A 55,480-nucleotide genomic window follows, 5' to 3' on the forward strand; every position below is an offset into this window, starting at 1 on the left:
CCTCGAGCTGCGCAACATGTATGCGCGCACCAGGCAACCCGGCCTCTGGTTCATCGCCGGCAGCCTCGCACAATGCCGGATCAACTCGAAATATCTCGCGCTGCAGATCAAGGCGATCGAGGAAGGGATTTTGGGGCGTGAGGCGGGCACGGCTTAAGCCTCGTCATTGCGAGCGCAGCGAAGCAATCCAGAATCTTTCCGCAGAGACAGTCTGGATTGCTTCGCTGCGCTCGCAATGACAGTGTGGAGACGATCGCGCATCGCCGATACGAATAAGAGGAGAACACCCATGCCAGCCATTCTCGGCACCGGCGAGCACCGCTACCGCGTCGTTGAGAACTTCGCAAAGCTGCCGGACGGATGGCAGCTCACCGACGTCGCCTCGGTCGCAGTCGACAGCAAGGACCGCGTCTACGTCTTCAACCGCGGGGCCCATCCGATGGTGGTGCTGGACCGCGACGGCAATTTCTTGCGCAGTTGGGGCGAAGGCCTGTTCTCGCGCGCCCATGGCCTGCATATCGATGCCGACGACAATCTCTATTGCACCGATGACGGCGACCACACCGTGCGCAAGTGCACCACCGACGGCAAGGTGCTGCTGACGATCGGCATCCCCGAAAAACCGTCGCCGTTCATGAGCGGCGATCCGTTCCACCGCTGTACCCACACTGCACTGTCGCCGAAGGGCGAAATCTACGTCTCCGACGGCTATGGCAATGCGCGCGTGCACAAGTTCACGCCCGATGGCACACTGATGACAAGCTGGGGCGAGCCCGGCACCGATCCCGGCCAGTTCAACATCGTGCACAACATCGCCACCGACGCAGACGGCTTTGTCTATGTCGCCGACCGCGAGAACCACCGCGTGCAGGTGTTCGACGGCAACGGCAGGTACGAGACGCAGTGGAACAATCTGCACCGCCCCTGTGCGCTGTGCTGTTGCGGTGGGGCTAAGAGCCCGACCTTCGTCATCGGGGAACTCGGCCCTGGCCTGGCCGTCAACCGCAAGGTGCCCAATCTCGGCCCGCGGTTGTCGATCGTGGACGCCAAGGGTAACCGCATCGCGCGGCTCGGCGGCGAGTCAGGCCCGGGCGTTGCCAGCGGGAAATTCCTGGCACCGCACGGCATCGCGCTGGATTCGAAGGGTGACATCTATGTCGGCGAGGTCGGCGTCACCGACTGGAAGACCAGCTTTCCGGACGAGGAGATGCCGGCCGTGCTGCGCGCGACGCGGTGCTTGCAGAAGCTGGAGCGGGTGCGGGAGTAGCTGCCTCGGCACATCCCCGTCGCGCTGTCAGGACGGCGCGGCCTCCATAGCCTCGGACCTGGAAATCACGGTGTTTTGCGCGGTTTGCCACCCCCCGGCCGCATTGCTTGTGCCGGAATAAGTCGCTCAACGGGCTTCACAATCCCGTCACGCTGCATGTAGTATGTCAGTACGTGCTGCTTCGCAGCGTACATTGGAGGCCAGGAGCGTTACTTGAACGCACATGTCTCGCAAGGCCATTGGCCGGTGTTGGTGCTGAATGCGGACTTCCGGCCGCTGAGTTACTACCCACTGTCTTTGTGGTCGTGGCAGGACGCGATCAAGGCGGTATTCCTCGACCGCGTCAACATCGTCGCGCATTACGATCAGGCGGTCCATAGTCCCACGCTGCAAATGCAGCTGCCGAGCGTCGTCTCGCTCAAATCGTTCGTCAAGCCGACCACGCACCCTGCCTTCACCCGATTTAACGTCTTCCTGCGCGATCGTTTCGCCTGCCAATATTGCGGCTCGCCCGAAGACCTCACCTTCGACCACATCATCCCGCGCAGCAAAGGCGGCCAGACCACCTGGGAGAACGTGGTCGCGGCGTGCTCGCCCTGCAATCTGCGCAAAGGTAATCTGACGCCGGTGCAGGCCAAGATGTTTCCACGCCAGCACGCGTTCGCGCCGACGGTGCACCAGCTCCACCGCAACGGCCGGCTGTTCCCACCGAACTATCTGCACGACAGCTGGCTGGACTATCTCTACTGGGATACGGAGCTGGATCCGTAGCGTCGGCGTGCAGGCCCGCGGCAGTCCATCGTTGACTCGCGCCGCTCAACGCCGGGACAGATCAGCGAGCTTCGCTATCTGCGCGCCTGCTCCAAATCGATCTGGTAGACGGAAATCCGGTCGATCTCGAATGCGACGGTAGGCGGCGACTCCGCGTCGACAGGTCCGACCCCGAGAAAGAATTTCGATCCGATCGCGAGATTGACGATCATGTACATGGGATCGTCGAATCCGATCGGCACCTTGATGTCGGACACCGGCCTGCGGTCGATGAAATAGACCAGGCGATCCTCCTCCCACAGCACACCGTAAGTGTGGAATGCGCTCGAAGCGTCGCCGACCGCGAAGTCGAAGCCGCAGGACTGGATCTTCTGGGTCGAGGGAATCCGCCAATGCGTCGTCATCACGAGATCACCCGGCTTTTCGCCGCGGCCTTCCAGCACGTCGACCTCCGGCGGCCAGCCGCCGTCATCCGCCAGCATCCAGAACGCCGGCCACACCGCGTGTCCGACCGGCACCTTGGCGCGGATCTCGAAATAGCCGTGCTTCTGCGCGAACGTGCCCTGGGTCGTGAGGATCCCGGAGATGTACTCGTTGTTGAACAGCACCGGCTTTAACCCCGGCGGCGTACGGCTGGCGACGATCGACAGCACGCCGTCCTTGACCTTGAACGGATCGAGCCCGAGCGGCGCCAAGGCGCGCCCGGCGTAGCGCGGATCGACATAGATCTGTTGCTCGCCATTGGCGCTGGTCTTGCGCTTGAAGTCGGAGCCGTCGCCGCCCCAGTAGCGCGCCTCCGGCCAGGCCGCACCACCGGCGTAGTGCGACACCCAGCGTCCGTTCGCCAGCGGATGCTCGTCAAAATCCTCGTTGAAGGTCCGGCGCAGCGGCAAGAAGACCAGCGAGGCCGGATTGACCGTCTCCAGCCGGCGGCACTCGATGGTGGAGGGATCAGTCGTGACCTGCAGCGACATGCTCACCGGGGCAGCATCGAGATCGTCCTGCGCGATGCCCGGCGCAGGCACAATGCAGAGACCGATCGCAGCCAGAGCGCCCCTCGTCAAACGCTCCATCATCACCGCACTTCGAAGATGCCAGAGGAAAGGCTGAGGTTAGCTCGCTCATGTCGGGACGGGCAAGAGCAGGCCCGCGACCGCGCGCCAATTCGGGAGCGCCGCTTGCACACGCGATCCAGATTTTCGTGCACTTACAAAATGGGACGCCTAGGGCGCGGAAGGCGAGCGGCAGGCTCCTGCCGGGGACGGAACTCGGAGCGCCGGCATCCGTTCAGAGTTGAGGCCGGATGTCGCGCGGGCGCCAGTTGTCCGCGACAGACATATCCCGGTCCCGCCACAGCACGAGGGGAGAATAGTCATGGCCACAAGCGAGACGGATCACGTCTACAAGATCCTGGAACTGGTCGGATCGTCCGAGACCTCGATCGAGGATGCGATCAAGAACGCGGTCAGCCGTGCCGCCAAGACCGTTCGCGAGATGAAATGGTTCGAGGTGGTGCAAACGCGCGGCCATATCGAGAAGGGCGCCGTGCGCCACTACCAGGTGACGCTACGCGTCGGCTTCACGCTGGATGAGTGAGGCAGAAAGCCCGGGCGAAGCCGACACCTGAGGCCAGCCTGGTTAGCTCGACAATAGCCCGTCAGTTGTCGAGGACTGTTCCGACCGGAAGCGCACAATCCGCGCGGATGTTGCAACAGCCCGTTAAGGCCAAAGTGAGAGGTTTGCGCCGAAATGGAGCAAGCCTGATGACCACGGGCCGAGAACTCGGAAAGACGCGCCTTCCGCTCTGGGCGGCGGGTTTCGTCATCCTGACCTGCTTCGCCATCCTCGGCTTGAGCGGCTGGCGCGAATGGGAAACCCGCAACGCCGAACTCAGGAACGCCGAGATCGATGTCGCCAATCTGGCGCATTCGCTGATCCAGCACGCGGACGACACGTTCGAACTCGTTGATACGATCCTCGTAGGCCTGGTCCATCGGCTCGAACTCGACGGGACGGGTCCGGACACGATCACCAAGCTTCAGGCCTATCTGCCGACACGGAAATCATCGGACCGCATCCGCGGCATCTTCGTTTATGACGCGACCGGGCAGTGGCTGGCTACGACCGAGCACCTCGATTTCTCCAAGCTCAACAACAGCGACCGCGAATATTTCCAGCGTCATCGTGACTCGCCCGAGATGGGCACGTTGATCGGATCGCCCGTGAAGAGCCGAGCCGGGGGCCAATGGGTCGTCACCGCGTCCCGCCGGATCAACGATGCGGACGGCGGCTTCGCCGGCGTTGCCCTGCTCACGATCGACGTCAGCTATTTCGTTACGTTCTACGAGCGGTTTGACATCGGTACGAACGGCTCGGCATCGCTGCTCAACGATAGCGGCATCATGCTGGCGCGCAGCCGCGACGAGAGCGGCGCCTTTGTCGGACGCGACCTGTCCAATGCGCCCTTATTCAAGGGATGGGAAAGCCGTCCCGCCGCAGCAGTCTACTACTTCAAGTCGCCGCTCGATGGCGTCCAGCGGCTGAGCTATTACCAACGCAGCAGCCGCTATCCCCTGATGGTGTTGGCGAGCAAGTCGCGGGACGACGTGCTGGCGCCCTGGCGGCAAGCCGCGGCTGCGCGCAGCACCTTCGTCCTAGGCCTCGTGCTGCTGATCGCGGTGATTGGCTTCTACCTGGTCCGTCAACTCGTGCAGCGGCAGCGCATGGCCCAGGCCCTCGTCGTCAACGAAGCAAACTTCCGCCTGTTGGCCGAGCAATCCAGCGACATGGTGACCCGGATCGGGCTCGACAACCGGCTGCTCTACGTTTCCCCCTCCTGCGTACGCATCACGGGCTGGTCCTCTGACGAACTGCTGGCCACCTCGGCCCTGGCCGGCATTCACGCCGACGACATCGAGCGGGTTGAGCAGGCCATCGCCGCGCTTAAGAATGGCGAGGCCGAGGAGGCGCGGTTCGTCTATCGCCAGCGTCATCGCGACAAGGGCGAGATCTGGGCGGAGGCGGCGTTGCACGTGACCCTGGCATCGGACAGCGGCGAGATCGACGGCGTCGTCGCGGTGGTGCGCGACATGACCGAGCAGAAGGACCTTCAGGACAAGCTCGCCTCGCTTGCGACGACCGACGGCCTCACCGGGCTCGCCAATCGACGCGCATTCGACGAGCGCCTCGCTGATGAATGGGCGCGGGCCCGGCGCGACGGCTCGCAGCTCTCGCTCCTGTTGATCGATGTCGATCATTTCAAGAAATTCAACGACCAATATGGCCATCTGGCGGGTGACGGATGCCTGCGCGCGCTGGCCCGGATCCTATCAGCGCACACCAAGCGCCCGGCCGATCTCGCGGCGCGCTATGGTGGCGAAGAATTCGCCGTGCTGTTGCCGAACACCGGTCCCGAGGGCTGCGCCGAGGTCGGCGATGGGATTCGCCAGGCCCTGCAAGATCTCGCCATGCTGCATGCGCAAAGTCCCCCCTCCCGCCTGGTGACTGCAAGCATTGGCGGCGCGACGAGCCTTCCATCCCAAACCACGACGGACTGCAGCACGCTGGTCGCCGCCGCCGACCGCGCGCTGTACGCCGCCAAGGACAACGGCCGTGACCGGCTGGTGATGTCGGGACAGGTCGTCCCCTGGCCCGCCAGGAGCGCGTGACGGATCGACCGTTGCCCCGGATTTGTCGCCCGCGCTCCAGCGCGGTATGGCTTGGATCACGGCCGGATGGTCGGCCAATCCGAGAGTGCTGCTGTGACTGGTAAAATCAAACTCGTCCTCTTCGACATGGACAATGTCCTCTGCGACTACGACAGGGCAAAGCGTGTCGCATGGCTGGCGAAGCTTGCGGGGACCACGAGCGAATCCGTCCACAAGGCGATCTGGGACAGCGGCTTCGAGCTGCTCGGCGATTCCGGCACTCTCGACGCCGCGGACTATTTGCGGGGCTTCGGCGACCGCATCGGCTATCCGCTGTCACTGGACGAGTGGATCGAGGCGCGACGCCGTTCGATGCAGGCCGATCGTGCGATGCTGGAGATTGCCGGCAGCTTGCGGCAAACCATCGACATTGCCGTCCTGACCAACAACACCACGCTGGTCGCCGACCATATCGCTGCGCTGCTGCCGGAATTGCCGCCGCTGTTCGGCTCCCGAATCTATGCCTCGGCCCGGTTCAAGACGGCGAAGCCGGACCCGCGCTGCTTCCGCCTTTGTCTGTCGGAGCTCGACGTCAAACCGGAGAGCGTCCTGTTCGTCGACGATCTCATGCCCAATGTCGCCGGCGCGCGAGAGGCGGGTCTGTTCGCGCATCACCACACCTCGGTTGAGGCTTTCAGGCAGGCCCTTTCGGAGCACGGCCTGCTTCAAGCATGAATGCGTGCTCCGCATTTCTCGGCGTCAGGCGTCAGGCGAGATGGCACGCCACGAAGTGCCCGCCCGCTCCTTCCTTCAGCTCCGGTGCGCTTTCTGCGCAACGCGGCTGGGCGATGGGACAGCGGGTGTGAAAGTGGCAGCCCGACGGCGGCTTCATCGGGCTCGGAACGTCGCCCTTGAGGCGGATGCGCTCGCGCTTGAGCTTGGGATCGGGCACCGGCACCGCTGATAACAGCGCCCTCGTGTAGGGATGCTGCGGATTGCGGTAGAGGTCGCTGGCCTTGGCGAGCTCGACGATACGGCCAAGATACATCACCGCGACGCGGTCGGAGATGTGCTCGACCACCGACAAATCGTGCGCGACGAAGAGATAGGTGAGGTTCAGCTCGGCCTGGAGATCTTCCAGCAAGTTGATGACCTGCGCCTGGATCGAGACGTCGAGCGCAGACACCGGTTCGTCGCAGACGATCAGTTTCGGCTCGACTGCGAGCGCACGCGCGATCACGATGCGTTGGCGCTGACCGCCGGAGAATTCATGCGGATAGCGACGCATGTGCTCGGCCTTGAGCCCGACCTTCACCAGCAGGCTCGCGACGCGATCTTCACGCTCCTTGGCCGATGAGCCGAGCTTATGGATGACGAGGGCTTCGCCGAGGATGGCGCCGACCGTCATGCGCGGATTGAGAGAGGCGAACGGATCCTGGAACACAAGCTGCATGTTCCGCCGCATCGCGCGCAAATCGTTGCCGCCGAGCTGGCGGACATCCTGACCGTCGAAAACGACCTCGCCGTCGGTCGGCTCGATCAGGCGCAGCACGCAGCGTCCGGTCGTCGACTTGCCGCAGCCGGATTCGCCGACGAGGCCGAGCGTCTCGCCGCGGTTGACCGAGAACGAGACCCCATCGACGGCATAAACGCTGCCGACCTGACGCGACAGCAGGCCGCCGTGCACGGGGAAATATTTCTTCAGGCCGCTGACGCGGAGCAAGGGCTCGGTCATGCTGTGCCTCCCAACTGCGTATCTCCCAGATGGCAGGCCATGCGGTGGCCTGGCGCGATCTCGCGCAGCAGCGGCTCCCTCTCGGTGCAGACGCTCATGGCGTGGCGGCAGCGTGGAGCGAAGCGGCAGCCGACCGGCGGATTGATCAGGATCGGCACCGAGCCGCCGATCGCCTCCAGCCGCACCTTGTGCTCGCTGTCGAGATCGATGCGCGGGATCGAGCGGATCAGTCCCTGGGTATAGGGATGGCCGGGATTACCGAAGAGCTCGTCGACAGACGCCTCCTCCACGACCTTGCCGGCATACATCACGACGACGCGTTGCGCGGTCTCGGCGACGACGCCCATGGCATGGGTGATCAGCATCACCGCCATGCCGAAACGTTCCTTCATGTCCTGGAGCAGATCGAGGATCTGCGCCTGAATGGTGACGTCGAGGGCCGTGGTGGGCTCGTCGGCGATGATCAGCTTCGGCTTGCAGGCAAGCGCCATCGCGATCATCACGCGCTGGCGCATGCCGCCGGAGAACTGATGGGGATAGTTGTGCACGCGGCCTTCGGCATTGGGTATCTGCACCAGCTTGAGCATCTCGATGGTGCGCTCGAGCGCCTGTTTCCTGGTGACGTTCTCATGGCGGCGCAGGCTTTCGGCGATCTGCTCGCCGATGGTGAGCACCGGATTGAGCGAGGTCATCGGCTCCTGGAAGATGAAGCCGATCTCCTTGGCGCGGATCTCGTCGAGCTGACTGCTCGTCAGCGGCACGAGATCGCGGCCTTCGAAAATGATCTCGCCTGCCGCGATGCGACCCGGCGGCATCGCGATCAGCTTCAGGATCGACATCGCGGTGACGGTCTTGCCGCAGCCGGATTCGCCGACGACGCAGAGCGTCTCGCCGCGGTTAATGGAGATATCGACACCGTCGACGGCCTGGAGGATGCCGTCGTCGGTGGAGAAGTGGGTTTTCAGTCCCTTGATCTCGAGCAACGGCGCCATCAGATCACCCGCCGCGCATCGAGCGCGTCACGCAGGCCGTCGCCGATGAAGTTGATGGCGACCACCGCGATGAAGATCGCGCCGCCCGGAAACAGCGCCCAGTGCGGGCCGATGTCGAGAAAGTCTTTCGCGTCATAAAGCAGCCGGCCCCAGGTCGGCGTATCCGGAGGGAAGCCGAGGCCGAGGAAGGACAGTGTCGATTCCGCGATGATGGCTGCGGCCACGTCGATGGTTCCGGCGATGATCACCGGACCCAGCGCATTGGGCAGGATATGGCGCACCACCTGCCGCACCGGGCTTGCCCCGAGCGCGCGCGCGGCTTCGACGAATTCCTTCTCCCGGATCGACAGGAACTGGGCGCGGACGAGGCGCGCGACCGGCATCCAGCGCAAGCCACCGATCACGAGCACGATCAGGATGAAAATGCCGCCCTCGGGGCCGAAAGCGGCCTTCAGCCCATCGCGGAAGAGATAGATCAGCAGCAGCAGCAGGGGCAATTGCGGCAGCGACAAAAAGAGATCGGTGAGCCACATCAGCCCATGACCGAGCGCACCGCGCGACATGCCGGCGAGCGCGCCGATCAGCACCCCGACAAATACCGAGACCAGCATCGCCGCGAGGCCGACCGCAAGCGAGATGCGCCCGCCATAGATCATGCGGGCGAGGATGTCCTGCCCGAGATCGTCGGTGCCGAAGGGATGGGCCAGCGACGGCCCCTGCATGCCCGCCACGATGTCGATGTCGTCGATCTTGACCCGCCAGATAAAGGGGCCGACCACCACCGCCAGGATCAGAACGAGGAGCAGGAACGCGCTGACGACGGCAAGCTTGTGGCGGCTATAGCGCCGCCACGTCTCGCGCCAGGGCGAGTAGACGCGCCGCTCAGCGGAGGGAGATGCGAGGGTCAAGCCAGCCATAAAGAACGTCCGCGATGAGGTTGAACAGCACGACCAGGCACGCAAAGACGAAGGTGACGGCCATCACCACCGGCGTGTCGTTGGAAAGGATGGAGGAGATCAGCAGCGAGCCGATGCCGGGAATGCGGAAAATCTGCTCGGTGACGATGGCGCCGCCGAACACCGCCGGGATTTGCAACGCAATCAGCGTGACGACCGGGATCATCGCGTTGCGCATCACGTGCTTGATGATCACCCGCCGCTGGCCGATGCCCTTGGCGCGCGCGGTGGTGACGTAGTCCAGCCGGATCACGTCCAGCATCGCCGAGCGCACGAAACGCGTCATCGAGGCAGCCTGGAACAGGCCGAGCACCGCCACCGGCATGATCGCCTGACGGATCATCTCCAGCACCCAGTGAATACCCGTGCCCTTGATGTCGGTCGTGTAGACGAAAGGCAGCCAGTCCAGCGTGACCGAGAAGATCAGGATGAACAGGATGCCGGTGAAGAAGGTCGGCAGCGAGAAGCCGACAAAGGCGAGCGTGTTGGCGACCTGGTCGAACAGCGAATAAGGTTTCGTTGCGGCATAGACCCCGACCGGGATCGCGATCAGGAGCGCCAGGATCTGCGCCGAGCCGATCACATAGAGCGTCGTTGGCAGTCGCTGGAGAATGAGCGTGTCGACGTTCATCCGGCTGACGAAGGAGAAACCCCAGTCGCCGTGCAGCATGGCGTTGAGCCAGTGCAGGTAACGAAGGTAGATCGGATCGTCGAGGCCGAACTTCGCCCGAAGCGCGAGAGCGACTTCGGGCGGCACGTTCGGATTGGTCGCCAGCTCCGAGAAGGGATCGCCCGGGGCTAGTGCGAGCACGACGAACAGCACGAGCGAAATTCCGAGCAGGCTCGGAATCGCGATCAGGAGGCGACGCAGGACATACTGGCTCATGAAGAAGGACCGCTCTAGGCGTGCGTGATCATTCTTCGCGGTACCAGTCGAACAAATTGTCGGTCTCGTTGGCCCAGCCCGAAACCACCGGGCGCAGATTGTTGGCGGCCGCCTCGACCTTCAGGCGGTGCTGCACCGGGATGAAAACGATGTCCTGGTACATGAGATCATTGGCCTTGATGTAGAGCGCCGCGCGCTTGACCGGATCCATCTCGCCGTCGGCGGCCTGGATGGTCGCGTCGTACTCCTTGTTGACCCAGCGCGGAAAGTTGGTGCCCTGCCACTTGTTCTCCTTGGTGGCAACGAGGTTCGAAAGGTAGCGACGCATGTGCTGCGACGGATCGGGCTGACTCAGCGGGATCTGGAACATCTCCATGTCGGCGTAGAACTTGGAATAGGTATCGGGATTGCCGACGTCGGAGGAGAAGAACACGGAGGCGACGACCGATTTCAGCTCGACGTCGATGCCCGCCTTCTGGCAGGCCTGCTTGACGATCGCCTGCGTCTTCTGGCGCGGCCCGTTGATCGAGGTCTGATAGACGAGCTTGAGCTTCTTGCCGTCCTTTTCGCGGATGCCGTCGGCGCCCGGCTTCCAGCCGGCATCGTCGAGGATCTTCGAGGCCTTCTCGACGCTGAACTCCCACGAGGTGTTCTTGGACACGAATTTTTCGGGCCCATTGAGGAAGTTGGCGGTGGTGCGACCGGCGCGGCCGTAGATCGCCTTCTTGACCGACTCGCGATCGATCAGCAGCGAGAGCGCCTTGCGCACCGCTGGATCAGAAAACAGCGGGTGCTTGGTCTTCATCGAGGAGCGTTCGCCATCGACCTCGGTGTTGGGGTCGGTGAAGTTCAGCGCGATGAATTCGGTGTCGCCGCCGACGGCGTAGACGGTCTTTCCCTTGCCGCCCTTCTCCAGGCGCAGCAGCACGTCGTCCTCAACCTGAATGTTCCAGCCGAAATCATACTCGCCTGTCTGGATCACCGCGCGCGCGGCAGAGACGGCATCGCCGCCGCCCTTCATCTCGATCGAATCGAAATAGGGCCGGTTCGCCATGTGATAATCGGGATTGATCACGCCGCGGACAAGATCGCCCGGCTTGAATTCGACGAACTTGTAGGGGCCGGTGCCGACCGGCGAGAGGTTGGTCGGCGCCTCCCGCGACTTGGACCCCATATAGTCTTTGAACAGATGTTTTGGGATGATGGTATTGGGAGCCCCGACAAAAGCGTCGGCCCAGAACGGCGTCGGCTTGTTGAACAGGATGCGGACCGTGAGGTCGTCCACCTTCTCGACCGTGATGTCGCGGAGCGTCGCGATGGTCAGTGCGGAGGTCGCCGGATCCTTGGCATATTCCCAGTTGAAGACGACGTCGTCGGCTGTGAACGGCGTGCCGTCATGCCATTTGACGCCGGGTTTGAGCTTCCAGGTCACCGACTTGCCGTCAGCGGCGAGGCCGCCGTTCTGGATCGAGGGAATTTCGGCGGCCAGAACCAGCTTCATGTTGCCGTCGGGATCCCAACAGGCGAGCGGCTCGTAGAACAGGCGCGCGCCGTCCTGGTCCTTGGTGCCGGTGGCAAAATGCGGATTGAGCAGGGTGGGCCCCTGCCACCACAGCAGCTTGAGCGCACCACCGCCGCCGCGCTTGCTCGGCTTGTAGGTCGAGGCGCCCTCGGCCATCGCGACGCCACCAAGCGCGAGGATCTGGTTGGCCAAAGGCGCGGTGAGACCCACGGCAGCCAGGCGCTGAATGAAGCCGCGGCGATCCATCCGCCCGTCCTTCACGTCACCGATCATCGAACGCAGTTCTTTATCCAGCATGGTTGTCCCCGTCTGGTTCCCGTATGGATGCAGGCGGTCGCGCGAGGCGACCACCGGGATTGGCTGGCGGTAGATGGCACACCGAATGGGGTGCGCGTCAACTGCGACCGTGTGTATGCAAACGGTCTTCTGACTGTCTGTTGGGCAAAACCATATTCCGCAGCCCATCCGTTCGGCAATCCAGCATCAAAACACGCTGAATTCCGCGCTGCACTGCAGAAAATTTGGTCGCCGCATCAGACGAAGTATCGAGGCGAAATTCTACGCCACGGACATGTCGAGCGGCGGCGCGACGTGGTCTGGCAGCGGGCAGACGTAAGGCGTCTTGGCCGTCCGCTTCTCGAGGTCAGCCTTGGCAGCCTTGATCAGCTCCGGGTCCGTCAGCGCCTTGATGCCGATGCCGGCCATCGCCTTAGCGGCCTGCACCATGGCCTTGTGCGCATGCGCGCTCTTGCCCTGCGCGACCACCTGCCAGGTGTGGAAGGGCGTGCCGATTGCAACCGTGGGTGCGTGGACCTGCACGGTCGGCACGACCCAGCTCACGTCGCCGACGTCGGTCGAGCCGACCAGCGGATTGCGCTTGGCATCGAGTGGCACCAGGAAGTCAGCCAGCGGCCCGTCGGTCGGCTCCATGCCGATCGCGTAATAGACCGACTCGATGTCCTTGTCGCTCAGCGTCGCGCGGATCTCCGTGGCAAAGCCCTTGTCCGCGTCGTCGAAATGCGGCGGTCCGAGTTCTTCCATGACCCGGTGCAGCGCCTGCTCCAGCGGCGTGTTCGGCAGGATGTTGGAGACCGCGGAGATGATCTTCATCTCGACCTTGGTCTCGGTCATGAGCGCCGCGCCCTCCGCGATCTTGCTCACGCGTCCAACCAGCTCGTTCATGCCGGGCAGATCACGGGCACGGATCGAATAGCGCACGCGTGCATGCGCCTGCACCACGTTCGGGGCGATGCCGCCGGTGTCGAGCAGCGCGTAGTGCACGCGCGCGTCGCTCGGCATGTGCTCGCGCATATAGTTCACGCCGACATTCATCAGCTCCACAGCGTCGAGCGCGGAGCGGCCGAGATGCGGCGAGGCTGCCGCATGCGAGGTGCGGCCGGTGAAGATGAAATCGGCGCGGGTGTTGGCGAGTGACGGCGTCACCGCGACTTCCCAGAAGCTGTGCGGATGCCAGGTGATGGCGATGTCGGCGTCTTCAAATGCACCGGAGCGTACCATGAACGCTTTTGCCGCGCCGCCTTCCTCGGCGGGGCAGCCGTAATAGCGCACGCGGCCCGGCACCTTGTTCTCGGCGAGCCAGTCCTTCACCGCGGTCGCGGCGAGGAGAGCTGCGGAACCGAGCAGATTGTGGCCGCAGCCATGACCGTGGCCGCCGGTCTCGACCGGACGATGCTCCGCGACGCCCGCCTCCTGGCTCAGGCCCGGCAGCGCGTCATATTCCCCCATGAAGGCAATGACCGGTCCGCCCTCGCCCCATTCGCCCATCACCGCGGTCGGAATGCCCGCGAGCTGCTCGGTGATGCGAAAACCCTGATGACGCAACTCGGCGAGATGTTCTGCGGCGGACCGCGCCTCGGTGTAGCAGACCTCGGGCATGCCCCAGACCTTGTCGCTGAGGTCGATGAAACGTGCCTTGATCGTGTCGATGCCACGCCAGATGTCGCTGCGGTTGTCCATGCTTCGGTCCGTGATCCCTGGGTCAAACGAAGCGGCAATGGTTAGCAGCTTCATTGTACGGCGCCTAGCACCTCGCCGGACAGCAGCCATGCGGTCAATGCCGGAGAGCCGCCCGACCGACCCGTGCATGAACCGGTCCTGTGCCTTTCAAAGATTTCATACGGCGTTCTCTGGAATAGTTGGGAACGAGGCTTTCAAGACGGCCTCCTCCGGCCTAAATTATCGGTGCTTCGCGTGTCGTTCCGCTAGCCACGGCGGAGCGATGCTCTCAGCCAGGAGAACTCCATGCCCGCTCTGACCGAATGGAGAGTGCCGCCGGCCAATCAGCCGCGGGCGAGCGATTATGATTTCGATCTCGACCGCGCGCTCGCCTCCGTCGTCGGCCTGCATGCCATCATCCCGCCGGACGCCTTCAGTGCCGAGACGCTGGGGACCGAGCGCGCCGGCAACGGCGTCGTGATCGACCACGGGCTGGTGCTCACCATCGGTTACCTCATCACCGAAGCAGAGTCGGTGTGGCTGCATGTCGGAGACGGGCGCGTGGTGGAGGGACATGTGCTCGGCTTCGATGCCGTCACCGGCTTTGGCCTGGTGCAGGCGCTCGGCCGGCTCGAGGTCGACCCCTTGCCGCTCGGCATCTCGGCCGAGACCCGGCTCGGCGACCGCGTCGTGGTCGGCGGCGCCGGCGGACGCACGCGTTCGGTCGCGAGCCAGATCGTGGCCAAGCAGGAATTCGCGGGCTACTGGGAATATCTGCTGGACGAGGCCATCTTCACCCATCCCGCGCATCCGAACTGGGGCGGCACGGCGCTCCTCAACGAGCGCGGCGAGTTGATCGGCATCGGCTCGCTCCAGCTCGAACGCGAGCGCGACGGCAAGGCCGAGCACGTCAACATGATCGTGCCGATCGACCTGTTGAAACCGATCCTGGACGATCTGCGCAAGTTCGGTCGCGTCAACAAGCCGGCACGGCCGTGGCTCGGACTCTTTTCGACCGAGATCGACAACCGCGTGGTGGTGATCGGGATCTCCGCCAACGGTCCGGCCGCCCTTGCCGAGCTCAAGACCGGCGACGTCATCCTCGCGGTCGACGGCGAGAAAGTCACGAGCCAGACCGGCTTCTACAAGAAGCTGTGGAGCCTCGGCGCTGCCGGCGTCGACGTGCCGCTGACGGTACATCATGAAGGCGTCACCTTCGACGTCACGGTAACCTCGACCGATCGCTTCAAGCTCTTGAAGGCGCCGAAGCTGCACTGACAAGCCGAACTGAAGCAAGGAAACGACGATGAGCGAGGCCGTCGTTGACGATATCGTGGCCGTGCTGCCGCCGCTGCTCAATGCGCTGGAGGCGCTCGCCTTCTTTCAGCGCAACCTGCACCCGCCGGCCTTCGGCTCGGTGATGAACGCGATCGGCGCTCCCGACGAGGCGTTGCAAACGGTGCGCGCGGCAATCGGAGAATGGCCGGAACAGTTCACCGGACTGCGCGAGCGGCTCGATCGGGCCTGCGACGAGACGCTCGCCGCCTTTGCCGGCCTGCGCGAGGTCGAGCGTGGCAATGGCGATCTCGTCGCCGTCTTCCGCGCGCTGCGCCACGTCCCGCGCGCGCAGGAGGCACTCTATCCGCTGGCCGTGCAGTTTCCGCCCGTGAGCAGCTTCTTCCTCAACTCCGCCAATCGCGAGAATGCCGACCTGTTGTCGCGACTCGAAGCCGGCGCGGACGCGCACACCGGCATCATCCACGATGACAACGAGCCCGGCAGCCGCGGTGGCTTTTCGGTCTACGTGCCCGAATATTACACTCCCGATCGCGCCATGCCGCTGGTGATGGCGTTGCATGGCGGCAGCGGCAATGGCCGCGGCTTTCTGTGGAGCTGGCTGCGCGATGCCCGCAGTCTTGGTGCGATCCTGGTGGCGCCGACCGCGACCGGCCCGACCTGGGCCCTGATGGGCGACGATTCCGACACGCCCAACTTCATGCGCATTCTCGATACGGTGCGCAGCCGCTGGACCGTCGACGCCTCGCGCATGCTGCTGACAGGCATGAGCGACGGCGGCACCTTCTGCTACGTCACCGGGCTCGACGGCGCCTCGCCCTTCACGCATCTCGCGCCGGTGTCGGCCACCTTCCATCCGCTGATGGCGGAGATGGCTGACGCCACACGCCTGCAGCGCCTGCCGATCTTCATCGCACACGGCAAGCTCGACTGGATGTTTCCGGTACAGACCGCGCGGCAAACGCAGGCGGCCCTCGCCGCCGCCGGCGCGAATGTCACCTATCGCGAGATCGACGACCTCAGCCACACCTATCCTCGCGAGATCAACGCGGAGCTGGTGCAGTGGCTGAATGAAGCGTGAACGGATCGTCCTTACCTGCGCCGTACTGCCGCGGAACTATCATTCCGGGCCGACGTTATCGCCCGTCATCGGAGGTTTCGCCATGCGGATGTTTCTTGGAATGATTTTGGGCGCGCTGCTGCTTGCCTGCAGCGTGTATGTCTATGACTCCATGCAGACGTCGTCGGTTGCTAATGGCGAGGTTGCGACGACCAATCGCACCATCGTAAACTGGGATGTCGCAAAGGCCGATTGGGAAGCGCTGCGCGATCGCGCGCACAAAGATTGGGTCCGCATCTCCTCGAAGTAACGACGTGGTATCATGAATGAAATGAGGCGCCGTCGCGGGTCCGCGGCGGCGCCTTCGTATGCGGTGAATATCGCTCGGCTCAGTTCATCTTGGCCTTGCGGGCGTCGGCGATGACCTGCTCGAACTCGTTCATGCTGAGCACGCCCGGCACGCGGTACTTGCCGACGATGAAGGACGGGGTGCCGCGGAAACCGAAGGCTTCGGCCTGCTCGTTGTTGCGCTTGAGCACGGCGTCGATGTCCTTGGCGTGGTCTCCGAGATCGCGCTTCAACCGATCCATGTCGACGCCGGCGGCCGCGAGCAACTCGTTGATGCGTGGATCGGTCAGGCGCGAGCTGACGCCCATCATGGCGTCATGGGCCTGGTGGTATTTGTCCTGGAATTTCGCCGCGAGCGCGGTCCGCGCCGCCGTGACCGAAACCGGACCGAGGATCGGCCAGTCCTTCATCACCAGCCGGACCTTGCCGTCGTCCTGGATGACCTGACGCAACTCGGGCTCGAGCTTGCGGCAATAGGGGCAGTTATAGTCGGACCATTCGATGATGCTGATATTCCCGTCAGGATTGCCGGCGACGGGAACATCTGGGTCGCGCAGCACCTTGGCTTCGGTCAGCACCTCGTCTTCGTCGGTCGCCGCGCGCGCCGCGGTGATCCCACCGGCGACAAGGGCGCCCGCCCCGATCAGCGTCAGCGCCGCGCGCCGCGTCGGCACAAGGCCCTTGTTCCTGAATCCAACCATATCTCGTTCCATTTCGGTCCCATCTCCGTCGATACGGTTCGAGACTGGGAATTGTTACAAATCATATAGAGTGTCGCGGCGCCGATGTCATCGCACCAGCAGCGTGACCGCCAAGGGTACCAGGAAGGAGGTCACCAAAGCGTTCAGGCTCATGGCGATCCCGGAGAAGACGCCGGCGATCTCGTCGACCTGGAACGCTCGCGCGGTCCCGATCCCGTGCGCGGCAAGGCCGGCGGCAAAGCCGCGGGCGCGGAAATCGCTGATCCCAGTGCGGTTCATCAACGGCGTCACGATGATCGCGCCCATGATCCCGGTCAGGATGACTGCAACCGCGGCCAGCGAGGGATCGGCGTGCAGGGATTCGGCGATGCCCATGGCAACGCCGGCCGTGACGGATTTCGGCGCGAGCGACAAAACCACGTCGCGCGGCAGACCGGCGAACTCGGCCAGCAACACCACGGACACCACGGCGGTGACCGATCCCGCGACCAGCGCCACCAGCATCGGCGCGATCGAGGCGAGGACGCGCTTGCGGTTCTCGTAGAGGGGAACGGCCAGCGCGACCGTCGCGGGCCCCAAGAGGAAATGTACGAACTGCGCGCCGGCGAAATAGGTCGTGTAGGAGGTGCCGGTTAGCAGCAGGAAGGCGCCGACGATCCACATCGCATGCAGCACGGGATTGGCGAGGGGATGACGCCGAGTCGCCAGCGACACGGCGTCCGTGCCGGCATAGACCAGCAGCGTCACGGTCAACCAAAGCAACGGCGACTGCGAGAGATAGACCCAGAGCGAGAACGGATTGTCCTTCATCGCGCGTCCTGTTGCCTCAACAGGCGGCTGACCAGGCGGAAGGTGAGTACGGTCGCGAGCAGCGTGACGACCACCGACAGCGCGAGCACGAGAATGATGGCGATGCCGTGGGACGCGAACAGATCGAGCTTCTGCACGACGCCGACCCCGGCCGGCACGAACAGCAGCGACAGATGCGCGAGCAGACCCTTGCCGGCCGTCTCGACGCCATCATCGCGCAGCGGCCCGCGCGCGAGAAGCGCAAAGCGGTCGCGCGCGAGCAGCAGAATGAGGAGCAGCAATAGGCCGAGTACCGGGCCCGGCATCGGCAAGCCGAGGCTGCGCACGATGGCTTCGCCGATCAACTGGCAGAGCAGAATGAGACCAAGACTTGCAAGCATGATCTTGGCATCAAGGGATGCGCCGGCCGTCTTGTCAATCACCGCTATGCAGCGGGCGTGCGCGGTTCGTGCGAAGCGGCAACGCGCGGCAGCATCGCCATCAGCGTCCCGGTCATCGTTGCGATCAACGTGACCTTGCCCTCGTGCTCGGCAAACGCCTTGGCCTCGCAAAAGGTCAGCGTGCGGCCGGGCTTGACCACCTCTGCCTTGAAGACGAAACGCTCGCCCCGTGCCGGCGCGAGCAGCGTGGTCTTGAACTCGACGGTGAGGATATCGGCCTCGCGCGGCATCAGGGTGAAGGCAGCGACACCACAGGCGTTGTCGAGCCCTGCGGTGATGATGCCGGCGTGGACAAAGCCGTTCTGCTGTGTGAGGGCCGGCGAATGCAGCATGGCGAGTTCAGCCTCGCCCGGCGCAAGGCGGACGATCACGATGCCGAGCGTGTGCATCGCCGGCTGGCCGTCGAACATGGCGATGGCAGCCGCGCGATAACCCGGGTTCTTCGGCTCGTATGCGGCCATGGCTCAGGCCTCCGCGGGCTCGGCGAGATGCCTCAAAGCGAGCTCGCGAATGGCATCCGTGAACGGCACAGATTTACGCAGGCTGCGGTCCATGTGCACGCCCGTGATCTCGCACAACGCGGCGATCTCGCCGGTCTCGGCATTGGTCATGTCGTGCCGGAAGCGGATCGATTTGTCGCGGATCTCGAGCAGGTGACTGCGGATCTCGACGATGTCGCCGGCGAGCAGCTCGCGCTTGTAGGTGATGTTCTGCTGCACGGCGGCCATGCCGCGGCCGGAGCCGCGCAGGTAGCTCGGCGTGAGCCCGAGGCGGGCGAACAGATTCCAGTTGGCTTCGTCGAACTTGCCGACATACCACATGATGTTCATGTGGCCGACGTGATCGCACTGCCACGGATAGACCGTGCCGCGATAGGTCGCCTCCTGCTCCATCGCAATTCCCCCTGGCTCTTTCCCACCTTTGGTTATTGATACGGTAGCGTATCAACCTCCTCCCGCGTTAGCAATACGGCACCGTATCAAGAATCGGCGAGGCTTCCCGCATGAGTGACGGCAAAGGCGATGTCTGGGTCGAGGCAGGGCTCACCGAGCTCGCCCGATCGGGGGTCGAGGGGGTGCGGGTCGAGGTGCTCGCCAAGAACCTCGGCGTCACCAAGGGCGGCTTCTATCGCCGCTTCGCCGACCGTGCCGCGCTGCTCGGTGCCATGCTGGAACGCTGGCGCGTGGGGCGCTCAACGGCGATCGCGCAGCAGACGAGTCTCGATGGCCAAGACCCCCGTGAACGGCTGAGGGCGGTGATCCAACTCTATTCCGAGCGGCTCAATCCGGACGGGATGGCAATCGAGCTTGCGATCCGGCAATGGGCCCGCTCGGACGAGGGCGCCGCGACAGCGGTGGCGAACGTGGACGCGGCGCGGCTGAAGCACGTCGCCGAACTCTATCGCGCGACCGGCCTCGATACCGAGGCAGCCGAAGCGCAGGCCTTCCTGTTCTACTGCTTCATCTTCGGCCAGAGCCTGCTGTTCGTCGAGCGCGGCCCGCGCAAGCGATCGCAGCTCGTGGCGAAATCGGCCGAGAAGCTACTGGATTAAGCAAGAGGCCGGAGCTTGGCCCCGGCCTCTGTGTCGTCTTGAAGCGTCAGGCGGCGCCCTTCAGCTTCTTGTTGCATTCGCTGTAATAGCCGCCGCCCTTCTCGATCCACTTCATGCCGCCATTGCCGTTGGTGGTCTTGTTGGCGTTGTACTGGTCGACGCAGGTGTGCAGGCGCCCCTTGCCGGGGGTCTCCTTGGCGTATTTCGGATCGACCGCGTTCGGATAGATCGCGGGGCCGGCCGGCAGGGTCGGCGCAGCAGCCGGGGCGGCCTCCTTCTTCGCCTGCTTCGGCTCGGCAGGAACGGCGGGCGCAGCAGGAGCGGCCGCGGTCGGCGCAGCCGCTGGCGTCGCGTCCGCGCCGCACTGGGCCTTGCGGAAGTCGTTCCACTTCGTGGTGCCGAGCGAGCCGTCCTTCTTGGCGGCCTGGTATTTCGCGCTGCACTCCTGCGAGGTCAGCGCCTGCGCCGGCGCACTTGCCACCAGCGCGGCAAAGCCCGACAGCGCAACTGCACACAGCAACTTTGATTGAATGGTCATCCTTGTCTCCTCCTTGATCTTCCCCCGAGGGAAGTGAACCGAGGATTGCTATCCTAGCGTGCTGCCCGCTCGCGACAAGGAAGCGATGGCTGCTGCCGCCAAAATATAGTGACCCTCCACGTTCGAATTATTCATGTCGCGTTCAGCAACGCCAGCCGACTTTCGCGCCCTTCGCAATTCCCGCAAGAAGAGTGCAGCACCATGACCTTCACATCTCGCCTCGCCGTCGTCGCTCTCGCCTCCCTTCTCGCCACCGGCACTGCCTTCGCGCAGACCGCCGCGCCGGCAGCAAAGACCGACACCAAGACCACAACCGCCGCCCCCATGGACAAGAAGGCACCGAAGGAGCACTCGGCCGAGTCGCTCGAATGCTCCAAGCAGGCCGACGCCAAGGGCCTGCACGGCAAGGAGCGCAAGAAATTCCGCTCCGAATGCATCAAGACCGCCAAGGCCGGCATGGCCGCGCCGGCTGCGGACAAGAAGTAAGTCCTTCCCCCCTGCTCGCGGCTTCGGCGAGAGGCGCGCGCATTGCGGCATGACGTGGCCGCAATTGTGCGCCTCTCGCTGATTTGCGATAAGGTGGTGTGAAGCAAATCACCGCCTCCCTGCCGTTCGAATGGCCGAGCCGTGCCAAGATCTTGAGCACGGTGGAAACCCTCGTCATTGGCACCGCCGGAGGCCTCGTGTTTCTGCTCGCGGGCCTTCCGGGGGGATTGATCTCGGGCTCCATGATCGCGGTCGGGGTCGCCGCGATCGCCGGTCGCCAGCTGACGCTGCCGCCGATCCTGACTCAGACCGTGCTGGTGCTGCTCGGCATTTCGTTAGGATCAGTCGTCTCGCGCCACCTGCTTCAACAGGTCAGTGCCTATCCGCTCACCATCGGGCTGCTCGCGCTCGCGACCTTCTGCTCGACCTTCGGCTCCAGCTATTATCTCCAGCGCATCCACGGCTGGGACCGCACCTCGGCCTTCCTCGCCGGCAGCCCCGGCGCGCTGTCGCAGATCACGATCTTGGCGGTCGAGCGCGGCGCCGACCTGCCGGGCATCGCGGTGGTGCAGACCATGCGCGTCATCATCCTCACCGCGGCACTGCCCATGGTGCTGGCGTTCGCCGGCGTCGCACCCTCCGTCGCGCCGTCGCTGACGACGACGATTGCCTCGCCGCTCGACCTGGTCGAACTCGTCGCGGCCTCGCTGGCCGCGGCACTCCTCCTGCGGCTGATCAAGTTTCCGGCGAGCTGGATGTTCGGTGCGATGATCGGCTCAAGCGTGCTGCATGGCGCCGGCTGGGTCGAGGGCGGCCTGCCGGACTGGGTACGCGGCGTGGCGCTGGTCGGCATCGGCGCCCTGATCGGCAGCCGCTTCGCGCGGATGCGGATCAAGACGCTCGCCGGCCACATCAACGCGGCGCTGGGCTCGTTTGCCGTCGCCATCGCCGTCTCCGCGATCTTCGTCGGCATCGTGGCGCTCACCACGCAGGTGAAATTCTCTGATGTCGTGGTCGCCTACGCCCCCGGCGCGATGGACGCCATGCTGGCGCTGGCCCTGACGCTGCACATCGACCCGATCTTCGTCGGCGCACATCACCTCTCGCGTTTCGTCTTCGTGACGATCGCGACGCCGGGCATCGTGCACCTGTTCGGCCGGACGCAGGACGATGTGGATGATTGAGCCTCAGCGCTTCGCCGTCGCAACGAAGCCCCATGCGGCGATCGCAGCCATCAGGAGCGAGATCAGCACGTTGTAGCCGGCAAGCGAGAGGCCGAGGAAGCGCCACTGCACCTCGTCGCAGCGGACCACCTTCACGGTGTCGAGCCGCGACAGCAGATCGGTGGCGCTGCCGAGATTGACGACGGGACCGGAGCAGTCGGTCGGTCCCTTCCAAAAGCCCCATTCGACGCCGGCGTGATAGGAGCCGAGCCCGGCATTGGCGAGGCTCGCCAGCGCAAGGATCGCAAGGCCCGCGAGCAGCAGCGGCCTCGGCGCACCGCCCCGCGCCGCGAGTGCGATGAGCAGGCCGAGGGGGATCGCGAGGTAATAGGCGTAACGCTGCTCCAGGCAGAGCGGACAGGGCACGATCCCGAGCACGAGCTGGAAGAACCAGGCGCCCGCGATCGTGGCGGCCGCAATCAGGGTCACAGCGAGCGAGGCAGTCAGAGCCGGGCTGGTGGCCGCCGATTTGAATGCAGGTATTGCGGCACTCTGGGTCGTCACGGCAGCCTCTTTTCGATGGGTCGCTTTCCAAGGCTGTAACGCCGGCTCATGCGGCTGTCGAGAACGGCCGGGATCACTTTGGCGCGGGTTGACCCCGCTTTGTCCATGGCTATAGTCCGCCGGCTTCGCGACGCCTGCTTAGGGCCGACCGAGGGCCCCTGTGGCGGAACTGGTAGACGCGCTCGACTCAAAATCGAGTTCCGCAAGGAGTGCTGGTTCGATTCCGGCCAGGGGCACCAAGTCTAGAATATAAATTATAACAATGACTTATTCGGCAGCCTCGATTCCGGATTCTCGGAAAAATTTTCGCCGCGAATTTTGATATTCCGAATGAAGAAAACTGACCGCTGAATGTTGCGACTAATTCCCTCGGTGGCTGCTCGCTCCTCACTCAAGCTAGGGCCGGAAACGGGAATTTTGCCGCCCTTGCGTGATCCGCGATGCCGGCAGCCGCTCAAGTGGCACAACTCTGGATTCCACCCATGCAGAGGTACTTGATTTCCAGATAGTCCTCGATGCCGTATCTCGAACCCTCACGGCCGTTGCCGCTCTCCTTGCCGCCGAACGGTGCAACCTCGGTCGAGATCAGGCCTTCGTTGATACCGACGATGCCGTACTCGAGCGCTTCGGCAACGCGCCAGACCCGTCCGATATCGCGGCCGTAGAAATAGGCCGCAAGTGCGAACTCGGTATCGTTCGCAAGCCTGATTGCTTCCTCTTCAGTCTTGAAGCGCAATACAGGCGCGACCGGGCCGAAAGTTTCCTCGCGGAAGACCAACATGTCCGACGTGGCATCCGCCAACACCTGAAGCGCTCAGCGTTAAGTGGGGTCGTTGCCGCTCAGAAACTGTGTCACGACCTCGATCTGGTCATCAGCGATCAGGGCCGGCGCATGCCCGCAGTCCGCGACGGTGTGAACGCGGACATTGCGATTGCGCCGCATCATGTCCTTGAGGACGCCTTCTGAAAGCAAATCCGATTGCTGCCCGCGTATCACAAGAATGGGGACGTCGATCGCGTCCCAGTATTTCCAGAGATCGACGCTGTAGTGCCAAGGATTTCGAAAGGCATGGGCGATATTCGGATCGCACAGCGGCCTGAAACAGCGTCCCTCCGCGCTCCAGACCACACTATGCGTCGTCAGATGCCGCCAGTGCGCATCCTCCAATCGCCCGAACGGAGCCAGAACCCGCCGGTAGTAGCCTTCGGCCTGTTCGATCGTCTCAAAGAATCTTGGCGCATCGTTGAGATTGGCGCCGAGGCGAAGCAATCCGGTCCAGGGCAGATAAGGCCCAATATCGTTGATGACGATGCGACGGATCGGACTGCCCGGAAGGGCAGCCAGCACCATCCCGATCAAGCCGCCCAGCGACGTTCCAACCCAGTCGATTTCCGTTGCATCAAGCGCTGCCATCAGCACGGTCATGTCGCTGCAATATTGCGGCAACGCGTAATCGCTGCTGTCATGCAGCCGCTCGCTTTGTCCCCGGCCAGGCAAATCCGGGCAAATGACGCGCCGACCCGCGCTGGCGAGAACTGCGGCGAGGTGATCGAAGTCCCGGCCGTTTCTGGTCAACCCATGGACGCAGAGCACCGGCCGCACCGCGGGCACGGGCCCCCAATCCGTGAATGCGATGCGATGGAAGCTGCGCCGGGTCAGCCCGCGCACCGATCCGGTGCGGTCGGGCGCCCTCTGCCGTCCTTCAGGCCAGTCCGCGGGGCGCAACTCGGTGGATTTCAGCTCCATCGGTCTATTCGACAAACCGGTGGGCGTCGGCCGAGGTTTCGAAGATATGCGGCGCGACATCGCGGCGGGCCAGCGCGTCGCCGAGCTTCAGGCGCATGAATGCGCTGGTGGTGTAGCGCGAGGCATGATCGTAGCAGGTCCGCTCGACCTCGGCGGCCATTGAAAACCATTTCTCCGCCATGTCGGGAGCGATGTAAGACGAATCGTAATTGACGACTGCGGAAAACCGGCGTCCGACACGATGGAAGAGTTCGAGGATCGACGCCCGGATTACCTCGACGTCGGCATCTCTATGGACCCGATAGCCGTCAAGTCCGAGAAACAGCGTGTTGCGATCGGCATCGTACGACAGCCGCTCCGCCAGCGGCCTGTTGAGCAGCCGGTCGTCGAGCTGCATCAGCGCTTCGCTGAACAGCGAAACATCCATGGATTTCGGCGCGCGGATGATGGGCCGAAAGCCCATGAGCGCGAGAATGTCGCGCTCCATATCGATACCCGGCGCGATCTCGATCAGTTCGAGACCTTCGGGAGTGAGGCGGAACACGCATCGCTCCGTCACATAGAGAACGGGCTGCCTGTTGGTTGCGGCAAGCTGGCCCGAAAACGTGATCTGATCCACCTTGCCGATGAATTTCGAGGACTTGCCTTCGCTGAGGATCTTGAGCTGACCATCCACGACCGACGTCTTGAGCCCAGCGGTGGTAAAGGTGCCTGCGAAGATCAGCCGGCGCGCATTCTGGGATATGTTGATGAAGCCGCCGGCGCCGGCCAGGCGGCCATTGAACAGGCTGACGTTGACGTCGCCGCGGCCATTGACCTGAGCCATGCCGAGACAGGCCAGATCGAGCCCGCCGCCGTCGTAGAAATCGAACATCTGGTTCTGGTCGATGATCGATTCTGCATTGATCGAAGCACCGAAATCGAGGCCGCCTTGCGGAATACCGCCGATGATGCCGGGCTCGGCAGTCAGCGTCACAAAGTCGAACAGCTTCTCTTCGGCGGCAACCGACGCAACGCCCTCGGGCATGCCGATGCCGAGATTGACCACGCCGCCCATCGGCAGTTCCAGGGCGCAGCGGCGCGCAATGATCTTGCGGTTATCCAGCGCCATCGGAACATTGCGATCGGCCGGCGCGCGCAATTCGCCCGAGAATGCGCCGTTGTAACCAGTGGCATAAGTCTGGACATGGTTTTCGGGCTGCGCAACGACGACGCAGTCGATCAAGACGCTCGGAATCTTGACGTGACGCGGATTGAGCGAGCCGGAGGCGGCGATGCGCTCCACCTGCGCGATGACGAACCCCTTGCAGTTCTTGGCGGCCGTTGCCAGCGCCAGATTGTCGAGGGTCAAGGCCTCTTTTTCCATCGAGATGTTGCCGTTGTGGTCGGCGGTGGTACCTCTGATGATCGCAACGTTGATCGGAAATGCCTTGTAGAAGAGCCATTGTTCGCCATCGATTTCGATCAGCCGCACCAGCTCTTCGGTGGTGCGCGCATTCAGCTTTCCGCCGCCATTGGCCGGATCGACGAAGGTGCCGAGCCCGACCTTGGAGAGAAGCCCGGCCTTGCGCCCCGCAATTTCGCGAAACAGATGCGATACGCATCCGAGCGGCAGATTATAGGCCTCGACGTGATTGTCGACCGCCATCCGTGCGAGCTTCGGAACCAGGCCGAAATGTCCGCCGACCAGGCGTTTGATCAGGCCGGGATGCGCCAGGCGGTTGAGACCGCGATCGGCGCCATCCCCCGGCGCCGCCGCGAACACCAACGAAAGGTCCCGCGGCTCTCCGGTCTGCACGAAGCGCCGCTCCAGCGCCTTGATGATCTCGTCGGGCGTTCCCACGCCGACGAAGCCGGACGAGGCGACGGTGTCACCGGAACGGATGATGGCCACCGCCTCGGCGGCGTCGACGATCTTGTTGCGCATCAGGCTTCACTTCCGGGATTGGCGTCGCGGGCGACCAGCCAGTCGGCAATGCTCTGGCTCAGCTTGCCCTGCGATTTGCTGGAGACGAACAGGCCGACATGGCCGCCGGGCAGCGGAATTTCGGTATAATCCGTGCTGCCGATCTTCGCGCCGAGCGCACGCGAGCAGTCCGGCGGAATGATATGGTCGTCCAGCGCAAAAACATTCAGCACGGGAGCCGTGATCGACTTCAGATCGACCCGACAGCCGGACAGTTCAAAGCTGCCATCGACCAGGCGGTTCTCCTGGTAGAGATCCTTCAGCCACTGCTTCGCCGCTTCGCCAGGATGATGCGGACGGTCCGCGAGCCACTTTTCCATACGGAGGAAATTCATGAACTTCGCCTCGTCATCGACGACGTCGATGAGATCGACATTGTATTTCGTCAGTGACCGCATCGGCGTCATCATCGAGAACACCGAGCTCATGAACTCGCCCGGCAGCACGCCGTAGGTATCGACCAGCTTGTCGATGTCATCAGGATCGAGGCTGCGGGTCCAGAGGTTGAGGAAGCCGTGGTGCGCGGCCTTGTCCTTGACATCGGCATGGAAGTCGATCGGGGTGATGGTGATGACGAGATTTTTTACCTTCTCCGGATGCAGAGCGGCGTAGCACGTCGTAAAGACGCCGCCTTCGCAGATGCCGAGCAGCGTGATCTTGTCATGGCCGGTTTCCTGCGCGATGCGGTCGACTGCGGCCTCGATGTAGTCATCGACGTAATCATCAATTTTCAGCCATCGCTCGGTTCGGCCCGGCTGGCCCCAGTCGATCAGCCAGAGATCGAGCCCTTTTGAGAGCAGGCTGCGCACCAGCGAACGGTCGGGCTGTAAATCGGCCATGGTATACCGCCCGATCAGGCCGTAGGCCAAAAGGACGGGCGTCTTCGCGGTCGCTTCCGCCATCGGCTCGTAATGGAACAGCTCGACCTTGTCGCGGCGCATGACGAGATGCTTCGGCGTCGTGCCGATGGCGACGTCTTCATCCCGCGTATTGGCGATCAGCTGTGCCGCCTTGAACATTTTCTCGGCATTGGCCGCCATGTCGCGGGCGACGCGCAAGGTCTGATCCTCTTGATCGCTCATCGTGCGCCTTCGCTCTTCTGGTCGCGGATCTGGCGGGCGAGCGTACGGACTTCTCGGCGGAGTTCGGTCAATTGCCGCGTCACGTCGTCGAAATCCTTGCGAGTCGGCAGGCCCAACATGGCTGACGCCGCTTCAGCTACGTCATCCTGCCGACTCCGCAATTTGAGCCCCGCCTGGAGTAGCTCTTTCTGAGCTTGCAAAAACCCGTCGGTGCGCTGGTTACGGATCAGTTCCTCGTTGGAGATTTCGCTCCATTTGGCGAACGCCTCGCGCCACTCCGGATGCGGGGAGCCACCGCTAGCCGTTGCGGACATCGTCTCGTAAAACCGCTTCGACGCTTCAGGCCACGGCGCGGCAGCGACCGCATTGTAGCTCGCAAGCCGCTGACGCATCTCGATCCAGGCGCCAAAGGCCAACGCCATTTTCCGGTCGATGTCCCAGAAATCGGCAAGCCGCGGCCCCTGCGCCATTCGCTCGATCGCTGCCGACAATTCGTTGCCGTCGCCAAAACCACCCGGTTTCTCCGACAGACGCGCCAGCATGAACGGTGCCATCGACCCTGACCACGCCTCGACCATGCGGTTCGAGGATTCGGCCATCGTCTGCCAAAGCTTCGCCCATTCCAGGCCGGGATCGGAATCAACGGAAGCCGATTTGTCGTTCTCGCTCATGCTGCTCACTCTTTGTGCCCGTTCAGGCTGCCGCGCGGTTGCCGAACGCCTCGGTGTAGATCGCAAGCGCATCGTCGAAGCTCAATTCCCTGGGATTGTTGACCAGAAGCCGCGTCTGCTTCATCGCGTCCTCGGCGAGCTTCTTCAGGTCGCCCCTCGCGATGCCGACATCGGCCAGCGAGGCCGGCACGTTGCAATCCCGGCAGATCGCCGCGATCGCATCGACGAACAGCCGTGCCCGCTGGCTGACACTCATTCCTTCCGACTTGGGATCGACGATCGGCCCCAGTTCGGCGTATAGCCCTTCGGCCTCCGGCAAATTGAAGCGCAGCACCTGGGTCAGCACCAGGGCATTCGACAGGCCATGCGGCACGTGGAACAGCGCGCCGATCGGATAGGCCAGCGCGTGCACGGCGGCCACCGGGGAATTGGCGAACGCCATGCCGGCCAGCATCGAACCCAGCAGCATTTGCGACCGCGCTTCGAGATTGGATCCGTCCGCACAGACCGTCCGGACATTCGCCGACAGCAGGGCGAGAGCCTGCCGCGCCAACTGGTCCGACATCGGATTCTTCCGGTGCTTGCTGGTATAGGCTTCGATCGCATGGACCATGGCGTCGATGCCGGTCGCCGCGGTGACATGCGCGGGCAGGCCGAGCGTCAGCTCCGGATCAAGGATCGCCCAGTCCGGAAGCAGGCGGGGCGCAACGACGCCCTTTTTCTCGGTCGTCGGCGTGGTGACGATCGCGATCGGGGTCACCTCCGAGCCCGTTCCGGCCGTTGTCGGCACCAGCAGCAGCGGAAGGCGTTCGCCCTTGGCAAGGCCGACGCCGTAGATATCTTCGAGGCGATCAGGCGTCTTGGCCAGATAGGCCACCAGCTTCGCGGTATCGAGCGCGCTGCCGCCGCCAATCGAGGCAACCAGCTCGATGTCCTTGTCACGGCAAAGTGCGACCGCCCGCTCGATGATATGCGACGGCGGATCCGCCTCCACATCTTCGAATATTGTCAGTTCGCAGCCGCCGGCAACCAGGCCAGCCTCGGCGTTTTTCGTCAGGCCGGCATTGCGTACACCCTTGTCGGTCACCAGCAGGACACGTTTTGCCGCGTATCCCGCGACCAACTCCGCCAACTTCTTCGATGCGCCTGCCTCGAACAGGATGTTGGGCGGTGCCTGGAACGTAAAGGCTTTCATCTGACATCACTCCTGATCTGATCGGACGTTACTGCCGCAAGCGCCGCGGCGAGCTGTTCGGTCACGGCGTCAATCGGCTGCAAGCCGTCGACGATGTTGAGCAGTCCCTGCGACCGGTAGTATTCCGTGACCGGCGCGGTTTGCTCGCGATAAACGTCGAGCCGGGTCTTGAAGACCTCCGGATTATCGTCGCGGCGCACCGGCGCGCCTCGGCTTGCCGCCTCGTCGGCGCGCCCCTTGATGCGGTCGAGCAGTGCATCTTCATCGACCTTGAGCTCGAGTACCGCATCGAGCTTAATGTCCCGACTGGCCAGTTCCCGATCGAGCGCTTCGGCCTGGGCGACCGTGCGCGGGAAGCCGTCAAGGATAAAGCCGTTTGCCGCGTCGGAATGATCGATACGGTTGGCGATCACGGACACCACGACATCGTCGGGCACAAGTTCACCGCGATCCATGATGTGCTTGACGCGCAATCCCGCAGCCGTGCCTTCCGCGACCGCCTGGCGCAGCATGTCACCGGTCGACAATTGCGGAATCGCAAATCGAGTCACGATCCTCGTCGCCTGCGTGCCCTTGCCTGCGCCTGGCGGCCCCAACAGAACCAGTCTCATATCCTTGCCCATATCTCGGTTTTAGCTCTTTGCCCGGGCGATTGCCTCGACGATCAGTCGGCGCGCTTCAGCACTGTCACCCCAGCCGACCACCTTGACCCACTTTCCCGGCTCCAGATCCTTGTAGTGCTCAAAGAAGTGCTGGATCTGCTCGATCGCGATCTGCGGCATGTCGGCGATCCCGTTGACGTGGGCGTAGCGCATTGTCAGTTTTGGCATCGGCACGGCGATGATCTTCTCGTCGCCGCCGCCCTCGTCGTCCATCTTGAGTACGCCGATCGGCCGGACATTGATCACGGCACCAGGAGCGATCGGCCGCGAGTTGGCCACGAGCACGTCGATCGGATCCCCATCATCCGAAAGCGTGTGCGGCACGAAGCCATAATTTCCGGGATAGCGCATTGGCGTATACAGGAAGCGATCGACGAACAGCGCGCCCGCAGCCTTGTTCATTTCGTATTTGATCGGTTCACCGCCGATTGGGACCTCGATGATGACATTGACGTCTTCAGGAGGATTGTCGCCGATCGAGATCGCCTCGATATTCATTTCGGCCCCGTCTTTTGGCTATGGCAGTTCTTGATGAGATCATCGACCACGGCGGGATCGGCTAGGGTCGAGGTGTCGCCGAGCGCGCCAACTTCGTTCTCGGCGATCTTGCGCAAAATCCGACGCATGATCTTTCCAGAGCGGGTCTTGGGCAGGCCCGGCGCAAACTGAATGACATCGGGTGCGGCGATTGGTCCGATCTCCTTGCGGACCCAGGCCACCAGCTCCTTGCGCAATTCCCCGGATGGCTCCGCATCGGACATCAAGGTGACGTAAGCGTAGATGCCCTGCCCCTTGATGTCGTGCGGAAAGCCGACGACAGCGGCTTCGGAAACCTTCTGATGTGCCACCAGCGCGCTTTCGACTTCGGCGGTCCCCATGCGGTGGCCGGAGACGTTGATCACGTCGTCGACGCGGCCGGTGATCCAGTAGTAGCCGTCGGCGTCGCGCCGGCAGCCATCGCCTGTGAAATACTTGCCCGGATAGGTCGCAAAATAGGTTTGCATGAAGCGCTCGTGATCGCCGTAGACCGTGCGCATCTGGCCCGGCCAGGAATCGGCAATGACGAGATTGCCTTCGCACGCGCCGGTCAGCACGGCGCCATTTGCGTCTACAACTTCCGGCATCACCCCGAAGAACGGCAGGGTTGCCGAACCTGGCTTCAAAGCGGTCGCGCCGGAAAGCGGCGAGATCAGAATGCCAGCGGTCTTGGTCTGCCACCAGGTATCGACGATCGGACAACGTCCATCGCCGACGACGCGGTGATACCAATCCCAGGCCTCCGGATTGATCGGTTCGCCGACCGAGCCGAGCAACCGCAGCGATGCACGGCTGGTCTGTTTAACCGGCCCTTCGCCCGCACCCATCAACGAACGGATGGCGGTCGGCGCGGTATCCGACTTGTCTACGCCCACTTTGCAGCCCTTCCCGACGCATCATGATGCGATTGTCTTGAGCGAATGATGCACCGTCCGCACTCCGACCGCGTGCAGGCACCATCCTGTTATCAAGCGATACGATCGTCGCTTTGAGGCGAGCGGTCCTACTTATTCAGGTCAACGGTCGACGGCGGGCTCATCGCACTTGCAAGCTCGCGAAACTGCGCGTTCATTTTGTCCATCTGCTCCTTGAGATGGCTTTGGTAAACCGCACTCATTTCCTGCGGGTCCTTGGCATGCAACAGCCGTTGCGCAAGCTCGAAGCCCGAAGCCACATTTTCCTCGGCGAACGCGACTGCCCTTTCGTTCATCTCCTTCGCCGCCGAATAGGTTGAGCGAACGCTGGAATCGGCCTTCTCTCTCAATTTCTGGGATTCCGTTATGTATTTCGACACAGCCTCTTTCGCCTTGTCGAGCGTGGTCTGCGCCATTTCCCGCATCTTCTCGGCCTGCTCGTTGATCTGCTCACTCATTGCACTCTCCATCGCCAGCGCTTGCGACTGCGCCAATTTCAGCTCAGCCAATCAATTGACCCTTGCCGACGGCTCACGCGGTCGGCTCAACAACCTGTTTCAGCTTCTCGCGAAGTTCATCCACGAGCACGCGTGTATTCTCGCTGTAGTCGATCGGCACCACGACGAGGTGCACACCGCCGCCCTTGAACGCGTTTTCAAGTGTCGGAATCAATGAATCCGTACTTTCGACCCGCGAGCCTTTGGCGCCGTAGCTCTCGGCATATTTGACGAAATCCGGATTGCCGAACGTCAGGCCAAAATCGGGGAAGCTATCTACCGCCTGCTTCCAGCGGATCATGCCGTAGGCCGAATCTTCCAGAATCAACACGACGAGGTTGAGCTTGAGGCGGACCGCGGTTTCCATCTCCTGCGAATTCATCATGAAGCCGCCGTCGCCGCAGACCGCGAGCACGCGACGTTCCGGATGCAGCATCGCCGCCATCATGGCGGATGGCAGCCCGGCGCCCATTGTCGCGAGGGCATTGTCCAACAGCAGCGTGTTCGCCACATAGGTGCGGTAGTTGCGGGCGAACCAGATCTTGTACATCCCGTTGTCGAGCGCGACGACGCCGTCTTCGGGGATGACCTTTCGCACATCGTGCACGATGCGTTGCGGCGTCGGGGGCCAGCGCTCCTCGGTCGCGCGATCGCCGATCCGGGCCAAAATGCTTTCGCGCAGGCTCAACAGCGCGCCGGCATGATGCAGCCGCCCCTCAAGGCGATCGGCCAGCAACTCCAGGCTCGGCCCGACATCGCCGACCACTTCGCACTGCGGAAAGTAGACCCGCTCGACGTTGGCCGGCGTGTAGCTGACGTGGATGACTTGAGGACCTTTCGGGCCCATGATGAATGGCGGCTTTTCGATGGTATCGTGGCCAATGGCGATAATCAGATCGGCCCGGTCGACCGCTTCATGAACGTAATCGCGCTCGCTGAGCGCCGCCGTTCCCATGTAGAGATTGCTGCCGCCGGGTACCGTTCCTTTGCCCATTTGTGTGGTGAAGAACGGAATTTTCGTGCGGCGGACGAAGCCGCCGATGCCAGCCGTGCTGCGCGGCCGGGACGCGGCAGCGCCGAGCATGATCAAGGGCCGCTTGGCCTTGAGGATCATGTCGGCGGCGCGGTCCAGCGAGGCGCGATGGGCGACCGGGATCTCGATCGGATGCGGCGCCACCATCGCGACGTCTTCGGCTTCCTCGCCCGCGATGTCCTCGGGCAGTTCCAGAAGAACCGGACCCGGACGCTCTTCCATGGCGATCCGGAAGGCATCGCGAACGATTGTCGGAATGCCGCTTGTGCTGACGATCTGGAGCGACAGCTTGGTCAACGGCTTGAATGCGCTAACGACGTCGACGATCTGGAATTTGGCCTGCCGGCTGCTCATGATGCCCTTCTGACCCGTGAGCATGATCATGGGCATGGCGCCGAGCAACGCGTAGGCGGCGCCAGTCGTCAGGTTCAATGCGCCCGGGCCTAGCGTGGTGATGCACACGCCGGGCTTGCCGGTCAGCCGTCCATAAGTCGCGGCCATGAAGGCCGCGCCCTGCTCGTGGCGCGTCAGGATCAGCTTGATCGACGAGTTGCGCAAGCTTTCCACGACATCGAGATTCTCTTCACCGGGAACGCCGAAAATTCGGTCGACGCCCTCGTTCTCGAGTGCGGCAACCAATAGATCTGACCCCTTCGGCATTAGCGCGTCTCCTTTTTCAATTCACTTCTCAGCAGACACCGTCCCACGCATGGACGAAGCCCGTGGTGTTCGATTCAGATCCGGCCATCGCCTTCGAGATAGCCTCGCGTCCTCGTATCTGGCATCCAGAGCGAGGCAATGAAGGCGACGAAAGCCATCGCCGCGACGTACCAGAAGAATACCGTTTCGTATCCGGACGATTTCAGTGACAACGCAACATATTCGGCGGTTCCGCCGAACATCGCATTTGCAATGGCGTAAGGAAGCCCGACCCCAAGCGCGCGCACCTCGGGCGGAAACAGCTCGGCCTTCACGACGCCGCTGATCGAGGTGTAGAAACATGCAATCATGAGGCCGACCATGATCAGGCCGAAAACGGCATAGACGTTGGTCGTGCCGGACAACATCATCAACAGCGGCACCGCGGCGAGCGTCGCGCATCCGCTGAACAGAAGCATGTTGTTGCGGCGACCAATCCGGTCCGAGAGCGCCCCGAACACCGGTTGCAGCAGCATGAAAGCGATCAGCGCCACGGTCATGATCGAGCTGACCACCTTGGCATCGAGCTTCACGCTGTTGACAAGGAACTTCTGCATGTAGGTCGTGAACGTATAGAAGAAGAGCGACCCGCCGATGGTAAATGCGAGAACGATCAGGAGCGCGCGCTTGTGACGCAAGAGACCGGAGAGAGAACCAGCCTCCTTGCGATGCATGGTCTCGGCCGACGCCGTCTCCTGCAACGAGCGGCGGAGATACAACGCCACAACCGCTGCGACGGCTCCGAACAGGAACGGAACTCGCCAGCCCCATTCCTTCAGCTCGTCGAGGGACAATGTCTGTTGCAGAACCACCACCACGAGGAGCGCGAGAAGTTGCCCGCCGATGAGCGTGACATACTGGAAGGACGAATAGAACCCGCGGTTGCCCTTGCCGGCAATCTCGCTCATATAAGTTGCCGCCGTTCCATACTCGCCGCCGACCGACAGGCCCTGCGCCATGCGCGCAAACAGCAGCAAAGCCGGCGCTGCGGCGCCGATTGTTTGGTACGTGGGTAGCATCCCGATCATCAGCGATCCGGCGCACATCAGGAGCACCGACAGCACCATCGAATTCTTGCGGCCATGCGCGTCGGCGATCCAACCGAACAGCCAGCCACCGAGCGGCCGCATGAAGAACCCTACGGCGAAAATGCCGGCCGTCGCCAGCAACTGGCTGGTCTGGTCGCCCGACGGGAAGAACGCGGCGGCGAAATAGATCGAGGTAAATGCGTAAGCATAAAAGTCGTACCACTCGACAAGATTTCCCGATGAGGCTGCCACGATCGCTTTGATACGCGAGAGCTTTTGCGCCGTGCTATCAGCGGGGATTGCCGCGTGCGATGCAACAATAGCGGTCATTGCTTACCCTCCCAATCGACGGATGATGCTTTGCGTGAAGTCGCCAGTGGACGCCTTGCCGCCCAGATCGGGCGTGCGAACGCCGTCCTTGCGCAGGACCTGATCAATTGCCGCTCTAAGACGGTTTGCAAGATCAGGCTGATCAATGTGCTCCAGCATCAGCCCGACCGCCAGCAGTAAAGCCAGCGGATTGGCGATTCCCTTGCCGGCGATATCCGGCGCCGAGCCGTGCACGGCCTCGAAGATCGCCGCATCCGGTCCAATGTTGGCACCGGGAGCCATCCCGAGACCGCCGACCAGGCCGGCGAGCTGATCGGACAGGATGTCGCCGAACAAATTGGTGGTGACGATGACGTCGAACTGCCAGGGATTCATGACGAGCTGCATCGCCGTGGCATCGACGATGCGATCGTCCATTTTGACCCTGCCCTCGTACTTCTTTGCAACCTCGTGCCCGACCTCGAGAAAGATGCCGGTCAGCGCCTTCAGCACGTTGGCCTTGTGCACGACGGTCACCTTCTTGCGACCGTTCTTGAGCGCGTAGTCGAATGCGAATTCGATGATCTTGCGCGATCCTTCGCGGGTGTTGACCCCGGTCGAAATGGCGACCGCGTGCGGATCGTCCCCGATCGGGATGTAGTGTTCGAAAGCGACATAGAGGCCGCCGAGGTTCTCTCGCACCAGCACGATATCGATGTCGTCGAATCGTCCTCCGGGAACCATGCTTCGAACCGGCCGCAAATTGGCGTAAAGGCCGAATTCTTCGCGCAGACGAACATTGATCGAGCGGAATCCTCCCCCCACCGGCGTCGTCAGCGGGCCCTTCAGGGCGAGCCGCGTGCGTCGGATGCTGTCCAGCGTCGCCTGCGGCAGCGGATCACGGCTTGCCTCGATCGCGGCCAGGCCCCCCTGCTGGATGTCCCATTCGAATGGAGAGCCGAGCGCTTCGAGAATGTCTACGGCCGATTTCACGATTTCGGGGCCGATACCATCGCCTGGAATGAGCGTGGCGGGCCGCTTCGTTTTGGATTGAGCAGACATTTTTATATCCTGGTGGAGAGCCGCGGGGATTTGTGGATGTCAGACATGTTGCCTGCGCTCAATGTACGGGGCTTGCGGCGGAAGTGGCGGGGAGCATTTCCTGCTTGTTGATCCAAAGCACCGCGACGATTCCCGCGATTTGAAGCAGAGCCAGCGGAATCAAGGCCATGGGGAAGCTACCCGTCGCCTCCTTGATGACACCGAGCAGCCACACCGCGCCCGAAGTACCGATGTGCGACAGGGTATTAATGCCGGCAATTCCGGCCGCAGCCGTAGCCGGAGAAAGTGTCCCCGTCGCCAAGGCCCAGAATGGTCCCTTGATCGAATAATTGCCGATCAAGACTACGCTCAGAATAGCGAGCGTCACGGGTAATGAACTCGTGAGCATGGTCGCAAGCAGCGCGGTTGCGCATAACGCAAGCGGTATTGCGGTGTTTTGAGCATGGGCGTTCGACCTGTCCGAATATCTTCCCCAAAAGATCATCGCGACGGAGGCAATGCCAAACGGGATGGCATTCAGGAATCCGGTCTCCATGTCGGACATCCCGAACGATTTCACGATCTGAGGCTGCCACAGCGACAACGCGTTGCTCGTGGCCGAGCTCCCCGCATAGATCAAACCGAGGATGAGCACATATTTGTTAGTCAGGATTTGCCACAGCGACATGTGGCCGCCCTGCTTCGCCATCGATCGCTCGGACTGCAGGCGCGCGTCGAGCCAATTGCGCGCCTCCGGCTCGAGCCACTTTGCATCAGCGGGTTTGTTCGGAAGCCCGAAGAACGAGACCAGGCCGAGCAGGACGGCTGGGATGGCTTCAACGATGAAAAGCCACTGCCAACCACGCAGACCCAGCAAGCCATCCATCGCCAGCAAGGCGCCGGATATCGGCGATCCCAGAAAGCTCGATAGCGGTATGGCCACCATGAAAACCGCAACGATCCGTGCGCGATAAGCCGCCGGAAACCAGAAGGTCAGATACAGGATCACACCAGGAAAGAACCCGGCCTCCGCTGCACCCAACAAAAACCGGCTCAGATAAAAAGTAACCGGCCCTACCGCAAAAGCGGAGAGAATACCGACCATCCCCCATGTGATCATAATGCGCGCGATCCAGATCCGCGCGCCAACTTTCTGCATCGCCAGATTACTGGGGACCTCGAAAATAATGTAGGCGATATAGAACAGCGCCCCGCCCGCCCCGAAAGCAGCCTGCGTCAGGCCCAGATCCTTGTTCATTTGCAGGGCCGCAAACCCGGCATTGACGCGGTCGACGTACGAAATGAAATAGCAAACCATGAAAAACGGAAGCAGGCGCCATGTAATGCGGCGCATGGTTTCCGCTTCGATCCTCGGTAGCGGCGCGGAATTCATTGGCATGGCGTCCTCGTTTCGGGTTGACGGTCAGGCAGCCAGTTGGCGCAGGACGTATTGAAGAATTCCGCCGTTGCGGAAATATTCGAGCTCGTCGAGCGTATCGATGCGGCAGGTCAAGGGAATGATGGCCTTATTCGCACCATCGGACTCGCGGATCTCGATCGCGAGCTTCTGGAGATGCTGGGAAGGCCATTCTTTTTCCGCTGCGGCAAGCGAATAGTAGGCGCAGGTCTTTGCACCGACGACAAGTGTCTGGCGTGCGCCGAAGCTGTTGAGATACTGCTTCATGATCAAGTCCCCCCTTCGCTGCAATCGTGCGCGTCCCGCAGATCTGAAGCCGGTCTATTTCTCCGATGCGGCAAGGGGATCGAGACCCGCTTTTTTCAGAGTCGGAGCGGCTGCAGCTGAAGCGAGGAAGGCAATGAGAGCCCGTCCGGCTTCTGGCTGATCGGCGCTGGAGGTTATGCCTGCAAAAAAGATCGTAATTTTCTGGACGTCTGACGGGAGCGGCCCGACAAGGTCGGCTCCAGCGATCGGCAGGAGTTCGCTGATCTGTTGAAAGCCGAGTTCGGCGTCACCGCGTGCAACAACACTGGCGACCGGCTCGGCCGGAATCATCTTGGCTTTGTCCTTCATCTCGGCCGCAATCCCGAGACGCTTGAACAGCTCGTTGCCGACATAGACGCCGCTGGCGCTATCGGAGTATGCAACCGACTTCGCGTTCAACAGTGCCTGTTTCAATGCGTCGGACGTACTGATATCAGGCTTTGGCGTCCCGGCGCGTACCGCGATCCCGATCGGCGAGCGCACTAGGTCGACGCGGCTGGTTCTGACCGCCCTGCCCTGCTTGATCATCTCGCCCAGCGCGTCGCCGACCATGATGAGCACGTCCGCTGCCTCCCCACGTGCCAGTCGCACTGGGATAGCGTTCTCCGTCGTACCCATCGAAGGGCCATAGGCCGTGACGACCGTGTTTCCCGTCGCGCGTTCAAATTGCGGTACGAGCTCCTTGTAAGGCGTCGCCAAGCCTCCCGAGATCATGACCCTGACCTCGGACGCCCCGGCGATTCCCGCCGCGGCCGTCAAAACAATCAGCAAGCTCAGCGCAACTAGCCTGCGCACGACGATCGTCACGCTCATCGGCAATTTCCTTCGATGCTATTATTCGGGGACTGTGCTTGCTCGTTGACGGTCGAAATCATCGAGCACTTTGGTGGTCACGTCCCTATCGCCGTCTCAACCGAACTAGCGCCGGATAGCGCGCGTCGTTCCTGCGGCCTGTAAACGAGGTACGTCCCGGCCAGACCACAGAGCGCTGCCGCGCTCATCCAATATCCCGGCGATGCATTGTCACCAGTGGCAGCGATCAGCCAGGTGCAGATCGCTGCCGTAAACCCTCCGAACGTCGTTGCCAGACTATATGCGAGGGAGAATCCCGACGTTCGTACGCCTACCGGCATGACTTCGGTCAATGCGACGATCATCGCGCCGTTGTAGCTGGCGTAGATGAACGACAACCAAAGCAGGACCGTCAGCATCTTCGGGAACGTCGGGCCTGCGGCCAACCAGGAAAGCGCGGGATATGCAGTCAGAAATGCCAAAGTCGAAAAGGCGATGAGGATCGGCCGACGACCAATCCGATCGGACAACGAGCCCATGATGGGAAGCCAGATGAAATTCGATATTCCCACGCAAATCGTCACGATCAGGCCATCGGCCGCGGTCAGTTTGAGGACCGATTTGCCGAATGTCGGCGTGTAGACGGTAATGAGGTAGAACGACACCGTGGTCATGATCACCATCATCATCCCGGCAAGAACAATGCTCCAGTTTGCGAGGATGGAGCGATAGATCTCGCGGGGTGTCGGATGATGCTTCCGCGCCAGGAATTCATCGGTTTCCTGCAGCGAGCGTCGAATGAAGAACACGAAAGGAACGATCAGGCAGCCGATGAAGAACGGAATGCGCCAGCCCCAATCGTTAAGTTGTGCAGGTGCAAGCCATGCATTCAGAGCAAACCCCAGCGAGGCCGAGACGATGATCGCGACCTGTTGACTAGCCGATTGCCAGCTGGCGTAAAAACCCTTCTTTCCCGGTGTGGCCATTTCCGAGAGATAGACGGAAACACCACCAAGCTCGACGCCAGCCGAGAAGCCCTGCAGCAGGCGCCCAATCAAGACGAGGATCGGGGCCAAGATGCCAATGGTTGCGTAACTTGGCACGAACGCGATGAGCACCGTTCCGGCAGCCATGATGGATAATGTAACGATCAGGCCTTGGCGCCGCCCGATCCGATCCACGTAGGCGCCGAGGATGATGGCGCCGAGTGGACGCATCAGAAAGCCTGCGCCAAACGCGACAAACGTCAGCAGCAGTGACGCGTATTCATTTTCAAGCGGGAAGAATGCCTTGGCGATGTACGATGCGTAGACGCCCGACAGAAAGAAGTCGAACATCTCAAGAAAGTTGCCACTGGTGACGCGGAGCACCATGCCAAGCTTCGACTGTCCGGTGGTAGCCGTCATGCCGTCCTCCCTTTTTATCGTTTGTGATTCTTTGTCTTGTTCACCTGTCAGGCAGGTGTTGCAAACTTGATCGCGGCCGGATTGACCGATACGCGAGGCGCTATCGTTCAAGCTAGGCTGCCTCACCGTATATCAGCTGCCTGTCATCAACCTGTCGCTGATGCACCCTGCAGGAAATTTGGTCGAAGCCGGAGGTGAAGACGGCGCGCTTGGCGAGCCGGCAGATATGGGGATTTCTCTCGGATGCTATTCCGTTTGAAATCCAAATCCCTGGATCTCTATCGATCCTGCAATGCGCGGCGCCACTCTTTGAGAAAGCTCGCTCGTTTCGACTGATCGAGATAGGTGAGCAATTCTGCACCAATATGGATCGGCTTGACCGCGCCGCTGCGATCCGCAGGTATCACGCCTTGTGCGCCGAGACCGAGGCGCACAGGACCAACCGACCGGGCCAGGAGAAATTTCTGGCCGCGCTCCGAAAGCAAGTAATCAAGAAACAGTTTCGCGGATTCCGGGTGCGGCGCAGTGACAGGTATGAAGGCTATTCGCGACATCAAGGTGATGTAGTCGGCAGGAAACACGATTCCGATAGAGGCATCTTCCTTGGCCCGTTCGATCGCGTAAGACCCTATCATATTGTAGGCGATCAGATGTTCGCCGGATGAAATTCGATCAAGCACCGTTCCGGTGGTCGAGTAAAGCTTGATACCGGCGCCGCCAAAGGCACGGACCAAATCCCACGTTGTCCTGGTGATTCCGGCATCGCGCGTGATGAACAGGAAACCGGTCCCACTCTGCTCCGGGTCATAGGTTGCGATCTTGCCCCGATAGGTATCGGGCTTCCGGCTCAGAAGGCTCTTCAGATCCGCGCGGGTTCGAGGAACATCGCCCTCCGCGACGAGGTTCTTGTTATAAACAATGACAATCGGCTCCGCCGTGATGGCATAGGCTTCGTCTTTCCAGATTGCCCAATCCGGGATATGCGCAATTTCCTTCGAGACATAGGGTTGGGCATAGCCGTCATTGACGAGCTTGATCTGCAGATCCATCGCGGAGCTCCAGACAATATCTCCGGGTGCTGCGCTGGAGGTCGAGGGATCCACGACTTGATTGTAGATTTCGTTCGAGTTGATCTTTGTATGGACGATCTCGATGTCCGGATGACCTGCCCGGAAATCGGCAAGCAAGTCGGCGACGTCCGCGTCTTGGGTCGTCGATACGATGTTGAGTTGCTCTCGAGTTGCGGCGGGAACTGATGCTTGCCCCTTGAGAGGGCCGAGCTGCGCCTGCTCCGACATGGCAGGCCACGCCAGCAAGATTCCAACGCACAAGGCCAAGGCTTTGGCAGCCCCCATCGTGACGCTTCCTCGTCCATGAGCCGCTTTGCGGACTTTAGTTTGTTCAGGACTGCAGCCACTTCTACAGCGGCGCACAATCAGGCCTCAACTTGAGCTTTCACCATCACGCTTGGCAAGAGGAAAGCTCACGGAAACCCGCAGGCCCCGGCCTTCCGGGCCAGGTGCAAGCACGATTTGAGCCCCGAGACGGTCCGACAACGCTTTCACGATGGCCAGTCCAAGGCCGCTACCCTCAGGGCCGTTCGCCGTCGGAATCCGATAAAAGCGTTCGAAGACACGGGCCAGATGGGCCTCCGGAATTCCCGGACCGGTATCCTCGACTTCAATCCGCGCGGTCGTGGCGTCAACAACCGCGCGAACCAGGACCAACCCGCCGGGTCGGTTGTAGCGGATGGCATTGTCGATCAGGTTTGCCAGCAATTCGCCAATCAGGACGGTATTGCCGGCGATGACCGCGGGACCGTCAAATCGATCGAACTGGACGTCGATGTCGCGCGCGAACGCCTGTGGGGCACGCTCCGACAGGACATTGAAGGCGACCTCGTTCAGGTCAACGTTCTCCGCGGCCGGTTGCGCAATGTTCTGCTCGTCGACCCGAGCCAGTGTCACGAGCTGCTCGAGCAGCCGTTCAAGGCGGTTGATGGCGTTATCGACCTCGTCGAGGGCAGATTGGCCCGCCGGCGTCTCCGACCCCAGGCGTCGCACCAGATCGAGATGCGTTCGCAATATCGCCAACGGCGTTCGCATCTGATGCGAGGCATCGGCGGTGAATCGGCGCACCAGTCCAATGGCCAGATCCAGCCGCTGTAGCAGGGAATTTACCGCGAGCGCCGGTGCTAAAGCTTCCTGCGGCACCCGGGAAAGGTCAAGCGGACTGAGATTTGGACCGCCCTGGATGCCGCGCGCGTCGATTTCTTGTTTGAGTTCGCCAAGCGGCCTCAGGCCTCGATCGACCGCGTACCAGCCGAGGCAAGCGATGAGGCTAATCAAGCCGGCCTCGAGCATCGCCAGTCCGATCAGCATTTCACGTTCGACGACGCGGCGCGCCTGCACCGTTTCGGCCACTGCGACGAGGACCAGCCCTGGCCTGCCGTAGACCTGCCGCGCCTGCGCGCCGATACGAACCGTTTTGCCGCGATACGCGCCATCGCGATGTCCGGTTTCGCCAGCCTTCAATCGATCGAACCCTGCGAGCGGAAGATCCTTGTAACCGGTGATCAATTCGCCAAGATAAGTCACGCTGTAATAGATGCTATCGTGCGACTGGCTCTCCAGCATGCCGAGCGCAACCTGCGGCAAGTCGACGGTCAGTTCGCCATCTTCCACGCCGACACGTTCGGCGATGGCGAGAATCGACCCATCGAGCAACCGGTCATGGACTGTCTGGACAACCCGCTGAATCAGCAACATACCGCCGATTCCAAGCACCATCGCCAATACAATGGCGGGCGCCACCAGATTGGTGAGGAGTGTTCGCCTCAACGACGGTCGCCAGGTGGCGATCACTATACCTCCAGCAGATACCCTAGCCCGCGGACGGTGCGGATCCGCGGCCCGTCGGGACCGAGTTTCTGGCGAACGCGACCAACATAGAGTTCCGCCGCGTTCGGCGCTACCGCCTCGTCGAAGCCAAACACCTCCGCGATCAGGCGCTCCTTGGAGACGACTTTGCCGGCGCGGGTCATCAGCACCTCCAGCACGGCGAACTCGCGCCGTCGCAATTCAAGCGGCCGGCCGCTCAATGTAATCGTGCCCGCGGCGCGGTCGAACGCGAGCGGGCCACAGATCAAGGTTGGATTGGGAAGCCCCTGTCCCCTTCTCACGAGCGCACGAACGCGGGCATCAAATTCGGCGATATCAAATGGCTTGGAGAGATAATCGTCGGCGCCAAGATCGAGGCCGCTGACCTTATCGCCGGTCGCGTAACGGGCAGTCAGAATCATGACCGGAACGGTCGACCCGGCTTGCCGTATCTTGTGCAGGACGCCGAAACCCGACACATTCGGCAGGTTGATGTCCAGGATGATGAGGCTGTAGGGTTCCAGCAAGGCGGTCTGCGCCGCCGAAGCCCCGTCAGACTCGATATCGACGGCGAACCCGGACAGCTTGAGCCGCTCGGCAAGGCCCCGCGCCATGGCGGCATCGTCCTCGACGATCAGAATCCTCACTGAACAAACCCTTGCGTTCGCACCACCCGTGCGAGGGAGACGTTACCGTGAGGCTAGAAGGACAGTATCGAAAGATCAAATCGGAGCTTCCTCGCGGAGGCTAGCGGACTGGGTCAACGCGTCCAGTCCCTCCCCCTCCCTAGCAATCGTCACATCCCGCCTGTATAAACCGGTAGCTTCTTCCGCAACTCGAAGGAGCTCATATGAACGACCTGCACACTTGGCTTTCGCAACAGCACCACGGCCTGCGGACGTTCCGGATCTTTCAGCAAAAGCTCGAGACGCTCGGCCGCGACGACCCCGAACAGCGCGGCCTGTGCCGTCTGTTGAGCGGCCTCGTCGGCAGCTATGTCGACACGTTCGATGAGGCTCCGCTGCCCGTCGAGGTCGCTGACGGCGCCTATCATCGCCTGCTGACGCTGGTCGCAAGCCTCGACCTCGAGGGCGACACCAGCCGGCGGCTCGCGGACATCAACCGGGTTGCGACCTGCGAACTCTGGCACTGACGAGAGCGGCCGGCCGTACGGCTCGCATCCTTGGGACACTTCGCAAGAAGAGGGCTGCGTGCTTCCCGGCATGCCCTCCCTCGGCGGTTCGACTTCGCCGGGCCAGTCCCTATATCGTGTGGCAACACGTAACGATACGGCGAGCAGCTTTGATGGCCAGGAGACGCGCGACCGAAACGGAAGCCGACGATCTCCCCCGCTATTTCGTCTGGGTGCGCGGCCTCGAGTGCCCCGAACCGCAGAAATGGATGACGATGAATTTCGGCGTCGGTGACTGGAAACGGCCGCTCGTGCTCGCCTATCTGGAGCTGCCGGAGGGCGAGCGACACTTGCCGTTGTCGGCGCTGGCCCGGCGATATCCGCCGCCGCGGGGAGAGGCTTCGTAGAGGGGCCATCCTGGGCGGACGCGAGGATCTCACCAGCCCCTCAACCCAGGGCGAGCAACGCCGCACGGCGCGGGTCAGGGTGCAGCATCTGCCCGCGCCGTCGACGCCATCGGCCGCAGCAAAGCGGTAGGCGGCGTCCGCGACGGCGCGGAAGAGTGACAATGCGCCCCCATGATTATGGGTGTCGCGGCGCCGACACCGCGGCTAAACTTGGCCCTGCGCCGCGGGGGACACGCGGTGCAGGACGATGATCATGACCGAACAGGGCGAGACGGGTGAGGCCATCACCATCCTCCTCGTCGAGGACGACGCGCCGACCTGCTGGCGGCTCCACGACGCGCTGGTCAAAGCCGGCTACGAGGTGCGCAGCGCCGGCACGCTCGCAGAGGCCCGCGCCGGGCTCGGCGAGCGGGCACCGCGCGTGCTGCTCACCGATCTGCGGCTACCCGACGGCCACGGCGTCGAGCTGATCCGCGAGACAAGGCAACGCTTTCCCGACACCGAGATCATGGTGATCTCGGCGCTCGGTGACGAAGAGAGTGTGATCTCCGCGATCACGGTCGGCGCCACCGGCTATCTCCTGAAGGATGCGTTCCCCACTGATATCGCCACCACCGTGCGCGACCTGGTCGCCGGCCATTCGCCGATCTCGGCCTCGATCGCCCGCTTCATCGTGCGCAGAACGCAAGGTTCCGCGCAGAATGCGGCCGAGCCTCCGCCGGGTCCCGCGCTCAACACCGCAAGGCTCACCCCACGCGAGATCGACATCCTCTGGGGCATCGCCAAAGGTTTCAGCTACGCCGAGATCGCGAGCCATCTCGGCCTGTCCCGGCAGACCGTGCCCGGCCACATCAAGAACATCTATCGCAAGCTAGAAGTGCACACCCGCAGCGAAGCGGTGTTCGAAGCAGTGCAGCAGGGCCTGATCAAGCTGTGAGCGAGATCGCGGCCAAGGCACCGGTCAAACCCGCGCTGCGCCGGCTGCTGGTCTCGCGCCTCGTACCCTATCTGCTGCTCCAGGCGCTCATAGTTGTCGCGACCGTCCTCGGGCTGCGGCTGCTCCAGCCCAGCGATCCCGACGACTTTGCCCTGAGCGAATTCTCGCTGCGCGAGGACGGCGTGGCACGCCCGGTGACGCTGCCGCATTTCACGTCGTCACGCTACTCCCTGGCCGACCCACCGCTCTATACCGGCGCCTTCTCGTTCCGCCGCGACGATGTGGCGTCGGGATGGTCGGTATTCCTGCCGCGCTTCAGCAACGCGGTGGAAGTCGCAATCAACGGCGTCGTCATCCTGGATTCCCGACGCGATACCAACGCCAACCGGCCCGACCGCAACACTCCCCAGATCGCGTCAATCCCGTCCTCGCTGCTGCGCGAGGGCGCGAACGAGATCACGGTGCGGCTGTTGGTTTGGGGACCGCTCAAGGGCTTTCTCGACACCGTCTATGTCGGCCCGGATGCAGCCTTGCGGCCGGCCTACGAGACACGCACGCTGATGTTCGTCACGTTGCCCGTGGTGTTCTCCGCCTGGCAGTCGATCCTCGCCGTCATCCTGGCGATCATGTGGCTGATGCGCCGCCGCGAGCCGGTTTACGGCGTCCTCGCCGTGGCGATGGTACTCGGCGTGGTTCAGGCCTTCGCGCCGCCACCGGTGCCCCCCGTCAACACGTCCCGGCTCGCCGCGGTGTTGCTCGCGTCCGCACCGATCGAGAGCGCCCTGGTCGTCGTCTTCGGCGTGCTGTTCTTCGGCTGGCGCTGGCCGCGTTACGGCATGCTGCTGTTCGCACCGGGGCTCGTCGTGTTCGGTGTCGGACTGATCGCCGGCCCGCCGCTGCCGCGCATTCTGTTTCTCCTGCTTGGCATTCCCACCGTCGGTCTCTGCCTGCTCCTGATGGCCTGCGTCACCGCTGCCGCGGTGGTGCGGCGGCAGGACGCGGCAAGCTTCACGCTCGGCTGCGCGGTGACCATCGTGCTGATCTGCTGGGTCCACGACATGCTGTCGGTGTTCGAGATCGTGACCAACGAGCGCATCTTCCTCTCGCGCCTGTCCTATTCGGCGATGCTGGTCGCGATCGGCGCCGGCTTGACCTGGCGGTTCGCGCGCGCGCTGAACCAGGTCGACAGCTTTGCCGACCAGCTCGTGACGCGCGTACGCGAGGCTGAGGAGCGGCTGAAGGCGAGCTTTGCCCGCGAGGAGGAGCGTGCACGGGCCGCCGCGCTCGCCAATGAGCGCACGCGGCTGATGCGCGACCTGCATGACGGCCTCGGCGGCCAGCTCATCAGCATCGTGGCACTGTCCGAGCGCGGGCACGAGGGCGCGACCATCACCGACGCCGCCCGTGCGGCGCTGAAGGACCTCCGCCTCGTCATCGATTCCATGGACGACATCGGCGGCGACCTGATGCTCGCACTCGGCTCCTGGCGCGAGCGCGCGACCGCGCAATTGCGACCGCACGACATCGCACTCGACTGGCACGTGGCCATGCCGCAGGGGCTACCGCTGCATCCCGAGCTCAGGCCATGGCATGTCATCCAGATCGTGCGCATCCTCGACGAGGCCGTGACCAATGCGGTCAAGCACGCAGAGGCCCGCCGCATCGCGGTCACCATCGAGACGGTCGACGAAGGTCAGGGACCGTACGGTGTGATCAAGGTCGCGGATGACGGCAAGGGCTTTGCGAACGGTTCTGTGCCGGTCGGCAGCGGCGGAGCCACCGACGCGAGCCAGACCGCGCGGGGCCTTCGCAACATGAGGAGCCGTGCCGCGCGCTGCGGGGCAATGCTCGATCTGAGCTCGGATTCCTCAGGCACGCGCGTGCGGCTGCAATTGCCGCAGGTTTTCCCCGACAGCGATGCCGCCGTCGGCTGAAAAGCCCCCTCTCCGAACGTGTGGGACGCGCGGAGAGAGGGACGGGCCGGATGATTTGCCTGCGGAGGACGGGGGGTCGTCCGCAATGCTCCTTCGCCCGAACTCTTTGTCTTTCTCAGCGCACGCCGACGCGATTGACCGGACCACCGCGATTCATCGGCGTGCCCGCGCGCACGCCGACACCGGGCGCACCGACCCCGGGTGTCGCGACCGCGACCGCGGCGGCCGGCGCAACAACCACTGCCGCTGTCGGCCGCACCACGCAGCCCTTGGGTATGCCGACCGTCTTGCAATAGACCACCGCCTGCGCCGGGCTCGTGCCCAACGAAACCATCGCCGCACCTGCCAGCGCCAAAATCGTCAGCCCGGCGCTCAGCGCTCCCGCTCTTTTCGACATCTTGCTCTCCTGCTTCCCGTTCGGCGGCCCGATGCAGTCACCGGGTCTCGCAGCCGACGTGCAGCCTGAATGACAAAAGACGGCGCGCTGATACATGCCATGAAAATGGGGGTACGGCGGCGGGACGGGCTGGCCGATGCCATGAACATGGCATGGACCTGCGCCCGGGGCTCGCGAGATGGTCCGGCCCACTTGATCCCAGGCGGGACCAACGACATTCCCAAGGAGGTGTTTTATGAAGATTTCGGTTCTTGCCGTGCTGCTGCTCGCCGCTACCGCCCAGACCGCCGCTGCACAATCGGGTCCGACGCCGCAGGAGCAGATGACCTGCCGAAGCGACGCGAGCAAATTCTGCGCCGAACACATCGGCAAGCCGCCGCAGATGAATGCCTGCCTGCGCGAGAACAAGTCGAAGCTTTCCGACGGCTGCCGCAAGGTCGTGGAGTCACACGGCGGTTAAGTGCTCGCCATCCACAGCACAAACCTCGCCGGCGCCAATGCCGTCAGGCCATAGACGTCGATGCGCCGGTCATAGAGGATGGACGCTAATCGTCGTCTCCGAATAGCCTGATCTGCGGAAAACCGCCGTGCGGCCGGCTCGGGACGTCGCGTGCATCGGCATCTTCGCGGATGTTGCGCGCGACGTCGTCCCAATCGGTGCGGTCGCGCATACCACGCGGCTCGCGGAAATCGTAATGACGGCGCTCGGCCCAGCGCTCACGGCGCTCCGTCCGGCGCCGTTCAGACGTGGCGCGCTTGACGTCAGAATCCCTGGCTTTGGCATAGGCGTTGTCGGATGACGGCTCTGTCGATGCCTGTCGCTCGGCAGGCTTTGCGACTTGCGGAGGCGACGCCGGTGGCGGTTTCGGGGGCTCCACCGCGGCCGCTTGCGAAGGCTGTTGCGCTGGCTGTTCAGCGTTGGCTTGAGTGGTCTGCGTGTCGGGCTTCACCGCTTCGGACTTTGCCTCAGGCTTGGACTCGGCCTTCGCGTCGGATCTGGCGTCGGATTTGGCTTCGGCCTGCGCTGGCGCGGCGACCATGGCGCCGAATGCTTGCGAGCCGGTGAGATATTGCAGGCGCTCGGATGGCGTGTCCGTCGTGGCGGGCTTGGCGTCAGCGCGCTGCGCGATCTTGCTGGTATCAGGCCCCTGCTTGGGCGAGACCGGATTCATGATATTGCCGGCGACAATGCCGCCGCCGAGACCAATGGCGATGGCTGCAACGATGGTTCCTGCACCGACGAAATAGGCTGTCGAGGCGCGCATTGGTCCACTCCCTCTTTGGAGCGGGCAACGCTTCTCGATTGCCTGATGTTCCCGATACAGGCGCAGTTCCGGAAGGAACTTGCGCGTCAGATCTGCTGCGCGACCTTCTCGAGCCCGATGATGCGGGCGAGTTTGCGCACTTCCTCTTTCTGGTCGTCGCGCAGCTGGAACAGGAGCGGCATCGCGGCCGACTTCAACTGCTGGACCTCGTCGCAATTGGGATCGATCGGCACGCCCTGCACGTTCGGATTGGACAGCTTGTTTGCCGAGATCTTGCGGACAACATTGCGCAGCGCGGTTTCGACCGAGGGCCAGTAATATTCCTGCGACGACGACAACTTCAGACGGTCCCTGATGCCCGCGATCTGCACGTCGGACAGGAGCGAATAGGATTTCTGCGGCTGCGGCTTGGCAACGACCTTCGGCTTGGCCGGGACTTCGACGGCAGGAATCTCTGCAGCGGCCGGAGCCTCGTTCACGCTCGCCTTGGGCATCGGGAAATCGGATGGCGTGGCGGCGGCAAACGCCTGGCGCAGCGGCTCGGTCAGCACGGGCATTTGCGAGAGCTTGTCGGCCGGAACCTGGACCGGGTCGATGGCGGCCGAGGCCAGCGCCAGCGTCGGAACCAGACGGTCAGCCTTGGCCGCCCGATTGGTTGCAAGCGGCTTGGGTGCCGGCGCCTGCGTGATCATTTCGGCGCTGACGCTGGGCACGCTGTCGCGGCCGAGAATGGCGGTGGTGGCGGCGCCGAGGACGAGGAAGCAGGTCAGCACGACGATGGTGATGGCTTTCGACAAACGTCTCTCCGCAACCGGCTTCAAGTCCACGTGATCACTGCCCGGAAACTGGGCGAAAATTAAGGCTTAACCGTGCCATCGCGGCGGCAATCGCGCGGACTGCGGCGACATCACCTAGAAAGATCAACAAAATCAGGCAGCTAGCGCCAGATCGTAAGCGTCCTGGATGTCGGCCACGATCTCCGAGGCCTCCCAAACTCCACGCGGCTCGACCGACTGCAGCGCCACCGTCCAATTGCCGCCCCGGCGGGTGCGGGGGACGCTGACGATGTCGAAGCGCACGTTGCGGCACAGCGGATGGCGGGCCAGCGCATGGGCTACGCGAATGCGAATTTCGTCCAGCGAAGCCGCCGTCTTGGTGTTGAGAAAGTCGAAGTCCATCGCCTGTCCCTCTCGGTCCTGATTGGCGCCTGAGGGGGATTCTGGGCGATCGATGGTTAATCTGCCGTTAAGTGTGGGGCTGCGGAGCCATGCGGGATTAACTGTGACCGATGCGACGGTATCTCCTTCCCTCTCCCGGGTCTTCCGGAAAAGGGGCCCGGGTCTACCGCTCCACCGCCTCACGGTATTCCGCGAGCGTTGATGCGACGAGATCGTCAACCGCGAGCACATCGGTCACGCCGGATGTCGAGTGCCCACCGCTCCAGATATCGCGCCAGCGCTTTGGACGGTTCTCTCGTGCGGTAACGTCGATGTCCTTGCCGATGTCGATCGCGCCGCGCGCCGGCAGATCGTCGGGATCGAGACCCGCGGCGACGATCGACGGCTTCAGCATGCTGGTTTGAAGTCCCGTGAATGCGGTGGTCAGCAGGATATCGTCGGCGCTGCTCTCGACCAGAAGCCGCTTGTAACGATCATCCGCCATGCTCTCGTGGGTCGCGATGAACTTTGTACCCATGTAGCCGAGATCGCAGCCGAGCACTTCGGCCGCGCGCAATGCGTAGCCGTCGCTGATGCCCCCCGCGAGCACGATGATGCCATCGTAGAACGCGCGCACCGCGCGGACGAAGGCGAACGGGTTGAGCCAGCCGGTCTGGCCGCCCGCGCCCGCAGTGAGCAGCACGAGCCCGTCGGCACCTGCTTCCGCCGCGCGTTCGGCGTGGCGGATCGAGGCAACATCCGCAAGCACCAATGCGCCGGCGTCGTGCAGCGGCTTCAGCACCGGCGTGGGGGAGCCGACCGAGGTGATGACGATCTCCGGCCTGTGGTGCAGCAACACGGCGAGATCCTGCTGCAGCCGTGCATTGGAGCGGTGCACGATCAGGTTTGGGCAAAGCGGCGCGGCCTTGCGGCCGGTTTGATCTTCGTGCCGCAGCAGCCGCGTTTCGATGTCGGTGAGCCATTCATCGAGTTGTTCGGTGCTACGGCAATTCGCGCTGGGGAAGCTGCCGATCACGCCGTTGCGGCAGGCAGCTACCATGAGCTCGACGCCCGACACGAGAAACATCGGCGCGGCAATCAGCGGCAGGGCGAGACGACCGTGGAAATGTTGCAGCCGATCTGACGTCACGCATGCCTCCCTCGCGCGGGCTTAGTCGTTCCATCCCGCATTCCCTGTGCTAGCGTCGCGATAAACATTGGCACGCCAGAAGCCGATGACAAAGCAGCCAGGAAACATATGTCCGATCCGCTCTACGCATCGTCCCCGACTTGCGCGCAGGCGCTGCGGGCGCTGTCGCGCTATCCGGGCCGCACCGCGTTCGCGTGGCCCGGCGGATCGCTGAGCTATCAGGGCACCATCGACCTGATCGGGCGCATCCAGGGCGTGTTCATGCGGCTTGGATTGCAGCCCGGCGCGCGGGTCGCCTTCCTCACCGCGAACCGCGCCGACACATGGTGCACCGGCGTCGCCGCGCAATTGTCGCGGCTCTGCGTCACCTGGCTGCATCCTTTGGGATCGCGGGCAGACCAGCTGTTTCAGCTCGAGGATTCCGAGGCCGAGGTGCTGGTGGTCGATGCGGCCGCCTTCCGAGATCGCGGCGGCGAACTCGCCGCGCAGGCGGCGTGGCTCAAGGCGGTCTTCACCATGGGACCGGCCGCCTATGGCGTCGACCTGTTGCAGGCGATCGAGATCGAAGGCCATGCCAGCGCGCATTGCCTCGCCGGCCCCGACGATCTCTCCACGCTGAATTATACCGGTGGCACGACCGGCAAATCCAAGGGCGCGTTGCGCTACCACCGCGAAAATGCCGGGGCCGCGGCCGCGATCCTCGCCGACTTCGAGATCCCCGATGGCGCGCGCTACCTCGCGGTGGCACCGATCAGCCATGTCGCCGGCACGAAGGTGCTGCCGACCCTGATGCGTGGCGGCACCGTGCACATGCTGAAGGGTTTTGATCCCGAGGCGGTGCTGGCGACGATCGCGCGCGAGCGCATCAACTTCACGCTGTTCGTGCCGACCATGATCTATGTGCTGCTCGATCATCCCGCATTGAGCAGGACCAAGCTCTCCTCGCTCGAACTGGTGCTCTACGGCGCCTCCGCGATGTCGCCGAGCCGCTTGATCGAGGGCATCGAGCGGATCGGGCCGGTGTTCTCGCAGCTTTACGGCCAGACCGAATGCTATCCAATCTCGGTGCTGCGCAAGGCGGATCACGATCCCAGGACGCCCGAACTGTTCCTGTCCTGCGGCTTCCCGATCGCGGCCTGCGAGGTCCGGATCCTCGACGACAACGATCAAGAAGTGAAGACGGGCGAAGCCGGTGAGATCTGCGTGCGCGCCCCGCACGCGATGGCGGAGTACTGGAAGCGGCCCGACATCACCGCCGAGACGCTTCGGAACGGATGGGTCCATACCGGCGACATCGCGCGCAGGGACGAACGCGGCTACATGTTCATCCTCGACCGCAAGAAGGACATGATCGTCTCCGGCGGCTTCAACATCTTTCCGCGGGAAATCGAGGACGTGCTGTCGCAGCATGCGGACGTGGCCATGGTGGCGGTCGTGGGCATCCCCGACGAGAAATGGGGCGAAGCCGTCACCGCTGTCGTCGTCCTGCGCGAGGGCGCTACGCCCGATGCCGACGAGCTGATCAATATGGTCAGAACGCGAAAGGGCTCGGCTCACGCGCCCAAGCAGATCAAATTCGTCAGGCACTTGCCGATGACCGGCGTCGGCAAGGTTGACAAGAAGATGCTGCGCGCGGAATTCTGGAGCGGGCGGGACCGGATGGTGGGGTAGCTCCTGCCCCGGCCGCGGCGCAGTCTCACGCAGCCCCTCACCGCTTCTCGATCACCAGGCTCTGCACCGCGCGGCCAAAATACCCCGTCCGGTCCGCCAGCCGCGACATCGCAAGCCCGGCACCATCGGGGCCGATCCAGGAATCACCGTCGAGCAGGATCCATTCGCCGACCGGCTGGCGCGCAAAGCTCACGGTGAGGTCAGCGTTGATGTAGGTCCAGGCGCGGAAATCGAGCGACGAGGCGGTGCCGTTGGAAAAATCGGCCGCGACCACGGCGCGCATCGCCTGCGAGAGCGGTTCGCCTGCGATCAGGGGATGGTCGACGCGAAACCAGATCGCGCCGGCGCCGGCTTGCCCGAAGCGGCCGCGCGCGGCGCGCATCGACACCGATCGCACGAACGGGCTGGTGGCGGCATGACCGTCCTCGAGCAGCGAGTCCTCCGGCGACGGCAGCGTAACCGGCAGTGCCTTGATGTCATCGGGCAGCGTCAGCGCCTGGCGCTTGATCTTGAGCACGGTGGCGCCGACCACCTGTACGCCGTCGGCGAGCAGCTTGACCCCGCAGAGCTGGATCTTGCGGCCCTCGCGCAAGACCTCGGTCGCGATCGTGAGCGGCGCCACCGGAACCGGGCGCATCAGGTCGATGGTGACGCGCGCGATGTCCATCGCGACAGGCGTCGGAATACGCTCAGCCGCCCACGTCACCAGCGAGGCCGGCGCCGAGCCGTGCTGCATGCGCCGGTCCCACGGGCCGGCGGCATCCGGGCTGGTGATGACGCTGTTGCCGTCGACGCGGTAGATGGCCGTCATTGGGAGGGCCATTACAACGGCGGATCGATCGCTTCGTCGTACTCCTTCTTGAAGCGCGCGATCAGCTCGGCGGCGGGAAGAATGCCGTCGACGCTGCCGATGCCCTGGCCGGAGCCCCAGATCTCCTTCCAGGCCTTCGGCTTGGCGCGCTCGCCGGAGGCGTCGGTGCCGAAGTTCATCTTCGAGGGATCGGACGTCGGCAGGTTCTCCGGATCCATGCCGGCGGCGAGAATCGACGGCTTCAGATAGTTGCCGTGCACGCCGGTGAACAGGTTGGAATAGACGATGTCGTCGGCCGTCGCGCCCGCGATCATCTCCTTGTACTTCTCGACCGCATTGGCTTCCTTGGTCGCGATGAAAGCCGAGCCGATATAGGCGAAGTCGGCGCCGAGGATTCGCGCGGCGCGGATCGCCTTGCCGTTGCCGATGGCGCCGGACAGCGCGATCGGACCGTCGAACCATTTTCGCGTTTCGGCCACGAACGCCAGCGGCGAGATGGTGCCGGCATGGCCGCCGGCGCCGGCTGCGACCAGGATCAGGCCGTCGGCACCCTTCTCGATCGCCTTGTGCGCGAATTTCTGGTTGATCACGTCGTGGAAGACGATGCCGCCCCAGCCGTGCACGGCCTGGTTCAGCTCCTCGCGTGCGCCGAGCGAGGAGATGATCATCGGCACTTTGTACTTGGCGCAAAGCTGCATGTCGTGATCGAGCCGGTTATTCGACTTGTGCACGATCTGGTTGACCGCGAACGGCGCCGACGGCTTGTCCGGATGCGCGCGGTCATAGGCGGCGAGCTCTTCGGTGATCCGCGCCAGCCATTCGTCGAGCAGCTCCGGCGGCCGCGCGTTCAGCGACGGAAACGAGCCGACCACCCCCGCCTTGCACTGCGCGATCACGAGATCCGGCACCGAGATAATGAAGAGCGGCGAGCCAATCACGGGGATCGACAGGCGTCCCCTAAACAAGGCAGGCATGGACATTGCGAGACGATCCTCTGTTGGCGGTCACATCGAAATTGGGAGCCATACCAACAAGGCAATCTTTCCACTGTCAAGTATTGCGTTTTGGCGCCGTGGAGGACGCCGTTACCGCAATTCCAAACAGCGGAATTCCTGCTTCCGTCATTCCGGAGCGACGCGTAGCGTCGAGCCCGGAATCCATCGGGCCTCGGCACGAATGGCGAAATGGATTCCGGGCTCGCGCTTCGCGGGCCCGGAATGACGGGAGGAGAGAGCGGCGCCTATGCAAGCAAATCCGGATTGATCAGCCGCTCGAACGAGAACATCTCGTCCCATTTCTCCTGGGTCAGCAGCTTGCGCTCGACCACGACGATCTGGTGCAGCGACTTGCCGCTCTTGTAGCCCTCGCGCGCGATCTCGGCGCATTGCTTGTAGCCGAGCAGCGGCTTCAGCACCGTGACGATACCGAGCGAATTCAGCACCATGTTGCGGGTGTGCTCCTCGTTGGCAGTGATGCCGACGACGCAATTCTCGCGCAGGCTGTTGACCGCGCGCTCCATGGTGCGGATCGAGAAGAACAGCGCGAACGAGATCACCGGCTCCATCACGTTGAGCTGGAGCTGACCGGCGGACGCCGCGAGCGTCACGGTGGTGTCGAGCCCGATCACGAGGAAGCTGGTCTGGTTGACAACCTCGGGGATCACAGGATTGACCTTGCCGGGCATGATCGAGGAGCCCGGCTGAAGCTGCGGCAGGTTGATCTCGTTGAAGCCGGCACGCGGGCCCGAG

At 63.1% G+C, this 55,480-nt stretch carries 58 protein-coding genes, 1 tRNA gene and 2 pseudogenes (2 of these 61 running past the window's edge); 19 read left to right on the forward strand and 42 right to left on the reverse strand.

Features of this window, described 5'->3' with window-relative positions; all coding sequences use genetic code 11:
- From FXB41_RS06070 to FXB41_RS06080, 3 genes are all read left to right on the forward strand, one after another.
- Positions 1-157, forward strand: the final stretch of a protein-coding gene (locus FXB41_RS06070; RefSeq protein ID WP_219680515.1) for an NAD(P)/FAD-dependent oxidoreductase. It extends 1,619 nt beyond the left edge of the window; only the last 157 of its 1,776 coding nucleotides appear in the window; its start codon lies beyond the left edge, outside the window; it ends in the stop codon at positions 155-157.
- 132 nt (positions 158-289) lie between these two features.
- Positions 290-1,267 carry a peptidyl-alpha-hydroxyglycine alpha-amidating lyase family protein gene (locus FXB41_RS06075; protein ID WP_219680518.1) on the forward strand — a complete coding sequence of 326 codons (978 nt, stop codon included), beginning with the start codon at positions 290-292 and terminating at the stop codon, positions 1,265-1,267.
- 213 nt (positions 1,268-1,480) lie between these two features.
- Positions 1,481-2,038: an HNH endonuclease gene (locus FXB41_RS06080; RefSeq protein WP_007597381.1), complete on the forward strand. Its 558-nt coding sequence runs from the start codon at positions 1,481-1,483 to the stop codon at positions 2,036-2,038.
- A gap of 74 nt (positions 2,039-2,112) precedes the next feature.
- On the opposite strand, the gene FXB41_RS06085 is transcribed toward FXB41_RS06080, so the two are convergent.
- Complete coding sequence (locus FXB41_RS06085) at positions 2,113-3,114, reverse strand: glycoside hydrolase family 16 protein (protein WP_219680521.1); 1,002 nt, start codon at positions 3,112-3,114, stop codon at positions 2,113-2,115.
- 298 nt (positions 3,115-3,412) lie between these two features.
- Here FXB41_RS06085 and FXB41_RS06090 point away from each other — a divergent pair, with 298 nt between their 5' ends.
- The 3 genes from FXB41_RS06090 to FXB41_RS06100 all read left to right on the forward strand — a co-directional run bounded on the left by FXB41_RS06090 (position 3,413) and on the right by FXB41_RS06100 (position 6,420).
- Complete coding sequence (locus tag FXB41_RS06090; protein ID WP_007597383.1) at positions 3,413-3,634, forward strand: dodecin; 222 nt, start codon at positions 3,413-3,415, stop codon at positions 3,632-3,634.
- Positions 3,635-3,801: 167 nt separating this feature from the next.
- Positions 3,802-5,706 carry a sensor domain-containing diguanylate cyclase gene (locus FXB41_RS06095; RefSeq protein WP_219680524.1) on the forward strand — a complete coding sequence of 635 codons (1,905 nt, stop codon included), beginning with the start codon at positions 3,802-3,804 and terminating at the stop codon, positions 5,704-5,706.
- Positions 5,707-5,772: 66 nt separating this feature from the next.
- Positions 5,773-6,420 (forward strand): HAD family hydrolase, encoded by a 648-nt coding sequence (locus FXB41_RS06100; RefSeq protein WP_007597385.1) that lies wholly within the window; start codon positions 5,773-5,775, stop codon positions 6,418-6,420.
- Positions 6,421-6,451: 31 nt separating this feature from the next.
- Here the strand turns inward: FXB41_RS06100 and FXB41_RS06105 are convergent, their stop codons facing one another.
- The 6 genes from FXB41_RS06105 to FXB41_RS06130 form a co-directional block, all read right to left on the reverse strand.
- Positions 6,452-7,420 carry an ABC transporter ATP-binding protein gene (locus FXB41_RS06105; RefSeq protein WP_007597389.1) on the reverse strand — a complete coding sequence of 323 codons (969 nt, stop codon included), beginning with the start codon at positions 7,418-7,420 and terminating at the stop codon, positions 6,452-6,454.
- Positions 7,417-8,412, reverse strand: coding sequence for an ABC transporter ATP-binding protein (locus FXB41_RS06110; RefSeq protein ID WP_007597391.1), 996 nt, complete (start codon positions 8,410-8,412; stop codon positions 7,417-7,419). The genes FXB41_RS06105 and FXB41_RS06110 overlap by 4 nt, the downstream gene beginning before the upstream one ends.
- On the reverse strand, positions 8,412-9,329 hold the full coding sequence (locus FXB41_RS06115; protein WP_007597392.1) for an ABC transporter permease: 918 nt from the start codon (positions 9,327-9,329) through the stop codon (positions 8,412-8,414). The genes FXB41_RS06110 and FXB41_RS06115 overlap by 1 nt, the downstream gene beginning before the upstream one ends.
- Positions 9,295-10,254, reverse strand: a complete 960-nt coding sequence (locus FXB41_RS06120) for an ABC transporter permease (protein ID WP_007597394.1) — start codon at positions 10,252-10,254, stop codon at positions 9,295-9,297. The genes FXB41_RS06115 and FXB41_RS06120 overlap by 35 nt, the downstream gene beginning before the upstream one ends.
- 28 nt (positions 10,255-10,282) lie before the next feature.
- Positions 10,283-12,073, reverse strand: coding sequence for a peptide ABC transporter substrate-binding protein (locus FXB41_RS06125; RefSeq protein WP_219680528.1), 1,791 nt, complete (start codon positions 12,071-12,073; stop codon positions 10,283-10,285).
- 261 nt (positions 12,074-12,334) lie between these two features.
- Entirely contained in the window at positions 12,335-13,753 is a 1,419-nt protein-coding gene (locus FXB41_RS06130) for a M20 family metallopeptidase (RefSeq protein ID WP_219680531.1), read from the reverse strand.
- 285 nt (positions 13,754-14,038) lie between these two features.
- Between FXB41_RS06130 and FXB41_RS06135 the strand changes: the two genes are divergently transcribed.
- The 3 genes from FXB41_RS06135 to FXB41_RS06145 all read left to right on the forward strand — a co-directional run bounded on the left by FXB41_RS06135 (position 14,039) and on the right by FXB41_RS06145 (position 16,398).
- Entirely contained in the window at positions 14,039-15,010 is a 972-nt protein-coding gene (locus FXB41_RS06135; RefSeq protein WP_219680533.1) for a S1C family serine protease, read from the forward strand.
- A 28-nt stretch (positions 15,011-15,038) separates the two neighbouring features.
- The gene (locus tag FXB41_RS06140; protein WP_219680536.1) at positions 15,039-16,109 is read left to right on the forward strand and encodes an alpha/beta hydrolase family protein; all 1,071 of its coding nucleotides are present in this window, start codon (positions 15,039-15,041) and stop codon (positions 16,107-16,109) included.
- 82 nt (positions 16,110-16,191) lie between these two features.
- Positions 16,192-16,398 carry a hypothetical protein gene (locus FXB41_RS06145; protein ID WP_007597407.1) on the forward strand — a complete coding sequence of 69 codons (207 nt, stop codon included), beginning with the start codon at positions 16,192-16,194 and terminating at the stop codon, positions 16,396-16,398.
- Positions 16,399-16,477: 79 nt separating this feature from the next.
- Here the strand turns inward: FXB41_RS06145 and FXB41_RS06150 are convergent, their stop codons facing one another.
- The 5 genes from FXB41_RS06150 to FXB41_RS06170 all read right to left on the reverse strand — a co-directional run bounded on the left by FXB41_RS06150 (position 16,478) and on the right by FXB41_RS06170 (position 19,280).
- Complete coding sequence (locus FXB41_RS06150; RefSeq protein ID WP_219680537.1) at positions 16,478-17,137, reverse strand: DsbA family protein; 660 nt, start codon at positions 17,135-17,137, stop codon at positions 16,478-16,480.
- A gap of 87 nt (positions 17,138-17,224) precedes the next feature.
- Positions 17,225-17,947, reverse strand: a complete 723-nt coding sequence (locus FXB41_RS06155) for an LrgB family protein (protein WP_007597415.1) — start codon at positions 17,945-17,947, stop codon at positions 17,225-17,227.
- The gene (locus tag FXB41_RS06160; RefSeq protein WP_219680620.1) at positions 17,944-18,327 is read right to left on the reverse strand and encodes a CidA/LrgA family protein; all 384 of its coding nucleotides are present in this window, start codon (positions 18,325-18,327) and stop codon (positions 17,944-17,946) included. Before FXB41_RS06160 ends, FXB41_RS06155 begins: the two co-directional genes overlap by 4 nt.
- Before the next feature lie 44 nt (positions 18,328-18,371).
- Positions 18,372-18,848, reverse strand: coding sequence for a PaaI family thioesterase (locus tag FXB41_RS06165; RefSeq protein WP_007597420.1), 477 nt, complete (start codon positions 18,846-18,848; stop codon positions 18,372-18,374).
- A 3-nt stretch (positions 18,849-18,851) separates the two neighbouring features.
- The gene (locus FXB41_RS06170; RefSeq protein ID WP_007597421.1) at positions 18,852-19,280 is read right to left on the reverse strand and encodes an acyl-CoA thioesterase; all 429 of its coding nucleotides are present in this window, start codon (positions 19,278-19,280) and stop codon (positions 18,852-18,854) included.
- A 110-nt stretch (positions 19,281-19,390) separates the two neighbouring features.
- Here FXB41_RS06170 and FXB41_RS06175 point away from each other — a divergent pair, with 110 nt between their 5' ends.
- Positions 19,391-19,939, forward strand: coding sequence for a TetR/AcrR family transcriptional regulator (locus FXB41_RS06175; protein ID WP_219680540.1), 549 nt, complete (start codon positions 19,391-19,393; stop codon positions 19,937-19,939).
- A gap of 46 nt (positions 19,940-19,985) precedes the next feature.
- Here FXB41_RS06175 and FXB41_RS06180 read toward each other — a convergent pair whose 3' ends face one another.
- Entirely contained in the window at positions 19,986-20,477 is a 492-nt protein-coding gene (locus FXB41_RS06180) for a hypothetical protein (RefSeq protein WP_007597423.1), read from the reverse strand.
- A 201-nt stretch (positions 20,478-20,678) separates the two neighbouring features.
- Between FXB41_RS06180 and FXB41_RS06185 the strand changes: the two genes are divergently transcribed.
- Positions 20,679-20,963 (forward strand): PsiF family protein, encoded by a 285-nt coding sequence (locus FXB41_RS06185; RefSeq protein ID WP_007597424.1) that lies wholly within the window; start codon positions 20,679-20,681, stop codon positions 20,961-20,963.
- Positions 20,964-21,061: 98 nt separating this feature from the next.
- Positions 21,062-22,147, forward strand: a complete 1,086-nt coding sequence (locus FXB41_RS06190; RefSeq protein WP_219680543.1) for an AbrB family protein — start codon at positions 21,062-21,064, stop codon at positions 22,145-22,147.
- A gap of 3 nt (positions 22,148-22,150) precedes the next feature.
- Here FXB41_RS06190 and FXB41_RS06195 read toward each other — a convergent pair whose 3' ends face one another.
- Complete coding sequence (locus FXB41_RS06195) at positions 22,151-22,690, reverse strand: disulfide bond formation protein B (protein ID WP_007597428.1); 540 nt, start codon at positions 22,688-22,690, stop codon at positions 22,151-22,153.
- A 154-nt stretch (positions 22,691-22,844) separates the two neighbouring features.
- Between FXB41_RS06195 and FXB41_RS06200 the strand changes: the two genes are divergently transcribed.
- Positions 22,845-22,929: transfer RNA gene (locus FXB41_RS06200), tRNA-Leu, on the forward strand.
- A gap of 215 nt (positions 22,930-23,144) precedes the next feature.
- Here FXB41_RS06200 and FXB41_RS06205 read toward each other — a convergent pair.
- The 20 genes and pseudogenes from FXB41_RS06205 to FXB41_RS06300 form a co-directional block, all read right to left on the reverse strand.
- A pseudogene (locus FXB41_RS06205) lies at positions 23,145-23,495 on the reverse strand (aldehyde dehydrogenase family protein); the annotation flags it as partial.
- Between the two features lie 15 nt (positions 23,496-23,510).
- Complete coding sequence (locus tag FXB41_RS06210; protein ID WP_311985798.1) at positions 23,511-24,302, reverse strand: alpha/beta fold hydrolase; 792 nt, start codon at positions 24,300-24,302, stop codon at positions 23,511-23,513.
- 139 nt (positions 24,303-24,441) lie between these two features.
- Positions 24,442-26,364 carry an acyl CoA:acetate/3-ketoacid CoA transferase gene (locus tag FXB41_RS06215; RefSeq protein WP_219680556.1) on the reverse strand — a complete coding sequence of 641 codons (1,923 nt, stop codon included), beginning with the start codon at positions 26,362-26,364 and terminating at the stop codon, positions 24,442-24,444.
- On the reverse strand, positions 26,364-27,485 hold the full coding sequence (phaC, locus tag FXB41_RS06220; protein WP_219680559.1) for a class III poly(R)-hydroxyalkanoic acid synthase subunit PhaC: 1,122 nt from the start codon (positions 27,483-27,485) through the stop codon (positions 26,364-26,366). Before phaC ends, FXB41_RS06215 begins: the two co-directional genes overlap by 1 nt.
- Positions 27,482-28,156, reverse strand: coding sequence for a poly(R)-hydroxyalkanoic acid synthase subunit PhaE (locus tag FXB41_RS06225; RefSeq protein ID WP_219680562.1), 675 nt, complete (start codon positions 28,154-28,156; stop codon positions 27,482-27,484). Before FXB41_RS06225 ends, phaC begins: the two co-directional genes overlap by 4 nt.
- Before the next feature lie 22 nt (positions 28,157-28,178).
- On the reverse strand, positions 28,179-29,351 hold the full coding sequence (locus tag FXB41_RS06230; protein ID WP_219680563.1) for an iron-containing alcohol dehydrogenase: 1,173 nt from the start codon (positions 29,349-29,351) through the stop codon (positions 28,179-28,181).
- The gene (locus FXB41_RS06235) at positions 29,348-29,962 is read right to left on the reverse strand and encodes an adenylate kinase (protein WP_035995301.1); all 615 of its coding nucleotides are present in this window, start codon (positions 29,960-29,962) and stop codon (positions 29,348-29,350) included. The genes FXB41_RS06230 and FXB41_RS06235 overlap by 4 nt, the downstream gene beginning before the upstream one ends.
- Positions 29,963-29,983: 21 nt before the next feature.
- Positions 29,984-30,511, reverse strand: a complete 528-nt coding sequence (gene ppa / locus FXB41_RS06240) for an inorganic diphosphatase (RefSeq protein WP_219680565.1) — start codon at positions 30,509-30,511, stop codon at positions 29,984-29,986.
- A pseudogene (locus FXB41_RS06245) lies at positions 30,508-31,404 on the reverse strand (AMP-binding enzyme); the annotation flags it as partial. The pseudogene FXB41_RS06245 and the gene ppa, both read right to left, overlap by 4 nt.
- Positions 31,405-31,553: 149 nt before the next feature.
- A complete protein-coding gene (locus FXB41_RS06250; RefSeq protein ID WP_007597440.1) occupies positions 31,554-31,922 on the reverse strand; it encodes a phasin family protein in 369 nt (122 codons plus the stop codon).
- Between the two features lie 73 nt (positions 31,923-31,995).
- Positions 31,996-33,654 (reverse strand): acetolactate synthase large subunit, encoded by a 1,659-nt coding sequence (locus tag FXB41_RS06255; protein WP_007597442.1) that lies wholly within the window; start codon positions 33,652-33,654, stop codon positions 31,996-31,998.
- 74 nt (positions 33,655-33,728) lie between these two features.
- Positions 33,729-35,051, reverse strand: a complete 1,323-nt coding sequence (locus FXB41_RS06260) for an MFS family transporter (protein WP_007597444.1) — start codon at positions 35,049-35,051, stop codon at positions 33,729-33,731.
- 3 nt (positions 35,052-35,054) lie between these two features.
- Positions 35,055-36,092: an isocitrate/isopropylmalate dehydrogenase family protein gene (locus tag FXB41_RS06265; RefSeq protein WP_007597446.1), complete on the reverse strand. Its 1,038-nt coding sequence runs from the start codon at positions 36,090-36,092 to the stop codon at positions 35,055-35,057.
- 58 nt (positions 36,093-36,150) lie between these two features.
- Positions 36,151-37,470: an MFS transporter gene (locus tag FXB41_RS06270; protein ID WP_007597448.1), complete on the reverse strand. Its 1,320-nt coding sequence runs from the start codon at positions 37,468-37,470 to the stop codon at positions 36,151-36,153.
- Positions 37,471-37,494: 24 nt separating this feature from the next.
- Positions 37,495-37,755, reverse strand: a complete 261-nt coding sequence (locus tag FXB41_RS06275) for a hypothetical protein (RefSeq protein WP_007597450.1) — start codon at positions 37,753-37,755, stop codon at positions 37,495-37,497.
- A gap of 54 nt (positions 37,756-37,809) precedes the next feature.
- Complete coding sequence (locus FXB41_RS06280; RefSeq protein ID WP_219680570.1) at positions 37,810-38,607, reverse strand: substrate-binding domain-containing protein; 798 nt, start codon at positions 38,605-38,607, stop codon at positions 37,810-37,812.
- A 77-nt stretch (positions 38,608-38,684) separates the two neighbouring features.
- Positions 38,685-39,992: an MFS transporter gene (locus FXB41_RS06285; protein WP_219680623.1), complete on the reverse strand. Its 1,308-nt coding sequence runs from the start codon at positions 39,990-39,992 to the stop codon at positions 38,685-38,687.
- A gap of 278 nt (positions 39,993-40,270) precedes the next feature.
- The gene (locus tag FXB41_RS06290; protein WP_007597457.1) at positions 40,271-41,347 is read right to left on the reverse strand and encodes an ABC transporter substrate-binding protein; all 1,077 of its coding nucleotides are present in this window, start codon (positions 41,345-41,347) and stop codon (positions 40,271-40,273) included.
- Between the two features lie 87 nt (positions 41,348-41,434).
- Entirely contained in the window at positions 41,435-42,856 is a 1,422-nt protein-coding gene (locus tag FXB41_RS06295; RefSeq protein WP_007597459.1) for a sensor histidine kinase, read from the reverse strand.
- Complete coding sequence (locus tag FXB41_RS06300) at positions 42,856-43,518, reverse strand: response regulator transcription factor (protein WP_007597464.1); 663 nt, start codon at positions 43,516-43,518, stop codon at positions 42,856-42,858. Before FXB41_RS06300 ends, FXB41_RS06295 begins: the two co-directional genes overlap by 1 nt.
- Before the next feature lie 203 nt (positions 43,519-43,721).
- On the opposite strand from FXB41_RS06300, the gene FXB41_RS06305 reads away from it, so the two are divergent.
- The 4 genes from FXB41_RS06305 (at position 43,722) to FXB41_RS06320 (ending at position 47,281) form a co-directional block, all read left to right on the forward strand.
- Entirely contained in the window at positions 43,722-44,024 is a 303-nt protein-coding gene (locus tag FXB41_RS06305) for a hypothetical protein (protein WP_219680573.1), read from the forward strand.
- 152 nt (positions 44,025-44,176) lie between these two features.
- A complete protein-coding gene (locus FXB41_RS06310; RefSeq protein WP_219680576.1) occupies positions 44,177-44,410 on the forward strand; it encodes a hypothetical protein in 234 nt (77 codons plus the stop codon).
- A gap of 253 nt (positions 44,411-44,663) precedes the next feature.
- Positions 44,664-45,347 (forward strand): response regulator, encoded by a 684-nt coding sequence (locus tag FXB41_RS06315; protein WP_219680579.1) that lies wholly within the window; start codon positions 44,664-44,666, stop codon positions 45,345-45,347.
- Positions 45,344-47,281 carry an ATP-binding protein gene (locus FXB41_RS06320; RefSeq protein ID WP_219680582.1) on the forward strand — a complete coding sequence of 646 codons (1,938 nt, stop codon included), beginning with the start codon at positions 45,344-45,346 and terminating at the stop codon, positions 47,279-47,281. Before FXB41_RS06315 ends, FXB41_RS06320 begins: the two co-directional genes overlap by 4 nt.
- Positions 47,282-47,396: 115 nt before the next feature.
- Here FXB41_RS06320 and FXB41_RS06325 read toward each other — a convergent pair whose 3' ends face one another.
- A complete protein-coding gene (locus tag FXB41_RS06325; RefSeq protein WP_007597469.1) occupies positions 47,397-47,678 on the reverse strand; it encodes a hypothetical protein in 282 nt (93 codons plus the stop codon).
- Between the two features lie 235 nt (positions 47,679-47,913).
- Between FXB41_RS06325 and FXB41_RS06330 the strand changes: the two genes are divergently transcribed.
- A complete protein-coding gene (locus FXB41_RS06330; protein WP_007597470.1) occupies positions 47,914-48,138 on the forward strand; it encodes a cysteine rich repeat-containing protein in 225 nt (74 codons plus the stop codon).
- 85 nt (positions 48,139-48,223) lie between these two features.
- Here the strand turns inward: FXB41_RS06330 and FXB41_RS06335 are convergent, their stop codons facing one another.
- From FXB41_RS06335 to FXB41_RS06350, 4 genes are all read right to left on the reverse strand, one after another.
- Positions 48,224-48,943 (reverse strand): hypothetical protein, encoded by a 720-nt coding sequence (locus FXB41_RS06335; RefSeq protein ID WP_219680585.1) that lies wholly within the window; start codon positions 48,941-48,943, stop codon positions 48,224-48,226.
- Between the two features lie 86 nt (positions 48,944-49,029).
- The gene (locus FXB41_RS06340; protein WP_219680587.1) at positions 49,030-49,740 is read right to left on the reverse strand and encodes a hypothetical protein; all 711 of its coding nucleotides are present in this window, start codon (positions 49,738-49,740) and stop codon (positions 49,030-49,032) included.
- Positions 49,741-49,872: 132 nt separating this feature from the next.
- Positions 49,873-50,121, reverse strand: a complete 249-nt coding sequence (locus FXB41_RS06345) for a hypothetical protein (protein ID WP_007597474.1) — start codon at positions 50,119-50,121, stop codon at positions 49,873-49,875.
- Between the two features lie 163 nt (positions 50,122-50,284).
- On the reverse strand, positions 50,285-51,250 hold the full coding sequence (locus FXB41_RS06350; RefSeq protein ID WP_007597476.1) for an NAD(P)H-dependent flavin oxidoreductase: 966 nt from the start codon (positions 51,248-51,250) through the stop codon (positions 50,285-50,287).
- Positions 51,251-51,358: 108 nt separating this feature from the next.
- Here FXB41_RS06350 and FXB41_RS06355 point away from each other — a divergent pair, with 108 nt between their 5' ends.
- On the forward strand, positions 51,359-52,921 hold the full coding sequence (locus tag FXB41_RS06355; RefSeq protein WP_219680590.1) for an AMP-binding protein: 1,563 nt from the start codon (positions 51,359-51,361) through the stop codon (positions 52,919-52,921).
- A gap of 37 nt (positions 52,922-52,958) precedes the next feature.
- Here the strand turns inward: FXB41_RS06355 and FXB41_RS06360 are convergent, their stop codons facing one another.
- The 3 genes from FXB41_RS06360 to FXB41_RS06370 all read right to left on the reverse strand — a co-directional run.
- Positions 52,959-53,732, reverse strand: coding sequence for a thioesterase family protein (locus FXB41_RS06360; RefSeq protein WP_035993707.1), 774 nt, complete (start codon positions 53,730-53,732; stop codon positions 52,959-52,961).
- 11 nt (positions 53,733-53,743) lie between these two features.
- On the reverse strand, positions 53,744-54,712 hold the full coding sequence (locus FXB41_RS06365; RefSeq protein ID WP_007597481.1) for an NAD(P)H-dependent flavin oxidoreductase: 969 nt from the start codon (positions 54,710-54,712) through the stop codon (positions 53,744-53,746).
- A gap of 260 nt (positions 54,713-54,972) precedes the next feature.
- Positions 54,973-55,480: the 3' end of an aspartate ammonia-lyase gene (locus FXB41_RS06370; protein ID WP_007597482.1), read on the reverse strand. 893 nt of this gene lie beyond the right edge of the window; only the last 508 of its 1,401 coding nucleotides appear in the window; the start codon falls outside the window, past its right edge; its stop codon occupies positions 54,973-54,975.

This window comes from Bradyrhizobium canariense (assembly GCF_019402665.1).
Lineage (GTDB): Bacteria > Pseudomonadota > Alphaproteobacteria > Rhizobiales > Xanthobacteraceae > Bradyrhizobium > Bradyrhizobium canariense.

What these genes read in the sequence shown, in the direction of transcription:
- FXB41_RS06075 (WP_219680518.1), top strand. Translation starts at nt 290, where the DNA reads ATGCCAGCCATTCTCGGCACCGGCGAGCACCGCTACCGCGTCGTTGAG.
- FXB41_RS06085 (WP_219680521.1), bottom strand. Translation starts at nt 3,114, where the DNA reads ATGATGGAGCGTTTGACGAGGGGCGCTCTGGCTGCGATCGGTCTCTGC.
- FXB41_RS06090 (WP_007597383.1), top strand. Translation starts at nt 3,413, where the DNA reads ATGGCCACAAGCGAGACGGATCACGTCTACAAGATCCTGGAACTGGTC.
- FXB41_RS06095 (WP_219680524.1), top strand. Translation starts at nt 3,802, where the DNA reads ATGACCACGGGCCGAGAACTCGGAAAGACGCGCCTTCCGCTCTGGGCG.
- FXB41_RS06100 (WP_007597385.1), top strand. Translation starts at nt 5,773, where the DNA reads ATGGTCGGCCAATCCGAGAGTGCTGCTGTGACTGGTAAAATCAAACTC.
- FXB41_RS06105 (WP_007597389.1), bottom strand. Translation starts at nt 7,420, where the DNA reads ATGACCGAGCCCTTGCTCCGCGTCAGCGGCCTGAAGAAATATTTCCCC.
- FXB41_RS06110 (WP_007597391.1), bottom strand. Translation starts at nt 8,412, where the DNA reads ATGGCGCCGTTGCTCGAGATCAAGGGACTGAAAACCCACTTCTCCACC.
- FXB41_RS06115 (WP_007597392.1), bottom strand. Translation starts at nt 9,329, where the DNA reads ATGGCTGGCTTGACCCTCGCATCTCCCTCCGCTGAGCGGCGCGTCTAC.
- FXB41_RS06120 (WP_007597394.1), bottom strand. Translation starts at nt 10,254, where the DNA reads ATGAGCCAGTATGTCCTGCGTCGCCTCCTGATCGCGATTCCGAGCCTG.
- FXB41_RS06125 (WP_219680528.1), bottom strand. Translation starts at nt 12,073, where the DNA reads ATGCTGGATAAAGAACTGCGTTCGATGATCGGTGACGTGAAGGACGGG.
- FXB41_RS06130 (WP_219680531.1), bottom strand. Translation starts at nt 13,753, where the DNA reads ATGGACAACCGCAGCGACATCTGGCGTGGCATCGACACGATCAAGGCA.
- FXB41_RS06135 (WP_219680533.1), top strand. Translation starts at nt 14,039, where the DNA reads ATGCCCGCTCTGACCGAATGGAGAGTGCCGCCGGCCAATCAGCCGCGG.
- FXB41_RS06140 (WP_219680536.1), top strand. Translation starts at nt 15,039, where the DNA reads ATGAGCGAGGCCGTCGTTGACGATATCGTGGCCGTGCTGCCGCCGCTG.
- FXB41_RS06145 (WP_007597407.1), top strand. Translation starts at nt 16,192, where the DNA reads ATGCGGATGTTTCTTGGAATGATTTTGGGCGCGCTGCTGCTTGCCTGC.
- FXB41_RS06150 (WP_219680537.1), bottom strand. Translation starts at nt 17,137, where the DNA reads ATGGTTGGATTCAGGAACAAGGGCCTTGTGCCGACGCGGCGCGCGGCG.
- FXB41_RS06155 (WP_007597415.1), bottom strand. Translation starts at nt 17,947, where the DNA reads ATGAAGGACAATCCGTTCTCGCTCTGGGTCTATCTCTCGCAGTCGCCG.
- FXB41_RS06160 (WP_219680620.1), bottom strand. Translation starts at nt 18,327, where the DNA reads ATGCTTGCAAGTCTTGGTCTCATTCTGCTCTGCCAGTTGATCGGCGAA.
- FXB41_RS06165 (WP_007597420.1), bottom strand. Translation starts at nt 18,848, where the DNA reads ATGGCCGCATACGAGCCGAAGAACCCGGGTTATCGCGCGGCTGCCATC.
- FXB41_RS06170 (WP_007597421.1), bottom strand. Translation starts at nt 19,280, where the DNA reads ATGGAGCAGGAGGCGACCTATCGCGGCACGGTCTATCCGTGGCAGTGC.
- FXB41_RS06175 (WP_219680540.1), top strand. Translation starts at nt 19,391, where the DNA reads ATGAGTGACGGCAAAGGCGATGTCTGGGTCGAGGCAGGGCTCACCGAG.
- FXB41_RS06180 (WP_007597423.1), bottom strand. Translation starts at nt 20,477, where the DNA reads ATGACCATTCAATCAAAGTTGCTGTGTGCAGTTGCGCTGTCGGGCTTT.
- FXB41_RS06185 (WP_007597424.1), top strand. Translation starts at nt 20,679, where the DNA reads ATGACCTTCACATCTCGCCTCGCCGTCGTCGCTCTCGCCTCCCTTCTC.
- FXB41_RS06215 (WP_219680556.1), bottom strand. Translation starts at nt 26,364, where the DNA reads ATGCGCAACAAGATCGTCGACGCCGCCGAGGCGGTGGCCATCATCCGT.
- phaC (WP_219680559.1), bottom strand. Translation starts at nt 27,485, where the DNA reads ATGAGCGATCAAGAGGATCAGACCTTGCGCGTCGCCCGCGACATGGCG.
- FXB41_RS06225 (WP_219680562.1), bottom strand. Translation starts at nt 28,156, where the DNA reads ATGAGCGAGAACGACAAATCGGCTTCCGTTGATTCCGATCCCGGCCTG.
- FXB41_RS06230 (WP_219680563.1), bottom strand. Translation starts at nt 29,351, where the DNA reads ATGAAAGCCTTTACGTTCCAGGCACCGCCCAACATCCTGTTCGAGGCA.
- FXB41_RS06235 (WP_035995301.1), bottom strand. Translation starts at nt 29,962, where the DNA reads ATGAGACTGGTTCTGTTGGGGCCGCCAGGCGCAGGCAAGGGCACGCAG.
- ppa (WP_219680565.1), bottom strand. Translation starts at nt 30,511, where the DNA reads ATGAATATCGAGGCGATCTCGATCGGCGACAATCCTCCTGAAGACGTC.
- FXB41_RS06250 (WP_007597440.1), bottom strand. Translation starts at nt 31,922, where the DNA reads ATGAGTGAGCAGATCAACGAGCAGGCCGAGAAGATGCGGGAAATGGCG.
- FXB41_RS06255 (WP_007597442.1), bottom strand. Translation starts at nt 33,654, where the DNA reads ATGCCGAAGGGGTCAGATCTATTGGTTGCCGCACTCGAGAACGAGGGC.
- FXB41_RS06260 (WP_007597444.1), bottom strand. Translation starts at nt 35,051, where the DNA reads ATGACCGCTATTGTTGCATCGCACGCGGCAATCCCCGCTGATAGCACG.
- FXB41_RS06265 (WP_007597446.1), bottom strand. Translation starts at nt 36,092, where the DNA reads ATGTCTGCTCAATCCAAAACGAAGCGGCCCGCCACGCTCATTCCAGGC.
- FXB41_RS06270 (WP_007597448.1), bottom strand. Translation starts at nt 37,470, where the DNA reads ATGCCAATGAATTCCGCGCCGCTACCGAGGATCGAAGCGGAAACCATG.
- FXB41_RS06275 (WP_007597450.1), bottom strand. Translation starts at nt 37,755, where the DNA reads ATGAAGCAGTATCTCAACAGCTTCGGCGCACGCCAGACACTTGTCGTC.
- FXB41_RS06280 (WP_219680570.1), bottom strand. Translation starts at nt 38,607, where the DNA reads ATGAGCGTGACGATCGTCGTGCGCAGGCTAGTTGCGCTGAGCTTGCTG.
- FXB41_RS06285 (WP_219680623.1), bottom strand. Translation starts at nt 39,992, where the DNA reads ATGACGGCTACCACCGGACAGTCGAAGCTTGGCATGGTGCTCCGCGTC.
- FXB41_RS06290 (WP_007597457.1), bottom strand. Translation starts at nt 41,347, where the DNA reads ATGGGGGCTGCCAAAGCCTTGGCCTTGTGCGTTGGAATCTTGCTGGCG.
- FXB41_RS06305 (WP_219680573.1), top strand. Translation starts at nt 43,722, where the DNA reads ATGAACGACCTGCACACTTGGCTTTCGCAACAGCACCACGGCCTGCGG.
- FXB41_RS06310 (WP_219680576.1), top strand. Translation starts at nt 44,177, where the DNA reads ATGGCCAGGAGACGCGCGACCGAAACGGAAGCCGACGATCTCCCCCGC.
- FXB41_RS06315 (WP_219680579.1), top strand. Translation starts at nt 44,664, where the DNA reads ATGACCGAACAGGGCGAGACGGGTGAGGCCATCACCATCCTCCTCGTC.
- FXB41_RS06325 (WP_007597469.1), bottom strand. Translation starts at nt 47,678, where the DNA reads ATGTCGAAAAGAGCGGGAGCGCTGAGCGCCGGGCTGACGATTTTGGCG.
- FXB41_RS06330 (WP_007597470.1), top strand. Translation starts at nt 47,914, where the DNA reads ATGAAGATTTCGGTTCTTGCCGTGCTGCTGCTCGCCGCTACCGCCCAG.
- FXB41_RS06335 (WP_219680585.1), bottom strand. Translation starts at nt 48,943, where the DNA reads ATGCGCGCCTCGACAGCCTATTTCGTCGGTGCAGGAACCATCGTTGCA.
- FXB41_RS06345 (WP_007597474.1), bottom strand. Translation starts at nt 50,121, where the DNA reads ATGGACTTCGACTTTCTCAACACCAAGACGGCGGCTTCGCTGGACGAA.
- FXB41_RS06355 (WP_219680590.1), top strand. Translation starts at nt 51,359, where the DNA reads ATGTCCGATCCGCTCTACGCATCGTCCCCGACTTGCGCGCAGGCGCTG.
- FXB41_RS06360 (WP_035993707.1), bottom strand. Translation starts at nt 53,732, where the DNA reads ATGACGGCCATCTACCGCGTCGACGGCAACAGCGTCATCACCAGCCCG.
- FXB41_RS06365 (WP_007597481.1), bottom strand. Translation starts at nt 54,712, where the DNA reads ATGTCCATGCCTGCCTTGTTTAGGGGACGCCTGTCGATCCCCGTGATT.